Source organism: Actinomadura darangshiensis, from assembly GCF_004349235.1.
Classification (GTDB): Bacteria; Actinomycetota; Actinomycetes; order Streptosporangiales; family Streptosporangiaceae; genus Spirillospora; species Spirillospora darangshiensis.
This window is the reverse complement of record NZ_SMKY01000038.1, coordinates 1-45,864: the sequence shown is the minus strand read 5'-3', so window position 1 is coordinate 45,864 and position 45,864 is coordinate 1. Positions and strand designations below refer to the sequence as shown.

The following is a 45,864-nucleotide window of genomic DNA, read 5'->3' as shown; positions in this document are numbered from 1 at the left end:
GGCGGACACGACCAGCGATCCGCTCTTGTCGGCGTACACGGGAACGGCGAGGCGGAGCCATCTGTCGGCGGTGCGGGCGAGCAGCGTCACGGTCGCGTTGTTGGCGTCGCGGGCGTCGACTCCGGCGACCTGGATGGACTGCACCTGCATCTTGCCGACGCCGTTCCAGCCGAATTGGGGGTCGGCGCCGTCGGGCAGGAAGGTCCGCAATTGGGCCTCGCGCCCAGGGGCGGTCTTCTGGTCGAAGTTGAGATAGACGTTGGCGAACTGGAGCGCGAAGGCGCCCGCGGCGCTGCTGGGGAATCCGGCGCTCTTCGGGGGCTTGGCCGAGGCCGTCGTGCCGCCGGAGCCGTCGTCGGAGGTGAAGCGCTCGAACGGGGCGCGGACGCCGTTGACGAGGACGACCAGGATGACGGCCCAGAGCACGGCGCGTCCGGCCCAGACCCACCAGCGCCCGCCGGATCCGCCCCAGCGGCCGCCGCGGCGGCCGGACCGGCCGCGGTCCGGCTCGGGCAGGCCCCACGGGTCGGCGGGCGACGCGAGCGCCCGGCCGGGCGCCGCGGCCTCGTCGACTACGGCGGTGTCACGGCCGCGTCCCGCGGCCGACCTGCGAGCCATCCTGCCTCCGCTCGCGCCTCGCCCCCGGTCGGCGCGGTCCTGTGTCCCTGGTCGTGTTCGGTGGTCCTTTCTGAACCCACCTCGGGCCCAGGGTAACCACGGGCGTCAATTGTTCCAGCGCATCGGGGCGAAGCACAGCCCCGCCGCGCGGTTGTGGATAATGCAATCCACCTCAGCAGGAACGGGGAGGATTGCCAAACGGTGACGATCCCCTATCCAAGCCTCCGAACAGTGCGCAGGTCCACGTATCGGACAAGCGCGGCGACTCGGGAGTTGCTTGGTTACCGAGTGGCGACGGCGACCGCAATCTCTTCCCGAAATATCCGGCACAGTGTCCGATTCGCGACATATCGCCACAAAACACCCAGCTCATCGAGCACGCGCGCCACACCGGCCCCGGCTGTTGCCAAAATCACACCGGCCGCGGCGGCCGTCAGACGTTGAAGCGGAACTCCACGACGTCGCCGTCCTGCATGACGTAGTCCTTGCCCTCCATGCGCACCTTGCCGGCGGTGCGGGCGGCGGCCATCGAGCCGGCGCCGGTGAGGTCGCCGTAGGAGACGATCTCCGCCTTGATGAATCCGCGCTGGAAGTCGGTGTGGATGACCCCGGCCGCCTCCGGCGCGGTGGCGCCCTTGCGGATCGTCCAGGCCCGCGACTCCTTGGGCCCGGCGGTCAGGTAGGTCTGCAGGCCGAGGGTGTCGAACCCGATCCGGACGAGCTGCGACAGGCCGGACTCCTCCTGGCCCATGCCCTGCAGCAGTTCGAGCGCCTCGTCGTCGGGCAGCTCGATCAGCTCCGCCTCGATCTTGGCGTCCAGGAAGATCGCCTCGGCGGGGGCGACCAGGTCGCGCAGGCGGCCGCGCAGCGCCTCGTCGGTCAGCTCGTCCTCGTCCAGGTTGAAGACGTAGAGGAACGGCTTGGCGGTGAGCAGGTGCAGCTCGCGCAGGAGCGCCAGGTCGATGCCGGCCTTCTCGGCGCCCGCGAACAGCGTGACGCCGCCGTCCAGGAGCGCCGACGCGGCGGTGGCCGCCTCGACGACGGCGAGCTTCTCCTTGTCCTTCTTGGTGCGGGCCTCCTTGTCGAGGCGCGGCAGCGCCCTCTCGATCGTCTGGAGGTCGGCCAGGATCAGCTCGGTGTTGATCGTCTCGATGTCGCGGGCCGGGTCGGCGTCGCCGTCCACGTGCGTGACGTCCGGGTCCTCGAACGCCCGGATGACCTGGCAGATCGCGTTGGTGTTCCGGATGTTGTCGAGGAACTTGTTGCCGAGGCCCTGCCCCTCGGACGCGCCCTTGACGATCCCCGCGATGTCGACGAACTCCATCGTCGCCGGGATGATCTTCTGCGAGCCGAAGACCTCCGCCAGCACGGTGAGGCGCGGGTCGGGCACCCCGACCACGCCGACGTTGGGGTCGATGGTCGCGAACGGGTAGTTGGCGGCCAGCGCGTCGTTCTTGGTCAGCGCGTTGAACAGCGTGGACTTGCCGACGTTGGGCAGCCCGACGATTCCGATGGAGAGGCTCACGGCCGTCAAGTTTATGGGCGTCCGCGCACCCCTCGGGCTGCCCGGAAACTCCGCGAGGCCTCCGCTTGGTGAACACTGGGCCAAATGTCCTGGGACGGGGGACGTCACGGCGCGTCGCGGTCCCCGATCGCGGCGGCGCTGTCACGATGAGCGAATGGACCTCGCGCTGTTCGCCGGACTCCTCGTCGGCGCCGTGTTCGGCGTCGTCGCCGGGTACGCGCTCGCGACGAGCCGGCAGGGCGCGCTGATCGCGCGGGCGCGGGCGGCGGAGGAGAAGCTCGCCTACGCCGAGGAGCGGATGGCCGAGCACTTCGAGAACCTCTCCACGAAGGCGCTGGACGCCAGCAACCAGCGGTTCCTCGAACTGGCCGACACCCGGCTCAAGGCGGCGGGGGTCGAGGCGGCCGGCGAGCTGCAGCGGCGGCAGCAGGCCGTCGAGCACCTGGTCGCGCCGCTCAAGGAGACGCTCGCCAAGGTGGAGGAGCAGCTCCGCGAGGTGGAGACGGGCCGCCGGGAGTCGCACGCGATGCTGGCCAAGCAGGTCGACTTCGTCCGGCAGACCTCCGACCAGCTGCGCCGCGAGACGCAGTCGCTCGTCCGGGCTCTGCAGCGGCCCGAGGCCAGAGGGCGCTGGGGCGAGCTGCAACTCCGGCGCGTCGTGGAACTGGCCGGCATGGCGCACCACTGCGATTTCGACGAGCAGGCCAGTTCCGCCACGGTCGACGGCACGGTCCGTCCCGACATGGTGGTGCGGCTGGCCGGCGGCAAGAACATCGTGGTCGACTCCAAGGTCTCGCTCGCCGCATACCTCCAGGCCGCGGAGAGCGGCGACCCGGTACGGCTGGACGCGCACGCCCGCCATCTGCGCGACCACGTCGACCGCCTGGCGGCCAAGTCGTACTGGCAGGCGTTCAGCCCGGCGCCGGAGTTCGTCGTCCTGTTCATCCCCGGCGAGGCGTTCCTCGCCCCCGCGCTGGATCGCGACCCCGCTCTGCTGGAGTACGCGATAAGGCGGCGCGTGCACATCGCCACGCCGACGACGCTCATCACGATGCTGCGGACGGCGTCCTACGCGTGGCAGCAGGCCGCCCTCTCACGCAACGCCCGCGCGGTCTTCGAACTGGGCAAGGAGCTGTACGAGCGGCTGGGCACGATGGGGCAGCACGTCGACGAACTGGGCCGCGCGCTGACCGGCGCCATCAAGTCCTACAACCGGACGGTCGGCTCCCTCGAAACACGCGTGCTCGTGAGCGCGCGCAAGCTGAACGACCTGGGCGTGGTCGACGACTCCTTGGACGGCCCAAGCCCGGTCGAGGAGAGCCCGCGCGCGCTCTCCGCGGCGGAACTGACCACCAACGACGAACCCTTCGGCAACGAGGACCATCTCCCCATTGAGAAGCGGTCTCAGCATGACCCGGCCTCAAAGCCGGTAGGTTTCGGCGGGCGGGCCATCCCTGAGCAGAGTGACCGGCACGAGGGGTGGGGATGAGTTCATCGGTACGCGACGCGCCGGGCGGCGCCTCGCCGGCCCCAGGGGGTCCAGTGAGTCGGAGGCGCAGCGCTTCCTCCCGATCGGCGGCGAGCCCGATCACGCTCACCGGACGTGGCGGCATCGTGGTCATGTTCGCGACCGGGGTCGTCTGCGGGCTCCTGTCGCGCTGGTTCGGCGTGGGGCTGCTCGCCGGCGCCGGGTTCGCGATCGGCTGCGCGCTGGCCGCGTTCGCGACCCGTCCGGCCGACCTGCTCACGCTCGTCGTCAGCCCGCCGCTGACGTTCTTCGCCGCGACGTTCACGGTCGTGTTCGTGACGACGCTGGGCGACGGCTCGCTGCTGCGCGGCGTCACGGTCGGCGTCTTCACCGCGCTCGCGGCCACCGCGCCCTGGCTGTTCTTCGGGACGCTGCTGGTCGTGGTGATCTGCCTGGCCCGCGGCCTCATGACGAACGTCAGGGAGCTGCGGGAGAAGGTCGCCGGGATCCGCCTCTTCCAGAAGGAGGAGAACGAGAACCCCGTCCGCTGGGACGAGTCCCCCACCACGACGCAGGACCGCCGCCCCACACACCACGGCGATGTCGACTAACGGACGTCGGCTAGACGGGCGTGATGCGGAGGTCCTTGCGGAGCTCCTTCGGGAGGGAGAAGCGCATCCGCTCCTCCACGGACTCGATCTCCTCCGCCTCGCCGAAGCCGCGCTCCGCCAGCCAGACCAGGACCTCCTGGACCAGTTCGTCCGGGACGGACGCGCCGCTGGTGACGCCGACGGTGGCGACGCCGTCCAGCCAGGCGGGGTCGATGTGCTCGGCGTAGTCGACGAGGTAGGCGCTGTCGGCGCCGTGCTCCTTGGCGACCTCGACCAGCCGGACGGAGTTGGAGGAGTTCGTCGACCCGACCACGATGACGAGGTCGGACAGCGCCGCCATCTCCTTCACGGCGACCTGCCGGTTCTGCGTGGCGTAGCAGATGTCGTCGGACGGCGGGTCCATCAGCTTGGGGAACCGCTCGCGGAGCTTCTCGACGGTGGCGATGGTCTCGTCCACCGACAGCGTGGTCTGCGACAGCCACGCCACCCTCTCGGGGTCGCGGACGTGCACGTTGGCGACGTCGCCGGGCCCGTCCACGAGGTGGATGTGGTCGGGGGCCTCGCCGGTGGTGCCGATGACCTCCTCGTGCCCCTCGTGGCCGATCAGCAGGATGTCGTAGTCCTGGTCGGCGAACCGGACGGCCTCCTTGTGGACCTTGGTCACCAGCGGGCAGGTCGCGTCGATGGTGCGCAGGTCGAGGCCCTTGGCCTCGTCGTGCACCGCGGGTGCGACGCCGTGCGCGGAGAACACCACGATGGCGCCCTCGGGGACCTCCTCGGTCTCGTCGACGAAGACGGCGCCGCGCTCTTCGAGCGTCTTGACGACGTGCACGTTGTGGACGATCTGCTTGCGGACGTAGATGGGCGCGCCGTACTTCTCCAGGGCGATCTCGACCGTCTGCACGGCCCGGTCGACGCCCGCGCAGTAACCACGCGGCTTGGCGAGCAGGACACGGCGCTGGCTGTTGGCGGTCATGGCTCTATCGTACGAGTGGACGCGCTGTGACCGACTCCACCACGCTTTTGGACAGCAATCCACTAACCCGGGGTGACCGCCATCGCACCCATGGGGCAGAGTGAGTGACGACGAGCCGAAGGCAGGAAAGGGAAGTCCGATGACGAAATCGCCGCGCCGCCTCCGCGAGCAGGTACGCGACACGGTGGGCGAGCAGGTCCGGGACCTTCCGCTGCACGCCGTCCGGTTGGCCATGTTCGGCGTCGGCCGGGCGCTGCTGCTCGGGGACCGGGTGAACAGGGACTACAAGGAGATCACCGAGGGCGGCGGGATGAAGCCGGTGATCGGGCGGCTGCGCGACGACGTCCAGGGCACGGCCGAGAAGGTCGTCGGGCGGGTCGTGGAGCGCGTCCGCGGCGAGGAGGCCGCGCCGGAGCCGGAGCCCGCGCCCGAGCGCCGCACCAGGCCGGCGGGGGCGCGCACGGCCGCCTCGCGCACGGCCGCCTCGCGCACGGCCGCCTCGGGGACGGCGCTCTCGGGGACGCCCTCCGAGGAGATCTCCGTCGGCAAGCCCGGCGCGGGCACGCGGCACACGCCCAAGCACGCCCGTACCGGCACGCCGGCGAAGCCGCCCAAGCCCGCCAAGCCGGGCGCGCTGGGACGGCACCACGCCAAGTCGGCGGACGAGTCCGGGCCCGTCGCCCAGCCCGCGCCGAAGCCGGTGCCGTCCGAGCCGGTGCCGGAGCCGGAGCCGCAGGCCAAGCCCGCGCCGAGCCCGAAGGCCGCCGAACCGGCCAAGCCGGCCAAGCCCGCCAAGCCCGCCAAGCCGAAGAAGCCCGAGCCGAAGCAGCCTGAGGCCAAGAAGGCCGAGCCTAAAAAGGCCGAGCCTAAAACGGCCGAGCCCAAGAAGCCCGAGGCCGAGAAGTCGGCGAAGGCGGAGTTCGAGCCGAAGCCGGAGACCAAGCCCGCCGCGCAGGCCGAGGCCGAGCACCTCGCCGCGGACCTGCCCGTCCCCGACTACGACAGCGCCACTCTGCCGCAACTGCGGGCGCGCCTGCGCGGCCTGTCCGTCGACCAGGTGAAGCTTCTGCGCGAGTACGAGACCAAGCACGCAGGGCGTGAGGACGTCGTTCGCATGTACGAGCGCCGCATAGCCAAGCTCAACGGAACCAGCTGAGCGACCACGGACAAGCCCCCGACCGCACGTCGGCCGGGGGCTTTCCCATGCGAGGGTCACGCCGGCGCAGCGGCGTCCTGGAACGTGTGGTCGATGTCGACCCACATCCAGAGGCTCCAGATGCGTTTAGAACAGCGCGGTGAACGCGGTCGTGGACAGGCCGCCGTGCCCGAGGGCGCGGATCGGCGCGCTGAGGCGGGTCTTCTCGGCCGGCTTGGGCGGCGCCTTGAGCAGCGTGGTGATCAGCAGGAAGCCGACCGCCATCAGTGCGGCGGTGCCGAAGAACGGGAACCGCCAGTTCAGGTCGCCGAGCAGGGCGCCGGCGAGCGGCCCGAGCGAGATGCCGAGCCCGAGCGCCGCCTCGTAGAGGATGATCGCCGACTCGGCCCCGCCGGAGGCCGCGCCGACGACGGCGGCGAAGGCGGTGGTCCATACCGACATCGGCTGCCTGAATGGCGCCGCCCTTCGGGGTCGCCGAGGGCTTCGCGTGCATGGCTGCCTCCGTGTACGGATCAGGGAGCGCCGAGGAGCTTGTCGAGGGCGGGCAGCGCCGCGGCGACCGCCGCGCGCTCCTCGTCCGTCAGGTCCGCGAACCGCTCGGCGAGGAAGCCGATCCGGCGCTCGCGCCCGGCGGTGAGCCGGGCCAGCCCCGCCTCGGTGAGCCGGGCGGTGACGACGCGGGCGTCGGTGCCGTCCCGGCCGCGCGCGACGAGCGCGTCCCGTTCGAGCCGGTTGATCTGCGCCGTCATGGTCGGCAGCCGGACGCCGTGCTCGGCGGCCAGCTCGGTCATCCGGCGCGGCCCGTGCTCCAGGGAGCCGAGCACGGACAGCTGCTGGCTGGTGATCGGCTGGTCGGCGCTGACCTGGCGGAGCATCAGCACCACGTGGCGCAGGCGCCGGTTGAGCCGTTCGGCGAGCTCGCGTTCGGTTGCGGTCACGGTCTCTCCTCGAAATTACTTAGTCAGTCTAAGTTAGTTGAGCTAATGGTTTGAAGCCGGGCGACATGTCTCGTCGGTCACACAACGTGCGGACGGGCGGCATGGTGCGCACCGTAGGCTGCCTGCATGGCGATGGAGACCTCGGCCGAGTCCCCGGTTCCGGTACGGACCGTCCTGCAGGCGGTGAGCGGCTGGATCGGCCGGCTCGGCCGCATCTGGGTCGAGGGCCAGATCACCGACCTCAACGCCCGCGGCGGGACGGTCTACATGACGCTCCGCGACCCGGTGGCGAACATGTCCGTGCGGGTCGTCGGGCCGCGCGCGGTGTTCGAGGCGGCCGGCCCGGCGGTGACGGACGGGGCCCGCGTCGTCGTGCACGCCAAGCCCGACTTCTGGATCAACCGCGGGAGCTTCTCGCTGAGCGTCCTGGAGATCCGGCCGGTCGGCGTCGGCGAGCTGCTGGCCCGGCTGGAGCGGCTGCGGCAGGTGCTCGCGTCGGAGGGGCTGTTCCGGCCGGAGCGCAAGCGCGCCCTGCCGTTCCTGCCCGCCAAGATCGGGCTGATCTGCGGGCGCGACTCCGACGCCGAGCACGACGTCCTGCAGAACGCGCGGCGGCGGTGGCCGGCGGTGGCGTTCCGGGTGGAGAACACCGCGGTGCAGGGCTCGTACGCGGTCGGCGAGGTCATGGAGGCGCTGCGCACGCTGGACGCCGATCCCGAGATCGATGTGATCATCATCGCGCGGGGCGGCGGCGCGATGGAAGACCTGCTGGCGTTCTCGGACGAGGCGCTCGTCCGCGCGGTGTCGGCCGCCCGCACGCCGGTGGTCAGCGCGATCGGCCACGAGCAGGACAGCCCGATCCTTGACCTGGTCGCCGACGTCCGGGCGTCCACCCCGACGGACGCGGCGAAGAAGACCGTCCCGGACGTGCGGGAGCAGCTCCAGCTCGTCCGGCAGCTGCGCGACCGGGGCCGGCGCTGCCTCGGCGGCGCGGTGGAGCGGGAGCTGGCGTGGCTGCGGGGGGTGCGGTCGCGGCCCGCGCTGGCCGACCCGGTGCGGGAGATCGAGCGGCAGTCCGAGCAGGTCGCGGCGCTGCGCGACCGGGCGCGGCGGTGCCTGTCCGGGGCGCTGGACCGGGCCGGGGACGAGCTGTCGCACACCCGCGCCCGGCTGCTCGCCCTCTCCCCCGCCGCGACGCTGGAGCGCGGGTACGCGATCGTCCAGCGGGAGGACGAGTCGGTGGTGCGGGAGTCTTCGGCCGTCAAGGACGGCGACAAGCTGCACGTTCGGCTCTCGGACGGGCGTCTCGGTGTGACCGTGACCGAGCGGGAGTGAACCTGTATTTGCCGGGGGGCCTGGGGGGTCGGCCCCCCAGAAATGAGAGGGTAGGCCGGTGGCGGACGAGCAGGGGACGGCGGAGAAGCCGTCGTACGAGCAGGCACGGGACGAGCTGGCCGAGGTCGTCAAGCGGCTGGAGGCGGGCGGCCTGACGCTGGAGGAGTCGCTCGGCCTGTGGGAGCGGGGCGAGAAGCTCGCCGCGGTGTGCGAGGAGTGGCTGGAGGGTGCCCGCGCGCGGCTCGCGGCGGCCCTCGACCGGCCCGGGGACGGCGACGCCGCCGCGCCCTTCTAGGGGCTCAGGAGCGCGGCGTGGCCGTCGTGGAGGGCGTCAGCCTCTCGTCCTTCTTCTGCGGTTCGAGCGACGCGGCCAGGACCGCCAGCTCCTCGTAGGACGCGGTGCCGGTCACGACGAGGCTCACCCCGTCGGGGAGGGTGCGGGCGAGGGAGTTCGCCTTCTTGTCCTTGCGGTGGTACTTCGACCAGGTGGCGCCGCCGACCTGCTGCGTCCCGAGCGGCGTGCTGCTGTTGGTCATGCGCGGGACGTACTCGGACGCCTTCTCGTTGCTCTGCTCCAGCGCCGCGTACTCGTCGCTGGGCGTGACGAACCCGAGGTGCCACGCGACGGGCTCCTTACCGCCCGACTCAAGGCCGTGCAGCCGGGAACTGGTCGGACGCCAGCGGGGGCCGAGCCCTTCCGGGGAGTACACGCTGTAGGGCGCGTCGTTGCGCATCGCCCACAGCTGCGACCCGTAGTTGACGGTCGGCAGGACCTCCTTGTTGCTGCGCGGCGTGATGACGTAGATCGCCAGGACCAGCAGCATGCACGCGCCCAGCGCCATGGCGAAGCCGCCGAGGCCCGTGGTGAGCCGCTTGTGCACGCCGGGGCTGACCTCGATCACGGGCCGTCCCGCCGGAGCCGGAGCACCGTCCCCGGCGGGCGCCTCCTGCGGCGCGTCCTGCGGGGCCTCCCGCGCGGGCGGGGCGTCCTTGTTCTCGGTCACCCCTCCAGGATCCCGCACGCTCAGCGCTGCTCCGTACCGGGGTTCCTGATCGTCGCGACGATGACCATGACCTGGTCGGCGAGGCGGCGCGCGGCGTCCTCGTCGTCCAGCAGGGAGATCTCCGACACGGCGCCCGCCATCGCGCCGGTCAGCACCGTGACCAGCGCCTCGTCGACGCCGCCGTCGGCGGTGTGGAAGAGGGCGGCGTTGCGGCGCGCCCACTTGTTGAGCCGCTGCCGCATGACCCGGTCGAACCCGGGCGGGCCGTCGCCGGAGATGAACAGCCGGGCGGCGTCGCGCTCGTCGAGGCAGCCGCTGAGGTAGGCGCCGGCGCCGGCGATGAACTGCCGCATCGGGTCGGTCTCGCCCGCGTCGCGGACGGCGTTGATCGCCTCGCGGGTGCGCTCCTGCTGGCGGCCCTGGAAGTCCTCGAACAGCGTCAGGTAGAGGTCGGCCTTGCCGTTGAAGTGGTGGTACAGGCTGCCCACGCTGGCGCCGGCCTTGGCGACGATGTCGGTCACCGCGGCCTGGGCGAAGCCGGCGTCGCAGAAGACGTCCCTGGCCGCGGACAGCAGGGCGCCGCGCGTCGCCGCCCCGCGGTCGGAGGTCCGCGCGCCGCCGTTCTGTGTCACCCCGCCGGACGAGACGTCGATGTCGCTGCTCATGACGCCTGAGATTACGCCCTCTCCCATGGGGAAACGATCCCTTGCCCGTGCCACCGTCAACTCCCGGGCCCACGCCGCGCCCGTCCGGTCCGGTTTCCGGGGGCCGGAAGGGCCCGTGACCGAGCTGGTCTGGTCCAATTTGTGGCCCGGCGTCCGATCCGCAGAGAATCCGAGTCACAAGTCAACTGCTCGGCCCTAAAGGACCGAGCAAGTTGAGTCGGTCCAGAAGGGCTCTGCTTATGCTCCCGACTGCCCCCTACAGCAGGACGGTCACGGGTCACATCGCCGGTTCCCACTCAGGTGGGGGCCGGTGGGGGCATGTTGACGAATACCCAGGCCGAGCGTGCGCGGTCGCGCACGTTGACCCCGGCGACGACGTCGGCGGGCCCAGCGAGGCCGCACCGGCGACAGCAGAAGTGGTCCCGCGTAGGACGGTTGTTCCTGGCGGTGTGGCCGCAGCGCGGGCAGCGCTGCGAGGTGTAGGCCGGATCCACCTCGATGAACGGCACCCCGGCCCGGCGGGCCTTGTAGGCGACAGCAACGACGGTCTTGGAAATCTTGTGGTTAGTGTGGGTGGCGTGCCGGGACTCCCGGCGCGCGCGCCTTTTCAGCAGCTGCGCGGCCGAGCGTGTCCTCTTGGCCTGGATCTCGGCTCTCTTGCGGGCCTGCCGGCGCCGGTAGCGGTCCAGGCGCCGCCCGCAGTGGTTGTCGCCGTCGCTGGTGGTGGCGAGGTTGTTGATGCCCCGGTCCACCCCGATCCAGTCGTTCGGCTCGTATCGTTCGGCTTCGGGGACCTCGCAAGTGGCGATCAGGAACCACTTCCCGTTCCGCACCATCAGATCCGATTCGCCCCGACGGTACTGGGTGAGCCGCTTGAGCGCTGTGGCCGAGCAGGCGAAGCGGACATTCTTCAGGCGCCCGTCCATCGTCCAGATAGATACAGTCTGAGCGTCGTAGTTCCACGAGACGCACCGGTCGTCATAGGTGTGCGCGGCATCGGCGCGGAACACGATCTCCTTCGACTCAGCCTTGCGGCGGCGCTTGCAGCCTTCGGGGCCCAGGTTCCCGGCCCGGATGCTCGCCCGAAGCGTGGTGTAGGCGTCGGCCACGCGTTTGATGACGTGCTGCGCCGCCTGCGCGCCCAGACCACGGGCCTTGAGATCGCCATAGGCCATCGACCGCAGATCCTTGACCGATCCCTTGAGCCCGTACGCCTCGAACGAACCGGCAGACACCCGGTTCGCGCACTGGTTGACCGTGCGCAGTGTGCGCTCAAGGGCCCGCACCTGTACGGCATCCGGTACGAGCTTGACCTGCACCACAACCTTCACTCTCGTCACTTAACCATCACTCTATGTAATCGCAATGAGCGTCGGACTCCGCTGTGCGCAAGGGCCGTAGCATCGTCTACACCCTGCATGCGCACTTGGTCTTCGCACCGAAATACCGGCGGGGCCTTCACCGACGAGGTCCGGACTAGCGGCGCTAGCGCGCCACACAACGAAGCAATTCATCCCGGCCCTGATGGACCGGGGTTCTTCGCCAGAGACCGAGCTGAACACCTTTCACCGAACGAAGGGGCTGCCCCGCCATGACCGATGAGACCACCGTTTCCTCCCCGCTCGCGACCGACCCGTCGGCACCGGACCGCAACCTCGCGATGGAGCTGGTCCGGGTGACCGAGGCCGCCGCCATGGCCGCGGCCCGCTGGGTCGGCCGGGGGGACAAGAACGGCGCCGACGGGGCCGCGGTGAACGCCATGCGCCAGCTGATCAACACGGTGTCCATGCGGGGCGTCGTGGTGATCGGCGAGGGCGAGAAGGACCATGCGCCGATGCTGTTCAACGGCGAGGAGGTCGGGGACGGCTCCGGCGCCGAGTGCGACGTCGCGGTCGACCCGGTGGACGGGACGCGGCTGACCGCGCTCGGCATGAGCAACGCGGTGGCGGTGCTGTCGGTGGCGCCGCGCGGGTCGATGTTCGACCCGTCCGCGGTGTTCTACATGGAGAAGCTCGTGACCGGGCCGGAGGCGGCGGACGTCGTCGACATCGAGCGCCCGATCGCCGACAACATCCGCGCGATCGCCCGCGCGAAGGGCTCGTCCCCGCACGACGTGACGGTCTGCATCCTGGACCGCCCGCGGCACGAGGGCATCGTCAAGGAGGTCCGGGAGGCGGGCGCGCGGATCAAGTTCATCATGGACGGCGACGTGGCCGGCGCGATCATGGCGTCCCGGCCGGGCACCGGCGTCGACCTGCTGATCGGCATCGGCGGCACCCCGGAGGGCATCCTCGCGGCGTGCGCGATCAAGGCGCTGGGCGGGGTGATCCAGGGCCGCCTGTGGCCGCAGGACGACGCGGAGAAGCGCAAGGCGACCGAGGCCGGCCACGAGCTGGGCAGGGTGCTGACCACCGACGACCTGGTGACGTCCGACGACGTGTTCTTCGCCGCGACCGGCATCACCGACGGGGAACTGGTCGACGGCGTCCGCTACAGCAAGGGCACGGCGGTCACGCACTCGCTGGTCATGCGGTCCCGCAGCGGGACGATCCGGACGATCTCCAGCGAGCACCAGCTGAACAAGCTGCGCGCCTACAGCGCGATCAACTTCGACACGGCGGTCTGAACACGGCGGTCTAGCGGCCCCGGCCGAGCCGGTTGCGGACGCGGGTGCGCAGGGAGAGCTTCGGGGCGCGCACCCGCACCGAACCGAAGATCATGGTGCCGGCCACCTCGATGGTCGGCCCCTCGGAGGCGGGCCGGGCCCGCAGGTCGCGGGTGCTGAGGATGGTGCGGCCGGTGACGTCCACCCGGACGCCCTCGGGGACGAGCAGCCTGATCCGGCCGCCGAGCACCATCGCGACGACCACGATGTGGCGGCGCTGCAGAACGGCTTCGCGCAGATCCAGCTCGACCGTCCCGAACAGGGCGAGGAGCGGGAGCTTGACCGGGACGACCCAGCGCCCGTCGCGGCGGGTGCGGCCGAAGAACACCGAGACGGGCCGGTCGTCCACGAGGATCGGCTGCGCCTCCTCGGGGATGAGGTCGCCGGTGAGGCCGGTGAGCTCGCCCAGGGTGCGGGCGGCGTACGCGCGGGTGGTGCGCTCGGAGTGCTCCTCCATGGTGAGCCGCCCGTCCGCGACGGCCTCGCCCAGGACGGCGGCGACGCGTTCCCGGTCGGCGTCGGACGCGCGCAGGTCGCGCACGCGGGTGACCTTTTCGCCGGCCGGTCGTTGGGGGACGTCCACAGGTAGAGATTAGCCTCCGCCCCGGACAGGGCCGCGAGAAAACCGGTGGGGTTTTGTCGCCTGAATTTCCTAGTGTGAAGGTATGACCTTGCAACGTCCCCAGATCGCGGCTGCCCGGAAGGGCACCGGAGCGGCCGCGATCAGCCTGCGCGGCGTCGTGAAGCGCTTCGGCGACTTCACCGCCGTGGACGGGCTCGACCTCGAAGTCCCCTCCGGGGTCTGCCTGGGGCTGCTCGGCCCGAACGGGGCCGGGAAGTCGACCACGATGAAGATGCTGACCGCCCAGGCGATCGCCACCGAGGGCAGCATCCACGTGCTCGGCTTCGAGGTTCCACGCGACTCCAAGCGCGCGCGGGCCGCGATGGGGGTCGTCCCGCAGCAGGACAACCTCGACGAGGAGCTGACCGCCCGCGAGAACCTGGAGGTGTTCGCGCACCTGTACCGGGTGCCGCGCAAGGAGCGGCGCAAGGCGGTCGACGACGCGCTGGAGATCGCGCACCTGACCGGGCGGCAGCTGACCAAGGTCGACGACCTGTCCGGCGGCATGCGGCGGCGGCTGCTGATCGCGCGCGGGCTGGTGCACAGCCCCGCCCTCGTCCTGCTGGACGAGCCGACCGTCGGCCTCGACCCGCAGGTGCGGGCGGAGCTGTGGGGGCTGATCGACGGGCTGCGCGCCGGCGGCACGACCGTGCTGATGTCGACGCACTACATCGAGGAGGCGGAGCGCCTCGCCGACGAGTGCGCGCTGATGTCGCACGGCAAGGTGATCGCGCGGGGCTCGCCGCCGGAGCTGGTCGCCGAGTACGCGGGCGAGCGGGTCGTCGAGCACTACGGGCCGCCCGACCGGCTCAGCGAGGTCGAGCGGGTGGCCAGGGGCGCCGGGCTCCCGACGCGGCGCACGGGGCCGTCGGTGTCGGTGCTGAAGGCCGAGACGATCGCCCCCTCCCTGGAGGACGAGCTGGGCCCGGACGGCGTCCGCCGCGCCTCCAACCTTGAGGACGTGTTCGTGATTCTGACCGGGGAGCGTGTCGAATGACCGTCCAGGCGGAGCGGGCGCCTCGGCTGCGCCGGTTCGAGATGGCCCCGGTGCGGGGCATCTGGCGGCATGAGCTGGCCCTGTACAAGCGGTACTGGAAGTCGCAGTCGTTCGCCTCGATGGTGGAGCCGACGTTCTTCCTGCTGGCGTTCGGCTACGGGTTCGGCTCGATGGTCGCGGTCATCGGCGACTTCCGGTACCTGGACTTCGTCGCGACCGGCGTCGTCGGCACGGCCGCGCTGTTCACCTCGGTCTTCCCGGGGATGTTCAACGGCTACATCAGGCGCGTGTTCCAGCACACCTACGACGGGATGCTCGCCGCGCCCGTCGACGTCCACGAACTGGTGACGGCCGAGGCGCTGTGGATCGCGGCCAAGTCGGCGGTGTACTCGTGCACCCCGATCGTCGTCGGCATGTTCTTCGGCCTCGACCCGGCGTTCGGGATGCTGCTGGTGCCGTTCGTGACGTTCTTCACCGCGCTCGGCTTCGGCCTGTTCGGGATGTGGACGTCCTCGGTGGTGCCGTCGATCAACTCGTTCGACTACGTGATCACCGGCGTGGTGACGCCGCTGTTCCTGATCGCCGGGACGTTCTTCCCCATCGGGTCGCTGCCCGGCTGGGCGCAGGCGGTCTCCTACTTCAACCCGCTTTACCACTGCGTGCAGCTGGTCAGGGACTGCGTGTTCGGCCTGCAACCGCTGGCCGACCTCGGGCACCTGGCCGGGCTGGTGGTGTTCGCCGGGCTGATGTGGCTGATCGCCGTCCGCGGGATGCGGGGCCGCCTCATCGATTGACCGGCGGCGTACCCTGTCCCTACGCTGACGCGAACTTTCTTCACATTGCGCAGCTCAGAGAGGCCGGAGCCGCATGAGCCAGGGCACCACCGCGCGGGACCGCGAGGCCCGATTCGCCGTGTACACCGCGTTCGCCGTTCAGGGGCTGTGCTTCGCCTCGCTGGTGACGCAGGTGCCGCAGATGCAGGACGCGCACCACCTGAGCGACGCCACGCTCTCGCTGGTCCTGCTGATGGTGCCGCTGGTCGCCGGGGTGGGGAGCGTCACGTCCGGCGCCCTGTTCCGGCGGCTCGGCAGCGGCCCGGTGCTGCGCGTCTCCCAGCCCGCGCTGGCCGCCACGTTCGCGCTGATCGGCCTCACCGGCGACAACGACATCGCGCTCTACGCCGCGGTCGCGCTGTTCGGGCTGTTCGTCGGCGCCGTGGACGCGTCGATGAACGCGCAGGCGATCGCCGTCGAGCGCCGCTACGGCATCAGCCTGATCACCGGCTTCTACGCGGTGTGGAGCGTCGCCGGGATCCTCGGCGGGCTCTGGGCGTCCCTCACCAACAAGCTCGACCTGTCGCTGTTCACCGGCTTCGCCATCGCCGCGGCCGTCGGCATCGCCGCCTCGCTGGCCACCGGCCACCGCCTCTACCGCCGCGCCGAGGAGGGGGACGGGCCGACCGCCGAGGAGCTGAAGGCGGCCGGGCGCAGCGTGCCGTGGCGCCCGATCCTCATCGTGGGCGCCGCGATGGCGGTCGCCTACCTCGCCGACTCGGCGATCTCCAGCTACGGCGCCAAGTACCTGGACGACGAACTGTCCGCGAGCGACTGGGTCGCGCCGCTCGGCTACGTCGCCTACCAGGTCACGATGGTGGTCAGCCGGGCCGTGGCCGACCTCGCCGTCCGCCGCTCGGGCGCCGTCCAGGTCGTCCGGATCGGCGGGCTGGTCGGCATCGTCGGCATGTTCGGCGTGGTCGCCGCGCCCAACGCGGCCTTCGCCATCGCCGCGTTCGCGGTCGCCGGCCTCGGCCTCAGCGTGATCGCCCCGGTCTGCTTCTCCGCCGCCGGAAGCGTCGACCCGACCGGCCTGGGCGTCGCCGTCTCCCGCGTGAACATCTTCAACTACGTCGGCTTCGTCCTGGGCGCCGCCGTGGTGGGCGCCATAGCGCCGCTGAGCGCCGACCACGGCCTCCGCATAGCCTTCATCGTCCCGGCCGCCTTGATCGTGGTCGTCTTCATGACGGCCAAGGGCTTCCATCCCGCCCCAGTCAAAGGCGGACAACCGGACGCCCCTGCGATGGAACGCCCGGTGGCCTAGGTTCAGACGACGTCCTCCAGGGCCTTGACGGCTCGTTCTCCTTCGGCTTGGGCTTGGTCGGGGGTCATGTCCTGCAGGGCGCGGCTGAGGGCCACTTCGGCGGCGTCGGCCGCGGCTCGGAGGGTCAGTGCGTGCTCCTGTGCCCGTTCGAGGTCGCCCAAGCCCACGCAGTCGAAGGCCACCTGCGCGTCGTGGCCCGCCATCTTCAGCTGCCGCGCGGCCTCTTCCAGACTCATCCATACCTCCTACACCAGGGATGCTGGTCCTACCCTCCGGCACCGTGGGTAACCGCTTGACCCAGCAGTTGCGCCGCTTTGACCAGGTGGGGCTCGGGGAGCCTGGCGTAGCCGAGGACGAGTGCGGGCGGCGCCGTCGCGGCGCGCCCCGGCGACCACATGCCGCGGGCGCCCGCGACCGACACGCCGGCCTCGGCCGCGCGGGCCACCACGTCGTCCTCGTCGCATCCGGCGGGCAGTTCCACATAGAGGTGGATGCCCGCTGAGACGCCGCGAACCATCGCGCCGGGCATGTGGTCGGCGAGCGCTTCGGTGAGGGCGTCGCGGCGTGCCCGGTAGCGGCGCCGCATGGTGCGCAGATGCCGGTCGTAGCCGCCGCCGCGGAGGAACTCGGTGAGCGCGTACTGCTCCAGGACGGGTGCGCCCAGGTCGGTGTTGACGCGGTGCTCGCGCAGCCGCTCGGCGATGGACGGCGCCGCGACGGCCCAGCCGAGGCGGAGCGCGGGCGCGAGGGACTTGCTGACCGAGCCGAGGAGGACGACCCGGTCGGGGTCGACGCCCTGGAGGCAGCCGACCGGGTCGCGGTCGTAGCGGAACTCGGCGTCGTAGTCGTCCTCCAGGATCAGGCCGTCCACGCCGCGCGCCCAGGCGATCAGCTCGGCGCGGCGGGCCGCGGACAGCACGACGCCGGTCGGGTACTGGTGCGCGGGCGTGACGAGGACGGCCCGGGCCCCGGTGCGGGCGAGCGCCGCCACGTCCAGGCCCTCGCCGTCCACCGGGACGCGGGCGACCCGCAGCCCGGCGGCCGCCAGCATCGGCAGCTGCCGCTCGCTGGTGGGGTCCTCGACGGCGAGCACCGCGTCGCCGCGGTCGCGCACCAGCCGGAGCAGGGCCGACAGGCCGTGCGCCACCCCGTTCATGATCACGACGCGGCCGGGGTCGGCGTGCGCGGCGCGGACCCGGCCGAGGTAGGACGCCAGCTCGGCGCGCAGGTCCTGGACGCCGGCGGGGTCGGGGTAGGCGAGCGCGTCGTGCGGCAGGGCGCGCAGCGCGGCGCGGGCGGCGGAGATCCAGCGCTCCCGGGGGAACGCCGACAGGTCGGGCTTGCTCGGCCACAGGTCGTACCGGACCTCCGGTTCCCGCTCGGGCTCGGCCGGACCGGACGCGGCGGGCGCGCGGGGCACCGGCGCCGCCTCGTCGTCGGGGCGGGCCAGCGGCGCGATGCGGGTGCCGTCGCCGCGCCGGGCGATCAGGAAGCCCTCGGCGGTGAGCTGCTCGTAGGCGGTGACGACGACGCCGCGGGAGACGTCCAGGTCGCGCGCCAGGTCGCGGCTGGACGGCAGCCGGGTCCCGGCGGTCAGCCGGCCGGACCGCACGCCCGCGCGGAACCCGGCGGCGATCTGCGCCGCGAGCCGCCCGGCGGACCGGTCGAGGGAAAGATGAAGGTCGGTCACATGACACTCAGCGTCAATAGGGAGCACGGGCGTCACGGGTAGGTTAATGGTCCTAAATCTAGCGAAACCATTGGCTCTGTCTGGAGGACCAAGCGCGGCCTAGCGTTCCGTCCATGAACATGTCTCAGAAGCGCGGCACGGCCGGCGCGGGGTGCGCGATGTTCCTGGTCGGCACGCTGACCGCGGTCTCGGCGACCATCTCGGGCTATCCGGTGTTCGGCGGGCAGGCGGTCCGGTACGCCGCCGCCGCGGTGATCCTGCTCGCCGTGGCGCGCCTCGCCGGCGGCCCGGCGCGGCGGCCGTCCGCGCGGGACTGGGTGCTCCTGGCGGCGCTGGCGGCGACGGGGCTGGTCGCGTTCAACGTGTGCATCGTCGCGGCCACCAAGGACACGAGCCCGGCCACCATCGGCACGGTGATCGCGACGGTGCCGATCGTGCTGGCGCTCGTCGGGCCGCTGCTGGAGGGGCGCCGCCCGGCCCCGGGGATCATCGTGTCGGCGTGCGTGGTGGCGGCCGGGGCGGGCCTGGCGAACGGGCTCGGCGGCGGCAGCGCCCGCGGCCTGCTGCTGTCGCTCGGCGCGCTCGGCGGGGAGGTGTGCTTCTCGCTGCTGGCCGTCCCGCTGCTGCCGCGCCTCGGCCCGCTGCGGGTCTCCGCCTACTCGGCCGCGCTGGCCGCCCCGATGCTCCTGGCCGCCGGCCTGGTCACCGACGGGACCGCCGTGCTCCGCGTCCCGACCGGCGGCGAGCTGGCGGGCTTCGCCTACCTGTCGGTCGTCGTGACCACGATCGCGTTCCTGCTCTGGTACGACGCGATCGGGCGGCTCGGGGCCGACCGCGCCGGGCTGTTCGCGGGCCTGATCCCGATCAGCGCGGTGGCCACGACGGTCGCGCTCGGCATCGACCGGCCGGGCGCCGCCGATCTCGCCGGGGCCGCGCTGGTCGCGGCCGGGGTCGTGGTCGGCCTGCGCGCGCGGGTCGCCCCGCGTGAAGTCGCCCCACGTGAACCCGCGCTTTCCGAGCCCGTAACCTGTGAGGCGGCCCCCATCGGAATCGCGCGAGGATCTGCCTGAGATGCCTGAGTTCTCCTACACCGACCTGCTGCCCCTCGGCCCGGACGAGACCGACTACCGGCTCCTCACCTCCGACGGGGTCTCCACGTTCGAGGCCAACGGGCGGACGTTCCTTCAGGTCGAGCCGGAGGCCCTGCGGCTGCTCACCGAGACCGCGATGCGCGACATCGCGCACCTGCTGCGTCCCGCGCACCTGGCGCAGCTCCGCCGGATCCTGGACGACCCCGAGGCGTCCCCCAACGACCGGTTCGTCGCGCTGGACCTGCTGAAGAACGCGGGCATCGCGTCCGGCGGCGTCCTGCCGATGTGCCAGGACACCGGCACCGCGATCGTGATGGGCAAGCGCGGCCAGCACGTCCTCACGGACGGGAGCGACGAGGAGCACATCTCGCGGGGCGTGTACGACGCGTACACGAAGCTGAACCTGCGCTACTCGCAGATGGCCCCGGTGTCGATGTGGGACGAGAAGAACACCGGCTCCAACCTGCCCGCGCAGATCGAGCTGTACGCGACGCCGGGTGACGCCTACAAGTTCCTGTTCATGGCCAAGGGCGGCGGCAGCGCGAACAAGTCGTACCTGTACCAGGAGACCAAGGCCGTCCTGAACCCGAAGCGGATGATGTCCTTCCTGGAGGAAAAGATCCGCTCGCTGGGCACCGCCGCGTGCCCGCCCTACCACCTGGCGATCGTCGTGGGCGGGACGTCCGCCGAGTACGCGCTGAAGACCGCCAAGTACGCCTCGGCCCACTACCTCGACGCGTTGCCGTCCGAGGGGTCGCCGCTCGGGCACGGCTTCCGCGACCTGGAGCTGGAGCTCCAGGTGTTCGAGCTGACGCAGAAGCTCGGCATCGGCGCGCAGTTCGGCGGCAAGTACTTCTGCCACGACGTGCGGGTGATCCGGCTGCCGCGGCACGGCGCGTCCTGCCCGGTCGCGATCGCGGTGTCGTGCAGCGCCGACCGGCAGGCCCTCGCCAAGATCACGGCGGAGGGCGTGTTCCTGGAGCGGCTGGAGACCGACCCGGCGCAGTACCTACCCGAGACGACCGACGAGCACCTGGACGACGGGGTCGTCCAGGTCGGGGCGGGTGGGGGGAATGCGATCAGCATCGACCTGAACCGTCCGATGGCGGAGATCCGCGCCGAGCTGACCAAGTACCCCGTGAAGACGCGGCTGTCGCTGACCGGGCCGCTGGTCGTGGCCCGCGACATCGCGCACGCCAAGATCCAGGAGCGGCTGGACGCGGGCGAGCCGATGCCGCAGTACCTGCGCGACCACGCCGTCTACTACGCGGGCCCGGCCAAGACGCCGGAGGGCTACGCGTCCGGCTCGTTCGGCCCGACCACGGCCGGGCGGATGGACTCCTACGTCGAGCAGTTCCAGGCCGCCGGCGGCTCGCTGGTCATGCTGGCCAAGGGCAACCGGTCCAAGCAGGTCACCGACGCGTGCGCGGAGCACGGCGGGTTCTACCTCGGCTCCATCGGCGGCCCCGCCGCGCGCCTCGCGCAGGACTGCATCAAGAAGGTCGAGGTGCTGGAGTACCCGGAACTCGGCATGGAGGCCGTCTGGAAGATCGAGGTCGAGGACTTCCCGGCGTTCATCGTCGTGGACGACAAGGGCGAGGACTTCTTCGCCGACACCACCGGACCCGTCCTCAGCATCGGCAGGCGCTGACTTTCGGCAGCTTCTGACGGCGCGAACGGGGCGCCCGGCCCCCGGTCACGCAAGGTTTCTTGTCGGTAGGTCACAGTATTGGCCCGAAATTCGCGTTGGTGCTGAGGTCTCCCGGATGACCGGCTGGCCACTCCGGTATCTTTTCCGCCATGTCTCAGTCAGAGCGCCTCGTTCTAGCGACGCGCTACCGGCTGGTCTCGGAGATCGGCCAGGGTGCCAACGGCACCGTGTGGCGAGGGCATGACGAGCTCCTCGATCGCGCCGTCGCGATCAAGGAGCTGCGGCTTCCCGAGGAACTCTCCGAGGACGACCGGGTGGTCTTCTACCGCCGTACCCTGCGGGAGGCGCGCGCGCCCGCTCAGCTGCGCACGCACTCCATCGTCGAGGTGTACGACGTGGTCATCGAGCAGGGCCGGCCCTGGATCGTGATGGAGATGATCGAGGCGCCCAGCCTCGAGCAGCTCATCGAGCGGTCCGGACCGCTGCCCGCCGACCGCGTCGCCCACATCGGCCGTGCCCTGCTGGAGGCGCTCAGCACCGCGCACAAGGCCGGGATCGTGCACCGCGACCTCAAACCGAGCAACGTGCTGCTGGACGGCGAGCGCGTCGTCCTCACCGACTTCGGGCTCGCGTTCTCCTCCGGTTCGGCGAGCCTCACCAAGACGGGCCACTTCATGGGCTCGCCCGCCTACGTCGCCCCCGAGGTCGCCGCCGGGGAGAAGGCCACCCCCCGGTCCGACCTGTGGTCGCTCGGCGCGACGCTGTACGCCGCGCTGGAGGGCCGCCCGCCGTTCGAGCGCGAGAACGTGATGGCGACGCTGTCCGCACTGGCGAACGAGTCGACCCCTGCTCCGCAGAACGCGGGCGCGCTGGCGCCCGTGATCACCGGGCTGCTGGAGAAGAACCCGACCCGGCGGCTCAGCCACGCCCGCGCCGTCGACCGGCTGGAGCGGGCCATGGCGGGCCCGCGCTCGGGCCGCCGCGCGCCGACGCCCCGCTACCGGCTGATGGTCGTGATCGGGCTCATCGGCGCGACCGTCGCCTCGTGCGGGATCGGCGCCACCGCCCTGATCGTCGGGATGATGCGGGAGAGCCCGGGCCCGTCCCCCACGGCGACGTCGTCCAGCCCGACGGGCAGCACCACCCAGGCCGCCGCACCGCCCGGGGTCGCGACGAGCACGCTGGTCGTGCGGGCCCGCACCGACGCCTGCAAGATCTTCGTGTCGGTGCCGGGTGACGCGATCACCGTGCTGAGCGACGAGACGCTGCACCACGGCGACGCGCGGCAGTACGAGCAGCCCCGCCTGAACGCCGTGATCTACGACGCGTCCGCCTGCGACGTCTGGGTGAACGGCCAGGAGAAACCGGCCGGCAAGCCCGGCGAGCGCAAGAACTACACCCTGAACAAGGATTGACATCCTCCCCCTCAGTGGGACTGAGGGGGATTCCAATAGCGACCGCTATCCCCTGAGGGGGAGGTCGTGTTGAGGTTCACGGTTCGCGGGCCTGCTCAACAGCAGGCCTCCCCGTGCAGCGACCGCATGCCCTGCGGCCGTATCGCGGATGTTGCGGGCCGCGTTGACATCGGCGTTGGCTCGATACCCGCAGGCCACGCACGAGAAGACCGCTTGGCTCTTGCGGCTGCTCCCCGCGACGTGCTTGCAAGCGTTGCAAGTCTGCGATGTACAACGCGGATTGATCTTGACGACGCGTCCGGCCGCCTTGTGCTCCAACCGGGTCACCAGCGCACCCCAGCCGGCAGCCAGGATGCCCCGGTTCAGCCCGGCCTTCTGCCCCACGCCGCGGCCCGGGGCCTCCACCGTCCCCCTGGCCGACCGGGTCATGTCCTTGATCTTGAGGTCCTCGACGCCGATCACATCGAACCGACGGGCCAGGCAGGTGGAGGTCTTCTCGATCCAGTCCGCGCGCCGGTCGGTCTCGCGGGCGTTCAGCCGAGCGATCGCGGCCTTGGTCCTTGCTCGCCGCTTGGAACCCGGCTGGGCGCGGGCGAGTCTGCGCTGCAGCCGCGCCAACCGGGCCCGCTCTCCCTCCCGCAGACCGGGAGCGTGCAGCAGGTCGCCGGTCGACAACGCAGCGCTGACGACCACACCACGGTCCAACCCCACCACCTCGCCCGTGCGGGGCGCGGGAATCGAGTCGGGTATCGCTGCGAACCCGATATGCCAGCGGCCCGCCCGGTCACGGGTGACACGGAACGACTTGACGCCACCTGGGACGGGCCTGGACCAGCGGAACCGCACCCATCCCACCTTGGGTACCTTCACCTGACCCACCCGCCGGGAGACGCGCCGCACGTCACCGGGCTTGACCGCCACGATACGGAACCCTTCGTGCCGTCCAGCCTTCCGCCAAGTCGGACGGCGGTGAATGCGGGCGAAGAAGTGAGCCATGGCCTGGCCGAAGTCCTTCAGCGCCTGCTGCTGCACTGTCACCGAACCGGCGCGCAGCCAAGCGAACTCTGCCCGCGCCTCAGTGAGCTGGCGGCACTGCTCGGCAAACCCCGGTGCCGCCCCGCGGCCCGGCCGCCAGTAAGCGTGCTGCTCAACGGCAAGATTCCAGACGAACCGGGCATGCCCGCAGTGTTCCAGCAACATCTGCTCCTGAGAGGACGTCGGCTGCAGTCGGTAGCGGGACATGACCAGTAAGCTACCGGCACCCACCGACAGATCCGGGAAGCACTGTGGGCACTATGCCACCCGGCTTCACCACGCCCTCGAATGACCGGACTCGGGTGTAGGCGACGACTACGGCCCCCCATCGGGGAATGCGGGAACCACCGGATGGGCTACCACAAAGGGGCGGCCGTCGATCGAGTGGGAGGCGTTTCCATGGGCGAGCAGGGGTTCCGGGTCGAGCACGACTCGATGGGCGAGGTCCGGGTGCCGGCGGCGGCCAAGTGGCGGGCGCAGACGCAGCGCGCGGTGGAGAACTTCCCCATCTCCGGGCGGGGCCTGGAGGCCGCGCACATCGCGGCGCTCGGCCAGATCAAGGCCGCGGCGGCGGCCGTCAACGCCGAGCTCGGGGTCCTCGACAGGGACCTCGCCGGCGCGATCACCGAGGCCGCCCGCGAGGTCGCCGGCGGACGCTGGAACGACCAGTTCCCCATCGACGTGTTCCAGACCGGGTCCGGGACGTCGTCCAACATGAACGCCAACGAGGTCGTGGCGACGCTGGCGCAGGAGCGGCTCGGGCGGCCCGTCCACCCGAACGACCACGTGAACGCCTCTCAGTCGTCCAATGACGTGTTCCCGTCCTCGATCCACATCGCGGCGACCGGGGCCGTCCTGAACGATCTGGTGCCCGCGCTGAGGCATCTGGAGGCCGCGCTGGCGCGCAAGGCCGGCGAGTTCCGGACCGTGGTGAAGTCGGGCCGGACCCATCTGATGGACGCGACGCCGGTGACGCTCGGCCAAGAGTTCGGCGGGTACGCGGCGCAGGTGCGGCACGGCGTGGAGCGGGTCGAGGCCGTCCTGCCGCGGCTCGCCGAGCTGCCCCTCGGCGGGACGGCGGTCGGCACCGGCATCAACACCCCCGAGGGCTTCGCCGCCCGCGTCATCGCGGAGATCGCGCGGACCACCGGCCTGCCGCTCACCGAGGCCCGCGACCACTTCGAGGCGCAGGGCGCGCGGGACGGCCTGGTCGAGGCCAGCGGCGCGCTCCGCACCGTCGCGGTGAGCCTCAACAAGATCGCCAACGATCTGCGCTGGATGGGGTCGGGGCCGCGCGCCGGGCTCGCCGAGATCCGGCTGCCCGACCTGCAGCCCGGCTCGTCGATCATGCCGGGCAAGGTGAACCCGGTGATCCCCGAGGCGGTCACGCAGGTCGCGGCGCAGGTCATCGGGAACGACGCGGCGGTCGCGTTCGGCGGCGCGTCCGGCAGCTTCGAGCTGAACGTGATGCTGCCGATGCTGGCCCGCAACGTGCTGGAGTCGGTCACCCTGCTGGCGAACGTGTCGCGGCTGCTCGCGGACCGCTGCGTGGACGGCATCGAGGCCGACGAGGACCGGTTGCGCGAGTACGCCGAGTCGTCACCGTCGATCGTGACGCCGCTGAACCGCTACCTCGGATACGAGGAGGCGGCGAAGGTCGCCAAGCAGGCGCTCAAGGAGCGCAGGACGATCCGCGACGTCGTGCTGGAGCGCGGCTACGTCGACGGCGGGAAGCTGACCGTCGAGCAGCTCGACGCGGCCCTCGACGTGCTCGGGATGACCGGCACGTCCCAGGAGCTCCACTGAGCGCCTGGGACGGCCGGGGCGGGATCAGTACCAGCCCGCCGACTGGAAGTGCGACCATCCGCCGCACGGCGTCTTGTAGCGGTCCTTGATGTAGCCGAGCCCCCACTTGATCTGCGTGTTGGCGCTGTTGCGCCAGTCGGGGCCGGCGCTCGCCATCTTGGAGCCGGGCTTGGCCTGCGGGATCCCGTAGGCGCCCGAGGGGTTGGCCGCGTGGGTGTTCCAGCTGCTCTCCCGGTCCCACAGCTTCACCAGGCAGCCGAACTGGCCGTCGCCGCCGAACCCGAAGCTCGGCAGCATCTTCTTGGCGATCTCCTGCGCCTCGCCCTTCGGCGTCGGGTCGCCCATCGGGGCGCCGCCGCCGTCGCCGCCCTTGTTCTCCGGCTTCTTGGTCGGGATCGGCTTGCCCTTGGGGCGCAGGGACGGGGCCTCGCCCTCGTCCGAGCGGGTCGCGCGGGAGGCGCGGTCGAGCGCCAGCTGCTTGCGCTGCTGCTCCAGGAGCTTGGGGTCGGTCTTCGGCGCGGCGGCGTCCGCCAGCGGCTTGGCCGGCTTGACGGTCTGCGTGCCGCCGTCGCCGGACCCGCCGGTGAACGCGAACGCGGCGACCGCGCCGCCGCCGAGCACCACGGCGGCGCCGGCGGCGATCGCCGCGATCCGCATGCCGTTGCGCTTGCCGGAACCGCCGCTCCCGCCGGAGCCGGCGCGCCGGGAGGCCGCCGGGCGCGGCGCGTGCGAGCCGATCTCGTCGCGGCCCTCGCCGGTGGAGACGCCCGTGCGGAGCGGCTCCGGGACGGGCTGGAGCCCGAGCGTGTCACCGGCCGGCGCGCCCGCCTGGGTGCGGTCGGTGCCGGCGACGCGGACATCGTCCTCGTGCGGCGCGGGTCCGGACGCCTGGGCCACGACCGGCTGCGGTGCCGTCTCGCGCGGCGCCGGAGCGGGCGGCTCGAAGGCGGCCATCGCGTCGGAGACGGGGGCCGGGAGGTCAAAGCTCTGTCGATCGTCTCGCCTAGGGGACCCGGGACGGTCTCCGTACAAGGCGGTCCTTCCGACGGTCGCACGCGCATGGGCACGCGCACGAGCTGCTGTCACCCCCGGCCCGGCGGGCCGCCAGGAGGTCTCGGCGGCTCCGGACCCGGACCGGGGCCGTGTCCGTCGCGCGCGTACTGAGGGGGACGCGCTCCGGGCCGGCACCGCTCTGGGGGTGCTTACGGGGAGACACAATGCCGGAGCCGGAGGGCGGTTTCGCAACCGAAACGAGACGAATGCGGCTCGTGGGGCTGTTGTCAAGCCGCCCGCCGAGGGCCCGAAACCGCCTACGGACCTGCGGATCCCCCGCATTGGGCGACGAACTGTGACCTTCATCACAACCCAACGGTACGGGGTTTAACGATCACGCTCCGTGGAACATCACGGGCGTTCTGAGACGCGAAACCCCGGCGGCCTCCGAGGGCCCGCCGGGGTTCTCGCTTTACCCGGTCAGCCGACGTCGCCGAGCATGTCCGTGACCAGGGCGGCGATCGGCGACCGCTCCGACCTGGTCAGCGTCACGTGCGCGAACAGCGGGTGGCCCTTCAAACGTTCCACCACCGCCGCGACCCCGTCGTGCCGCCCGACCCGCAGGTTGTCGCGCTGCGCCACGTCGTGGGTCAGCACGACCCGCGACCCGGCTCCGATCCGCGACAGCACCGTCAGCAGGACGCCGCGCTCCAGCGACTGCGCCTCGTCCACGATCACGAACGCGTCGTGCAGCGACCGCCCCCGGATGTGCGTGAGCGGCAGGACCTCCAGCATGTCGCGGTCGACGACCTCGTCGATGACCTCCGGCGTCGTCACCGCCGACAGCGTGTCGTAGACCGCCTGAGCCCACGGCGACATCTTCTCGTTCTCCGACCCGGGCAGGTAGCCGAGCTCCTGGCCGCCGACCGCGTACAGGGGGCGGAACACCACGACCTTGCGGTGCCGCCGCCGCTCCAGCACGGCCTCCAGGCCCGCGCAGAGCGCGAGCGCCGACTTGCCCGTCCCGGCCCGCCCGCCGAGCGAGACGATGCCGACCTCGTCGTCCATCAGCAGGTCCAGCGCGATCCGCTGCTCCGCGGACCGGCCGCGCAGCCCGAACACCTCGCGGTCGCCCTTGACGAGCTTCACCGACTTGTCGGGCTGGACGCGGCCGAGCGCCGAGCCGCGCTCCGACAGCAGCCGCAGCCCGGTGTGGCACGGCAGGTCCCGCGCCTCCTCCAGGTCGGCGCTGCCCCCGTCGTACAGCTCCCCGAGCGCCCCGGCCGGCACCTCCAGCTCGCGCATCCCGGTCCAGCCGGACTCCACGACGGCCAGCTCCGCGCGGTACTCCTCCGCGGCGAGCCCCACCGCGGACGCCTTCACCCGCATCGGCAGGTCCTTGGAGACCAGGACCACGTCGCGGCCCTCGCGGGCCAGCCACGCCGCCACCGACAGGATCCGGGTGTCGTTGTCGCCGAGCCGGAACCCGTCCGGCAGGACGCTCGGGTCGGAGTGGTTCAGCTCGACGCGGAGCGTGCCGCCCTGGTCGCCGAGAGGCCCCTCCACCGAGACGGGCTCGTCCAGCCGCCCGTTCCGCACGCGCAGGTCGTCCAGCGTGCGGAGGGCCTGCCTGGCGAAGTACCCGAGTTCCGGGTGGTGCCGCTTGGCCTCCAGCTCGGAGATGACGACGATGGGGAGTACGACCTCGTGCTCGGCGAACCGGGTCATCGCCCCTGGGTCGGCGAGCAGGACGCTGGTGTCGAGGACGTACGTGCGCCGATCCGAGTCCTGGTGGGGGGACGACCCCCCACACCCCCCGGAACTACCCGGAAGAGACGTCCCCGAAGGGATCCCGGTGATGCAGGGACGGCGCGCGGAGGTTGTGGCCACTCGATCTCCCTGAGAATGGGGAAACTGCCGGTGGCGCGCAGGTCCGCCCGTGCAGGGGCGGTGGTCCGCAGGGGACGGTCAGGTACCGTAGCGCCGGTGCCGCGCGGCGTAGGAGCGCATCGCCCGGAGGAAGTCGACCTTGCGGAAGTCCGGCCAATGGACCTCGCAGAAGTGGAACTCCGAGTGAGCGCTCTGCCAGAGCATGAAGCCGGAGAGACGCTGCTCCCCCGAGGTGCGGATGACCAGGTCCGGATCCGGCTGGCCGCGCGTGTAGAGATGCTCCGCGATGTGCTCCACGTCGAGGATCTCGGCGAGTTCCTCGATGCTGGTGCCCCGGCTCGCCTGCTCGATGAGCAGTGAGCGCACCGCATCAGCGATCTCACGCCTACCTCCATACCCAACCGCGACGTTCACAATCAGGCCGGGTGCGTCGGATGTGGCCTCACCCGCATCTTTAAGGACGCGAGCGGTCTTATCGGGCAGCAGGTCGAGGGCGCCGACGGGCTTCACGTGCCAGCCGTCGGCGGCGAGCTTGCGGACGGTGTTCTCGATGATCTCCAGCAGCGGGGCCAGCTCGCCCTCGGGGCGGTTCAGGTTGTCGGTGGACAGCAGCCACAGCGTGACGTGCTCGACGCCGGCCTCCGCGCTCCACTGCAGCAGCTCGGAGATCTTCTGGGCGCCGCGCTGGTGCCCGGTGTTGACGTCGGCCAGGCCCATCGACCTGGCCCAGCGGCGGTTCCCGTCCAGGATCACGCCGACGTGCCGGGGGGTGACCTCGGCGGGCAGCTCGGCCTCGACGCGGCGCTCGTACATGCGGTAGACGACGTCCCGGACGGCCGCGTACGGGCCGCTGCGGCGGATGGCGGAGAACACCCGCCCGCTCTCGGAGGGGCGGCGGCGCACACCGTCCCTCCGCGCGCCGCGCGACCGCCTGCGCGGCTCTCCCGTACGCCGAACCCCCATGTGGGCTTCCCTTCGAGCGACCGTCCGCGGGCGAGGCCCGATGCGGAGAAGGACGCTCAATTATGGCCCGACGGCGACACTTCTCCCGCCGTTTCCATATTTCAGGCTAACCCGGACAAGGGGGACGGCCTGGGCACCTGGCCTGCACCGGCCGGGGACCGGGAGGTCAGGGGCGCGGACCGGCGGCGCGGGCGCGTTCGACGTGCTGGAGGGCGCTGCGCAGTTCCCCCAGCCACTCGTCGGTGTTCTTGCCGACGAGCCGGACGCACCAGGCGAGCGCGTCGCTGCGGCTGCGGGCGACGCCGGCGTCCACGAGCGTGTCCAGGACGCGGCGCTCCGGCTGCCGGAGCCGCGTCATCACGGGCACCGACAGGGTGGTGAACATCTCCCGCTCGCCGCCGCATTCGACGCCCCAGGAGACCTTGTGGCCGAAGCGGCGCTCGGCCTCGCGGGCGATGCCGATGCGCCGGTCGCGGGTCTCGTCGCGGAAGCGCTGGACGTGCCCGGCGATCACGCCGGCGCGCTCGGCGTCCGACACCTGCTCGGCGGCCGCCGGGACGGGCAGCCGGCCGACGACGCTGACCTCCTCGCGGTCGAGGACGACCTCGGGCGCGTCCTCGAACCAGTCCCCGGGGAGCCGCCCGGAGAACCAGCCGCGCAGCTCCTCCGCCGCTTCACTCGTATTCATGTAATCAAAATTACAACGCCACCCAGCGGTATGCCAGCCTCTACCTCGATTGACAATCACCATCTTTTGAGAGCTACTCTCATTTCATAGACACCGCTATTTGGGGGCTGATGCCATGACTGTGGGATACCGGCGGCGCTGGTTCGGGCTGGGCGCGCTGGCGCTCAGCATGCTGGCGCTCGGGTTCGACATGACGATCCTCAACGTGGCGCTGACCACGCTGTCGGGGGAGCTGCACGCGGGCACCAGCGCGCTGCAGTGGATCGTGGACTCCTACCTGCTGGTCTTCGGCGCGCTGCTGCTCCCCGCCGGGCTGCTCGGCGACCGCTTCGGCCGCAAGTGGCTGCTGCTGACCGGCCTCGGGATCTTCGGGCTCGCCTCGCTCGCCGGCGCGTTCGCCGGCGGCACCGGCGGCGTCATCGCGGCCCGGCTGTTCATGGGCCTCGGCGCGGCGATCGTCATGCCGCTGTCCATGTCCATGCTCCCGGCGATCTTCCCGCCGCACGAGCGGACCCGGGCGGTCGCCGTCTGGTCGGCGTCCACCGCGCTCGGGCTGCCGCTCGGCCCGCTGCTCGGCGGCTGGCTGCTGCAGAACTTCTGGTGGGGCTCGATCTTCCTGATCAACGTCCCGGTGGTCGTGATCGGCGGCATCGCGGTGGCGTTCCTGCTGCCCGAGACCCGCGACCCGGCCGCGCCGCGGGTCGACCTCAGCGGCTCGCTGCTGTCCATGGCCGGTCTCGTCGCGCTCGTCTACGGGGTGATCGAGGCGCCGGCCCGCGGCTGGACGGACCCGGTCGTCCTCGGCTGCTTCGTCCTCGCGGTGGCGCTGCTCGCCGCGTTCGTCCGCTGGGAGCGGCGCGCGGCGGACCCGATGCTGCCCATGGCGCTGTTCCGCGACAGGGCGTTCGTGTGGGCGATGGTGGCGGCCGTCACCGCGAACCTGATGATGGGCGGGATCCTGTTCGTCCTCCCGCAGTACCTGGAGGCCGTCCAGGGCAGCGACGTCTTCGACACCGGGCTGAAGCTGATCCCGATGCTGCTCGGGCTCCTGGCGGGCGGCGTCGCCACCGACCGGGCGGCGCCCCGCACCGGGCACAAGCCGATCATGGTGCTGGGCCTGCTGGTGCTCGCGGCCGGCCTCGGCTGGGGCGCGCTCACCGGCGCCGGGGACGGCTACGCCGCCACCGTCCCGTGGCTGGTCGTGGTCGGCGTCGGCTCCGGCCTCACGCTCATCCCCGCGATGGACGCGGTGCTCGCCGCCCTCCCCGCCGACCAGGCCGGGCGCGGCTCCGGGCTCGTCCAGACGCTGCGCCAGACCGGCGGCACCCTCGGCGTCGCCGGGCTCGGCAGCCTGCTGGCCGGGATCTACCGCGACCGCGTCGACACCGGCGGCCTGCCCGCCGGCGCGGCCGGCGCGGCGCGCGACTCGATCGGCGGCGCGGTCGCCGCCGCGGGCCGGCTGGAGGACGGCGGGCTGCTCGCCTCCGCCCGCGACGCCTACGTCCACGGCATGGACGCGGTGCTCGGCGCGTGCGCGGCCGCCGCGCTCGCCGTGGCCGTCCTGCTGTGGCTTTTCCAGCCGGGTCGCGAACCCGAGGGTGCGGCGCCCGCGGTCGATGAACCAGAATCGGACCATGAGCACGTCGTCCCCTGAGCATGCGATCGACCGGCTGCAGGACCGGCTCTCCCGCCTACCGCTGCGGGAGCGCAAGAAGCTGAAGACCCGGAGGGCGATCCAGGACCACGCCCTCCGGCTCTTCACCGGGCAGGGGTACGACGAGACGACGGTGGAGCAGATCGCGGCGGCGGCGGAGATCTCGCCGAGCACGTTCTTCCGCTACTTCCCCACCAAGGAGGACGTCGTCATCACCGACGAGTTCGACCCGATCATGGCGGAGGTGTTCCGGTCGCAACCGCCCGGCCGGTCACCGATCGAGGCGCTGCGCGAGACGCTCCGCGAGATCCTGCCGCTGATGCCCGAGGACGACTTCGACGTCATCCGGACGCGGATGCGGCTCATGGCCGAGGTCCCCGCACTGCGCGCGCGCATGTTCGAGGTGATGAGGCAGGGCACGCACGCCGTCCTGTCGGACCTCCTCGCCGAACGGACCGGCCGCGACCGCGGCGACCCGGAGATCGAGGCGTTCAACTGGGCCGTCCTCGGGGTTCTCCAGGCGGCGATGTACCAGTGGCTGGAGAGCGCCTCCAGCGCCGCGGAACTGGCGGACCTGATCGACCGCAACCTGGAGTTCCTCAGCCGCGGCTGCCCGCTGTGACTCAGCCGGAGATCGCGCCGGCGACCTTGGCGGCCATCTTCGGGCTGACCCGGACGGCGCCGCGCATGTTGCGGGTGTAGACGTTCTGGACCTGCACGACGGTGCCCGTCCGCGGCGCCGCGAGCATCTTGCCCTTGCCCAGGTAGAGGGCGATGTGCGAGATGTAGCCGGGCGCGGTCGGGTCGTTGGCCCAGATGAGCATGTCGCCCGGCTCGGCCTTGCCGTAAGGGATGACCCAGCCGGCGCGGGCCTGGTCGGCCGCGACGCGCGGGAGCCGGATGCCCGCCTTGGCGAACGCGTACTGCATCAGGCCGGAGCAGTCGTAGCCGCCCTCCGCCTCGGACTCGCCGCCCCACACGTACGGCCAGCCGAGCCGCGTGTAGGCGGCCTTGATCACCGTCTGCACCTGCCCGGCCGTCATGACCTGGCCGTTGGAGGCGGGCACGTTCCCGGCCTTCGGGAAGTCGATCTCCGGGTTGACCGCCACCGCCTTGGCCTGCTTCGGCAGCACCTTGCGGAGCTTCTTGATGAACGCCTTCGGCTCGCTCTTCGGGACGCTGATCAGCATCGCATTCCCGGTCGGCATCCCGAGCGCCTGCGCGGTGGTGTGCGAGATGACCGCGTCGACGTCGCTGACGCCCATCGTCGCGTACGCGCCCACGCGCAGCTGCGACTGGTGCTGCTTGCCGCCGACGGGCACCTGGCTGCCGAGCTTGACGCCGCCGTCGCTGCCCATCGTGAAGGAGATCGCGACGTCGCCGGACGCCACGTTGCGCCAGAGCGCGTCCGACTTCGCGGTCGGCTTCGGCGTGTAGTTGCGGAACGTCGACGGGTTCACACCCATCAGCCCGACCCGCTTGCCCGCGACCATGCCCTGCACGGCGTCCACGACCTCAACGCCCTGCACGCCCTTGGCGCCGCGGACCTTCCGCACGAAGTCGGCCGGAAGCGCGGACGGCGCCGCCACGAGGACGTGCGGGCTGAGCCGCTTGCCCTGGGGCGCGACCGCCGTGGGCGACAGGTCGGTGCTGCCGGACGCGGCCACGTACCGGGCGCGCTTCTCACCGGCCTGGGCGCTCTTCGGGCCGTCGTCGTGCGCCACGAGGACGGCGACGTTCGCGGCGAGGGTCGTCAGAACGGAAACGCCGATGATCGTCGGTAGCACCCGCCGGTTCGGCTTTCCCACTGCCACACTCCCTCGACGGTCGCCCTGCGCCGGTGCCCGGCCGTGCCCGGGACTCGACTATGACGCAGATGTCCGGCCACCGTCCAGATACCCGGCGCGTCACCCGGCACCCTCGCCCGCCGAGCCCCAATGGGTCAGGTTCGTCCCAGCTACTCAGTAGTAACAGCAAGCATGCGTGTAATCAAGGTCACGCTGCCACAAAGTGGACCTTCAGTCCAATTGCCCACGTAGTTCGCGCGCCAGGTCGGCCTGCGTGGTCACGGGCAGCCGGCAGACGAACCCGCGGCACACGTACGCCGCCGGCGCCCCGTCCACCAGGCCGCGGCCCTCCAGCAGCGGGACGCCCGCCGCGTCCGGCGGCCCGGCGCTCACCACCGCGCCCGGCGCCACCGCGAGGAGGGCCGTCCGGTGCAGCGCCCGAGTGCGCTCGTCGGCCGGGTCGCCGATCACCGCGACCTCCACCGGCCCGGTCGCGTGCGCCTCCGCCACCGCCAGGCCCCAGCCCGCGAACCGCGCGTGCTTGTCGGCGAGCGTCCCGGCCGGCGCCAGCGCCGCCTCGGCGGCCTGCCGGTGCCGGTCCGACCCGGTGAGCGCGGCGAACGACAGCAGCGCGCCCGCCGCCGCGAACTGCCCCGACGGCGTCGCGTTGTCGGTCGGGTCCTGCGGCCGCCGGAACAGCCGCTCCGCGTCGTCGGCCGTGTCGTAGAACCCGCCGTCACCGTCGCCGAACCGCTCCAGGACGGTCTCCAGCAGCTCACCTGCCAGCCGGACATGACGCGGGTCGCCGGTGACCGCGTGCAGAGCCAGCAGCCCTTCAGCGACATCGGCGTAATCCTCCAGGACACCGGCGTTCGCACCCGCCGTCCCGTCCTTGGACGTCCGCGCCAGCCGCCCGTCGCGCACATGGACGTCCACCAGCAACTGCGCGACCTCCTCGGCGGCTCGCACGAGATCCGGCCGATCGAACAGCGCACCGCACTCGGCCAGCGCCGCGACGGCGAGCCCGTTCCACGCGGCCACGACCTTGTCGTCCCGTGCCGGAGGGATCCTCTGCGCGCGCGCCGCGAGCAGGACCGTCCGCACACGCTCGTACCGCTCGACGTCCTCCGGGTCCTTCAGAAGCTGCAGAACCGACGCCCCGCGCTCGAACGTCCCGGTCACCTTGAACAGGCTCTCCGCGAACTCGGCGTCGTCCCCGAGCACCTCGCGCAACTGCGCGGGCGTCCACACGTAGTACTTGCCCTCGACGCCCTCGCTGTCGGCGTCCAGCGCGGACGCGAGCCCGCCCTGATCGGTCCGCAGGTCGCGCAACATCCAGTCGCACGTCTCCAGCGCCACCCGCCGCGCGATCGGCGTCCCCGTGAGCCGCCACCAATGCGCATACACCCGCGCCAGCAGCGCGTTGTCGTACAGCATCTTCTCGAAGTGCGGGACGACCCACTGCGCGTCCACCGAGTACCGTGCGAACCCGCCGCCGAGCTGGTCGTACATCCCGCCCCGCGCCATGGCGTCCAGCGTGTGCGCCGCCATCGCGGCCGACTCCTCGTCGCCCGTCCGCGCGTTGTGCCGCAGCAGGAACTCCAGCGCCATCGACGGCGGGAACTTGGGCGCACCCCCGAACCCGCCGCGCACCGCGTCGTACGAGGCAGCCAGCACCTTCACCGCACGCGCGAGGGCACCTTCACCGGGCACTTCAGTCCCGGCCAGCCCCGGCCCACGCGCGCTCAGCGCGGTGACGACCTGCTGCCCCTGCCCGACGACGTCGTCGCGCTGCTCCGTCCACGCCTTGTGGACGGCCTGCAGCAGCGCCCCGAACTGCACCCGCGGAAAGTACGTCCCGCAGTAGAACGGATGCCCCTCCGGAGTCATGAACACCGTCATCGGCCACCCGCCCTGCCCCGTCATGGCCTGGGTGGCCTCCATGTAGACGGCGTCGATGTCCGGCCGCTCCTCCCGATCCACCTTGATGTTCACGAACAACTCGTTCATGACCCGCGCCGTCTCGCCGTCCTCGAACGACTCATGCGCCATCACATGACACCAGTGGGATCAGCGGAGCTACCAGTGGCAGGATGCGTACCCTACTGAGAGCAGTATGGGCACGTCCCGCCGCTGAGCCTCCGCGATCGCCTCCTCTCCCCACTCCCGCCAATCGACCGGATTGGCGGCATGCTGAAGGAGATAAGGCGACCTAGCCTGCGCTAGTCGGTTCACTCCCCCAGCCTCTCACACGCCCCAGCACCACCGACCTCGTCACCCACCGCAGAGTGTCGGTCCCGCACTGTAACTTCCGGGTCACGTCCGGCCAGGCAGACCTCGGGAGGCGAGATGAGTTCCATCCAGCCGCGCCTGATCGCCTACGCGCGTATCAGCGATCTTTCAGGGAAGCGGCGAACCCTCGCTGGCGTCCTGGGCGTCCACGCCCAGCACTCCGCCTGCGAAGCGATGGCACACGACGCGGACGCCATCGTCGTCAAGCGGTACACCGACAACGACAGATCGGCGAGCCGCGGCGAACACCGCTCCGGTTTCGAGGCTCTTCTGTTGGATTTACACCGTGGCCACACCGCCGAGGGCGAGCCAGTGCAGGGCGTCGTGGCAGTGGACGTCGACCGCATCTATAAGACACCGGCGCAGTGGGAGCGCTTCATAACCGCTTTCTGCACAGTCCCAGGTCGTGTCTTCTTGGACTGGCAAGGACACCACGACCTATACGCACCGGATGCCGATGAGACGGGTTTGCAGGACGTCTCGGTCGTGATGGGCGAGAACTCCAGGCGAAGTGACCGGACGAGGCGGTGGTACGCCGCCCAGGCGCAGCGGGGAGTAGCCCACACGGGCGGACGGGTCTTCGGCTACCGTCCCGCCGCGGGCGTAGCAGGAGCCATCGAGGTCGTCCCGGAAGAAGCCGCAGTCATCCGTGAAGCCGTGGCCGCCTGTGCCGAGGGACGGTCATGGGGCGCGGTTACAGAGATCTTCGCACGCTCCGGGATTCCGACCGAGAACGGCGGCCCCTGGCGAACTCAGACCGTCAAGCAGATCATCTCCAGCCCTCGCCTCGCAGGTCTGCGCATGATCGACGGTGAGATCGTCACCGACCGGCTCGGGGAGCCGGAGAGGCCGTGTTCCGGCAGCGGTCGGCTGTCCTTGAAGAGATCCTCCGGGATCTGACCGCGGAGAAGCTCGCATGGGAAGCGGTCGACGCCTGTTTCAAGGACCGAGCGGCAGAGCGGCTCCGGCGATGGCAGATCCTTCCAGAGGAAGGGGGTTATGACCTTCACCAGAGACGGGCGCTCATCACCGAGGTCATTTCAGCGGTCCTGGTCTTCCCCGCAGGCCGCGGGAGAAGACGCCGGCGTAAGGAGGGGTACCTCCCGATCGTCAACCAAAGGCTCGTGGTTCCTGGCGGGGCCTGAGTCGCTCAGTGGGTGAGGTTGGTCAAGGCGGTTTCTATGGTGCGGTGGAAGGTGGGGTAGGCGTAGATCATGTCGCGGAGGGCGGCGGTGGGGGTTTCGGTGTGGACGGCCACGGCCAGGAAGCCGAGGATCTCGCCGCCGGAGGGGCCGGCGGCGGTGGCGCCGACCAGGGTGCCCCATTCGGTGCTCTCGACGAGCTTGATGAAGCCGTCGTTGCCCGTCTTGTGGATCCAGCCGCGGGCCGACTCGGGGATCTGCGCGATGGCGGTGCGGACGGGCAGGTTCTGGTCGCGGGCCTGCGCCTCGGTGAGGCCGACGGAGGCGATCTCGGGGTCGGTGAAGGTGACGCGGGGGACGGCGCGGTAGGCGGCGGGTGAGCCCTCCTGGCCGAGGATGTCGCGGACGGCGATGGCCGCCTGGTACATGGAGACGTGCGTGAAGGCGCCCATGCCCGTGATGTCGCCGATGGCCCAGACGTGGTCGGCGGCGCGCATGCGGCCGTCCACCGGGAGCCGGCGGGCCGTCTCGTCGAGGCCGACGCTGCCGAGGCCGAGGCCCTTCAGATTGGGGCGGCGGCCGGTCGCGACGAGGAGCCGGCCGGCGGCGAGGGTCTCGTCGCCGAGGCGCATCGTGAACTCGCCGTCGTGGGTGACGCGGCTGACGTCCACACCGGTGCGGACGCCGATCCCCTCGCGTTCGAAGACCTCGCGTATGAGGGCGCTGGACTCGGGTTCCTCGTTGAGGAGGAGGCGGTCGGCGGCCTCCACGACGGTGACGCGGGTGCCGAAGCGGGAGAAGACCTGCGCCATCTCGGCGCCGACCACTCCGCCGCCGAGCACGATGAGGGATTCGGGCGCCTCCGTGGTCTGGACGGCCTCCCGGTTCGTCCAGAACGGGGTATCGGCCAGGCCGTCGATGGGCGGGGCGGTGGGAGACGTGCCAGTGTTGAGGACGATGCCGCGGCTCGTGTGGAAGACCCGGTCGTCGACCGTCACCTCGTTCGGGGCGGTGATGCGGCCCTCGCCGCGGACGAACGTCACGCCCTTGCCGGTGAGGCGGTCGACGGCGACCTTGTCGTCCCACGAGTCGGTCGCCTCGTCGCGGATCCGGGCGGCGACCGGCGCCCAGTCGGGGCGGACGGACGCCTCGCCCGCCATCCCGGGGACGCGGTCCGCCTCGGCGAGCAGGCCGGCGGCGCGCACCATCATCTTGGTGGGGACGCAGGCGTAGTACGGGCATTCGCCGCCGACCAGCCGGGACTCCACGCCGACGACCGAAAGGCCCGCTTCGGCGAGCCTCCCCGCGGCGTCCTCTCCCCCGGGTCCCAGACCGATCACCACGACATCGACTTCGTCAGCCATGGACGGAGTCCTGCCCAGGTTCGGGTCAGGTCAGACGGCGCTGCGGCATCGGGATCCGGTCGAGATCGTGGACCAGGGTGATGTCGCCGGCGAAGGCGGCGGACGCCTCCGCCACGAAGCGCTTCTCGTCGTCGGCGGGGTACCGCTCGGAGAAGTGGGTCAGGACGAGGTGCCGGACGCCCGAGAGGGCGGCCACTTCGCCCGCCTGGGCGGCGGTGAGGTGGCCGTACTCGGTGGCCAGGGCGGCGTCCTGGTTCAGGAACGTCGACTCGATGACGAGCATGTCGACGCCGTCGGCCAGTTCGCGGACGCCGTCGCAGAGCCGGGTGTCCATGACGAACGCGACCTTCTGCCCCGGACGGGTCACGCTGCACTCGTCCAGCGTGACCGTGCGGCCTTCGGGGGTGGTGACCCGCCCCTCCTCCTGGAGGCGCCGGATCAGCGGGCCGCCGACGCCCCTGGCGCCGAGTTCGGCGGGCAGCATCGTGACGCCGTCCGGCTCCTCCAGCCGGTACCCGTACGCCTCGACCGGGTGGGAGAGGCGGCGCGCCGCCAGGGTGAACGGGGCGTCGCCGGTGTCGAGCGCCATCCGCTCGCCGGACACCGGACGTTCCCGGATCACGTCGGTGTCGCGGAAGGCGGTCGCGTGCCGCAGCCGCTCCCAGTACTGGCGGCCGCTCGCGGGGAACGCCGCGTCCACCGGGTGCTCGACGCCGTCGCGGGCGATGCGCTGGACGATCCCGGGCACGCCGAGGCAGTGGTCGCCGTGGAAGTGCGTCACGCAGATCCAGGTCACGTCGTTCGCCGAGACGCCCGCGTGCGCCATCTGCCGCTGCGTCCCCTCGCCCGGGTCGAACAGGACGCCGTGGCCGTCCCAGCGCAGCAGGTAGCCGTTGTGGTTGCGGGACTTGGTGGGCACCGCGCTGGCGGAGCCGAGGACGGTCAGATCGCGGACGGACATCCGTCCATGGTGCCGGGTGCGGAGGCGGGCAAGCGCTTGGTTATCGTGTGCATCCTGCAGGCGACCCTGGGAGGCTCCGTTGGCCGGGAACAAGCGCGAGAAGATCAAGATGACGCCGGAGGAGGTCGGCGCCTACCTCGCCGGCAACTTCAAGGTGCAGGTCGCGACGATCGGCAAGGACGGCGAGCCGCACCTGGTCACGATGTTCTACGCGCTCTACAAGGGCAAGATCGCCTTCACCACGTACAAGGCGTCGCAAAAGGTGCTGAACCTGCGCCGGAACCCGACGATGACGTGCCTGGTCGAGGACGGCGTCGAGTACAACGAGCTGCGCGGCGTCGCCCTCTACGGCCGCGGCATCGTCGTCGAGGAGCCGGGGCCGCGCAGCCTGGTCGGCATGGTCGTCGGCTCCCGCATGGCGGGGCTGCCCGTCCCGGAGATGGGCGAGCCGGTCGACCCGGTCATCGCCGAGGGCATCGAGCAGGCGCTCGCCAAGCGCGTCCTCATCGTCATGGAACCGGAGCGGATCACCAGCTGGGACCACGGCAAGGCGTGACGGTCACGCGCCCGGGCTCAGCTCGGCGGCGCGTGCGCGGGCGGCGCGTTCGGCGGGCCCGTCGCCGCGGAGGCGGGCGGCCTCGGCGATGCAGGTGAACATGGCGGCCTGCCCGTCCACGGCGTCCAGCCTGCGGAGGATCTCCAGGGCCTGGCCGAAGAAGTTGATGGCGGCGACCGGGCGGTCCGCGCGCAGGTAGGCCTCGCCGAGGCTCGCCAGCGCGCGGGCGCGGGCGCCGTCGTCGGGCTCGGGCAGGGCGGCGAACCCGTCCGGCAGCGGGCCGAGCAGCTCGATCGCGCGGTCGAGGTCGCCGGTCCTGGTCAGCGCGCGGGCGAGGTTGAGGCGGGCGGCCAGGACGGCCGGCGGGGCGCCGTCGCGCTCGGCCTGCCGCAGGGCGTCCGCCAGCACCTCGGCCGCCTCCGCCCAGCGCTCCCGGTCCAGCAGCGCGAGCCCCGCGGACTCCGGTTCGCCCCCGCCCCCGGCCGCGGCGGCGAGGTGGTCGTCGAGGACGCGGCGGAGCGCGGCCTCCCGGCCCGTCCCGGCGTCCTCAGGTTCCACGTTCGCGCGCACGTCGAGGGTCCTCCCCGGAGGCGGCAGGGTCCAACCGGACGGGCCCGTCACCGGCCTTCGGCGGTCTGGAGCGGCCCCGGAAGCGCGGCGGCCTCCCGGCGGTGCAGCCGGTGGGCGCGGACGTCCCACAGCGCCAGCGCCACCACCACGGCGGCCGCGCAGGCGTGCACCGCGAGGGGCGTGAGCCCGTGGGCGGAGGTCGCCGCCGCCGCGAGCACCGCCAGGCCGAGGAGCGCGACCATCCGCGCCCGGGTGAAGCCGCCGAAGACGGCCCGCTTGAACAGCGCGTGCCCGGCGATGAACAGCGCCGGGCCGCCCACCGCGACCGCGATGAACCCGTCGGCCAGGTGGCCGCCCGGGTGGACCATCACCATCTCGTCCGCGACCGCCCCGACGACGATGCCCGCGACCATGACGATGTGGATGAAGGTGTAGGCCGAGCGGCCGAGGCGTCCGGGGTCGGCGGACGCGGCGATGCGCTCGGCGGCGGCCTCCGCGGTGTGGTCGAAGTAGATCCACCACAGCGCGACGGTGCCGACGAACGCCGAGACGAAGCCGGCGGCGACCGCGGCCGACGGGGTGTGCCCGCCGAGCGCGGCACCGGTGACCAGGACCGTCTCGCCCAGCGCGATGATGAGGAACAACTGGCAGCGCTCGGCCATGTGACCGCCGTCGATCGTCCACTCGGCGGTGCTGGACCGGCCGAGCAGCGGGGTCCTGTAGCCGTGCCAGGGCGCGAGGTACTCCAGGGCGATCGCCAGCAGCCAAAGCCCGGCGCGGGCGTCGTGGTCGTGGACGAGGGCGCCGCCGATCCACAGGACGGCGGAGACCACCTGCCAGAACAGGACCCGCTGGAAGGTCCGCCCGAGTTCGTGCCCCCAGGTGCAGGCCACGACGAACGTGGTGCGGCCGACCTGGACGGCGACGTAGGCGACGGCGAACCACATCCCTTTGTCGCCGAACGCGCCCGGCACCATCGCCGCCATGAACAGCCCGGCCACCATCACCCCGACGAGCATCAGCCGGATCGCGGGATGGTCGGGGTCGAACCAGTTCGTCGTCCAGCACGTGTACATCCACGCCCACCACACCGCCAGCAGGAGCAGCAGCGTCTCGCCGGCGCCGCGCGGGGTGAGGTGGTGGAGCAGCAGGTGGGACAGCTGGGTGATCGCGAAGACGAAGACCAGGTCGAAGAAGAGCTCGAAGAAGGTGACCCGCGCGCCCGCGCCGCCGCGCTCGCGCAGCAGCGCGGTGACCCTGTGCGGACGCGCCGGACCGGACGGCGGGAACATCTCCGCACCGTGCGTTCGTGTCATGGGGGTGGGCCCGTCCGGGTTCAGGCGTCGTCGGCCGGGGCCTTGGCCGCCTTCTCGGCCTCTGCGCGCTCCCACTCCTGCTGCTTCAGGTCGTCCTCGCGGGGCGCCTGGATCTTCTTCATCTGCTTGGTCATCGAGCGGACCAGGAAGACCGTCGCGACCAGCAGCGCGATGAAGACCGCGAAGCCGAGGACGCCCGGGCTGACCGTGTCGTCGTTCAGCGGCAGGGCGAGGACGGGAGGCATCACAGACACACCTTCTCCCGGATGCCGGCGAACAGGTCGTCCTCCGGCAGCTCCGTGTCGACCAGGGACCTGGCCAAATGGTAGTCCTCGGTGGGCCATGCCTCGCGCTGGACGTCCAGCGGGACGACGAACCAGAACCCGTTGGGGTCGATCTGGGTGGCGTGGGCGAGGAGGGCGCGGTCCCGGGTCTCGAAGTGGTCGCCGCAGGGGACGCGGGTGGTCACGTCCCACTTCGCGGCCTTGTCGGTCTCGTCCTCGAAGCGCTTCATCCAGTCGCCGTACGGCGACTCCAGGCCCGCCTTCTCCATGGCGTTGTGCAACGCGAGAATGCGGTCCTTGCTGAACGTCATGTGGTAGTAGAGCTTGAGCGGCTGCCAGGGCTCGCCCGCCTCCGGGTAGCGGTCCGGGTCGCCCGCGGCCTCGAACGCCGCCACCGACACCTCGTGGCACTTCACGTGGTCGGGGTGGGGGTAGCCGCCCTTCTCGTCGTAGGTGAGCATCACGTGGGGCCGGAACTCGCGGACGGCGCGCACCAGCGGCTCGGTGGCCGTCTCCAGCGGCTCCAGCGCGAAGCAGCCTTCGGGCAGCGGCGGCAGCGGGTCGCCCTCGGGGAAGCCGGAGTCGACGAAGCCGAGCCAGTGCTGCCGGACGCCGAGGATCTCGCGGGCCCGCGCCATCTCCGCCTCGCGGACCTTGCCGATGTCGGCCTTGACCTCGGGACGGTCCATGGCCGGGTTCAGGATGTCGCCGCGCTCGCCGCCCGTGCAGGTGACGACGAGGACCTCGACGCCGTCGGCGACGTACCGCGCCATCGTGGCCGCGCCCTTGCTGGACTCGTCGTCGGGGTGGGCGTGCACGGCCATCAGCCGCAGCGGCTCGTCACCGCCCCCGCCGCAAGGGCGTTCGAGCGTCGTACCGTCGTCGATGACCTCGGACACTGGGGGATCTCCCTCTCGGAACTCTTGAGCGGCCCCCGGTTCGAGGCACGCGCCATGACAGACGAGAATGAATTGTCCCTGACAACGTCCCCACCCCGCACGGAGATTCCCCGCCATGACGACGAGCGTGTCGAAGGAAGCGCCGCCCGCCGAGCCCCGGCGGGGCTCCCGGCTGGGGCTGGTGGTCATCGGCGTCGTCACCGCGGTGATGGCGTCCGGGTTCGGGATCCTGGCCGCGCACACGGGGCAGACGCCCGGGATCGTCCCGCAGACGGTGGCCTACGACATCACCGGCACGTCGGTCGACATCACCTACACGGTGGCCAAGGGGAAGGGCGACGAGGTGCGCTGCACGGTCGACGCCTACGACGCCGACCTCGTCGTCCTCGCCAAGAAGGAGGTCACCGTGCCGGTCGGGAAGTCCAGCGTGAAGGGCGCGGAGACGCTGCAGACCGCGAGGCGGGCCACCGGCGCGAGGATCCGCGACTGCCGCAAGGTCTGACCGCCTCGCCGGGCCTCCTACGCTCGGTAAGGGATAAGACACGATTGGCGGATTGCGGACGCCTGGTTCAGGGAACCTTTACCCGCAACCACCGGATAGGCTAGAGGTTTCACCCGGCCGCACTTCATGTCGATGTGACACCCGCCCGCGGGGGCGGGTCGGATCGCACCATGTGGATGAGGAGTACCCGTGACCGAGACCCGCGCTGACAACGTCACCTGGCTGACCCAGGAGGCGTACGACCGGCTCAAGTCTGAGCTGGACCACCTGTCGGGCCCGGGCCGCATCGAGATCGCTCAGAAGATCGAGGCGGCGCGGGAGGAGGGCGACCTGCGCGAGAACGGCGGCTACCACGCGGCCAAGGAGGAGCAGGGCAAGATCGAGGGCCGGATCCTCCAGCTCCAGGCCATCCTGGAGAACGCCCGCGTGGGCGAGGCGCCGCGCACCGAGGGCGTCGTCGGCCCCGGCATGACCGTCACGGTCTCGTTCGAGGGAGACGACGAGGAGGTCACCTTCCTGCTCGCCTCCCGCGAGGAGGTCGGCGCCCCCATCGACGTCTACTCGCCGAAGTCGCCGCTCGGCGCCGCGATCGACGGCAAGAAGGTGGGCGACAAGGCCACCTACTCGCTGCCCAACGGGCGCTCGATGACCGTGGAGATCATCGACGCGACCCCCTACGGCGCGGCATAGCACCACCGCCACGACCGCCCGCCCTCCCCAGGGGCGGGCGATCACCCGGCCGGGAGGACGTCCGGCCCGCCGCTCCTCACCGGGCCGGCGGGCCGCTCGCTTTCCCGGCCGTCCGCGTTTGCGCCGCCTCTCTCCCGGCCGTCCGCGCGTCCGTGCGGGACGCCGCCCTGACCAGCGGGAGGGTGCGGTAGGGGATCTGGGTGGCGAGGGAGATCACCGAAGAGGCGCGCTCCACGCCGCCGACGTCCACGATCTCGTCGATGACGCGCTGCAGGTCGGTGTTGCTGCGGGCGACGATGCGGCACAGCATGTCACCCGGGCCGGTGATCGTGTGCGCCTCGATCACCTCGGGCACCTGCGCGAGCCGGGCCGCGACGGGATCGTGCCCGCCCGCCTGGCGCAGCTGGAGGGTGACGAACGCCGTCACCCCGTAGCCGAGCGCCGCCGCGTCGATCTCCGGGCCGTGGCCCGCGATGACGCCGTCGCGCGTCATCCGGTCGAGCCGCGCCTGGACGGTGCCGCGGGCGACACCGAGCCGCCGGGACGCCTCCAGGACGCCGACGCGGGGCTCGGTGGTGAACAACTCGATCAGCCGGCCGTCCAGTTCGTCGATCGGCACGACACCCTCCCGTGGTCGTGGTCACAATGTACAGAGCGACCGGTCGGACCCGCTTTCCACTGCACACCTTGTCCAGTGTTTCGATCCACTCTTGCGCACCTTGTAGGCGGATGCCGAGATTGGGTGGCATGGATGAGTTTCCGGTCAAGGGTATGGACGCCGTCGTCTTCGCCGTCGGCAACGCAAAGCAGGCCGCCCACTACTACTCGACCGCGTTCGGGATGCGCAGGGTCGCCTACCGGGGCCCGGAGAACGGCAGCCCGGACGAGGCGGTGCACGTGCTGGAGTCGGGCGGCGCCCGGTTCGTGTTCCGCGGCCCGGTGAAGGCCGGCACCGAGATCGGCCGGCACATCGCCGAGCACGGCGACGGGGTCGTCGACCTGGCGATCGAGGTCCCGGACGTGGAGCACGCCTACCGGCACGCGGTCGCGAACGGCGCGACGGGCCTGCGGGAGCCGCACGTCCTGGAGGACGAGCACGGCAAGGTGACCGTCGCGGCGATCGCCACCTACGGCCAGACGCGGCACTCGCTGGTCGACCGCTCCAACTACACGGGCCCGTACCTGCCGGGGTTCGCGCCCGCCGACCCGATCGTGGAGCCGCAGGAGAGAAGGTCCTTCCAGGCGATCGACCACTGCGTCGGCAACGTCGAGCGCATGGACGAGTGGGCCGACTTCTACCACCGGGTCATGGGCTTCACCGACATGGCGGAGTTCATCGGCGACGACATCGCCACCGAGTACTCGGCGCTGATGTCCAAGGTCGTCGCGGACGGCACGCGCAAGGTGAAGTTCCCGTTGAACGAGCCGGCGGAGAGCGCCCGCAAGTCGCAGATCGACGAGTACCTGGAGTTCTACGGAGGGCCGGGCGTGCAGCACATCGCGCTCGCCACGAACGACATCCTGGCGTCGGTCGACCGGATGCGCGCCGCGGGCGTGGAGTTCCTGGAGAGCCCCGACTCCTACTACGAGGACGCGGAGCTGCGTGAGCGCATCGGCAAGGTGCGGGTCCCGATCGAGGAGCTGCGCAGGCGCCGGATCCTGGTCGACCGGGACGAGGACGGCTACCTGCTGCAGATCTTCACCAAGCCCGTCCAGGACCGTCCGACGGTGTTCTTCGAGCTGATCGAGCGGCACGGCTCGCTCGGCTTCGGCAAGGGCAACTTCAAGGCGCTGTTCGAGGCGATCGAGCGGGAGCAGGAGCGCCGCGGCAACCTCTGACATCCGCCTTCGCGGACTCGGGGATGTCCGGCCCTGGACGCGGCGCGTCCAGGGCCGGACTTCTCCGGGGGGACCGCCCGCGTCCCGCAGCGGGCACACTGTGTGGGCA

The 45,864-nt window shown here is 71.5% G+C and carries 44 protein-coding genes and 1 pseudogene; 20 read left to right on the top strand and 25 right to left on the bottom strand.

Features of this window, described 5'->3' with window-relative positions; genetic code table 11:
• The coding region (locus tag E1293_RS11650) for a conjugal transfer protein (RefSeq protein WP_132196833.1) at positions 1-618 on the bottom strand (618 nt) is incomplete at its 3' end.
• 433 nt (positions 619-1,051) lie between these two features.
• Positions 1,052-2,143 (bottom strand): redox-regulated ATPase YchF, encoded by a 1,092-nt coding sequence (ychF, locus tag E1293_RS11645; RefSeq protein ID WP_132196831.1) that lies wholly within the window; start codon positions 2,141-2,143, stop codon positions 1,052-1,054.
• Between the two features lie 154 nt (positions 2,144-2,297).
• Between ychF and E1293_RS11640 the strand changes: the two genes are divergently transcribed.
• Together E1293_RS11640 and E1293_RS11635 are read left to right on the top strand one after the other, a co-directional pair.
• A complete protein-coding gene (locus E1293_RS11640) occupies positions 2,298-3,632 on the top strand; it encodes a DNA recombination protein RmuC (protein WP_132196829.1) in 1,335 nt (444 codons plus the stop codon).
• A 53-nt stretch (positions 3,633-3,685) separates the two neighbouring features.
• Positions 3,686-4,222: a DUF6542 domain-containing protein gene (locus E1293_RS11635; protein ID WP_132196827.1), complete on the top strand. Its 537-nt coding sequence runs from the start codon at positions 3,686-3,688 to the stop codon at positions 4,220-4,222.
• A gap of 10 nt (positions 4,223-4,232) precedes the next feature.
• Here the strand turns inward: E1293_RS11635 and E1293_RS11630 are convergent, their stop codons facing one another.
• A complete protein-coding gene (locus E1293_RS11630; RefSeq protein WP_132196825.1) occupies positions 4,233-5,198 on the bottom strand; it encodes a 4-hydroxy-3-methylbut-2-enyl diphosphate reductase in 966 nt (321 codons plus the stop codon).
• 139 nt (positions 5,199-5,337) lie between these two features.
• Between E1293_RS11630 and E1293_RS50165 the strand changes: the two genes are divergently transcribed.
• Complete coding sequence (locus tag E1293_RS50165; protein ID WP_132196823.1) at positions 5,338-6,354, top strand: DUF8129 domain-containing protein; 1,017 nt, start codon at positions 5,338-5,340, stop codon at positions 6,352-6,354.
• A 126-nt stretch (positions 6,355-6,480) separates the two neighbouring features.
• Here E1293_RS50165 and E1293_RS11620 read toward each other — a convergent pair whose 3' ends face one another.
• Positions 6,481-6,795 (bottom strand): MFS transporter, encoded by a 315-nt coding sequence (locus E1293_RS11620; RefSeq protein ID WP_243716170.1) that lies wholly within the window; start codon positions 6,793-6,795, stop codon positions 6,481-6,483.
• Positions 6,796-6,866: 71 nt separating this feature from the next.
• Positions 6,867-7,292, bottom strand: a complete 426-nt coding sequence (locus E1293_RS11615) for a MarR family winged helix-turn-helix transcriptional regulator (protein WP_341770183.1) — start codon at positions 7,290-7,292, stop codon at positions 6,867-6,869.
• Between the two features lie 126 nt (positions 7,293-7,418).
• Here E1293_RS11615 and xseA point away from each other — a divergent pair, with 126 nt between their 5' ends.
• Positions 7,419-8,627 (top strand): exodeoxyribonuclease VII large subunit, encoded by a 1,209-nt coding sequence (xseA, locus tag E1293_RS11610; RefSeq protein ID WP_132196821.1) that lies wholly within the window; start codon positions 7,419-7,421, stop codon positions 8,625-8,627.
• A 58-nt stretch (positions 8,628-8,685) separates the two neighbouring features.
• On the top strand, positions 8,686-8,922 hold the full coding sequence (locus tag E1293_RS11605; RefSeq protein WP_132196819.1) for an exodeoxyribonuclease VII small subunit: 237 nt from the start codon (positions 8,686-8,688) through the stop codon (positions 8,920-8,922).
• Positions 8,923-8,926: 4 nt separating this feature from the next.
• On the opposite strand, the gene E1293_RS11600 is transcribed toward E1293_RS11605, so the two are convergent.
• The 3 genes from E1293_RS11600 to E1293_RS11590 form a co-directional block, all read right to left on the bottom strand.
• On the bottom strand, positions 8,927-9,631 hold the full coding sequence (locus tag E1293_RS11600) for a DUF4245 domain-containing protein (protein ID WP_243716169.1): 705 nt from the start codon (positions 9,629-9,631) through the stop codon (positions 8,927-8,929).
• Positions 9,632-9,651: 20 nt separating this feature from the next.
• Positions 9,652-10,296, bottom strand: coding sequence for a TetR/AcrR family transcriptional regulator (locus tag E1293_RS11595; protein ID WP_132196817.1), 645 nt, complete (start codon positions 10,294-10,296; stop codon positions 9,652-9,654).
• A gap of 296 nt (positions 10,297-10,592) precedes the next feature.
• The gene (locus tag E1293_RS11590) at positions 10,593-11,627 is read right to left on the bottom strand and encodes an RNA-guided endonuclease InsQ/TnpB family protein (RefSeq protein WP_243716168.1); all 1,035 of its coding nucleotides are present in this window, start codon (positions 11,625-11,627) and stop codon (positions 10,593-10,595) included.
• 260 nt (positions 11,628-11,887) lie between these two features.
• Between E1293_RS11590 and glpX the strand changes: the two genes are divergently transcribed.
• Positions 11,888-12,922 (top strand): class II fructose-bisphosphatase, encoded by a 1,035-nt coding sequence (glpX, locus tag E1293_RS11580; protein ID WP_132196815.1) that lies wholly within the window; start codon positions 11,888-11,890, stop codon positions 12,920-12,922.
• A 10-nt stretch (positions 12,923-12,932) separates the two neighbouring features.
• Here glpX and E1293_RS11575 read toward each other — a convergent pair whose 3' ends face one another.
• Complete coding sequence (locus E1293_RS11575; protein WP_243716167.1) at positions 12,933-13,502, bottom strand: DUF1707 SHOCT-like domain-containing protein; 570 nt, start codon at positions 13,500-13,502, stop codon at positions 12,933-12,935.
• A gap of 124 nt (positions 13,503-13,626) precedes the next feature.
• Here E1293_RS11575 and E1293_RS11570 point away from each other — a divergent pair, with 124 nt between their 5' ends.
• The 3 genes from E1293_RS11570 (at position 13,627) to E1293_RS11560 (ending at position 16,677) form a co-directional block, all read left to right on the top strand.
• Entirely contained in the window at positions 13,627-14,580 is a 954-nt protein-coding gene (locus tag E1293_RS11570; protein ID WP_132196811.1) for an ABC transporter ATP-binding protein, read from the top strand.
• On the top strand, positions 14,577-15,374 hold the full coding sequence (locus E1293_RS11565) for an ABC transporter permease (RefSeq protein WP_132196809.1): 798 nt from the start codon (positions 14,577-14,579) through the stop codon (positions 15,372-15,374). Before E1293_RS11570 ends, E1293_RS11565 begins: the two co-directional genes overlap by 4 nt.
• 73 nt (positions 15,375-15,447) lie before the next feature.
• Positions 15,448-16,677 carry an MFS transporter gene (locus E1293_RS11560; protein WP_132196807.1) on the top strand — a complete coding sequence of 410 codons (1,230 nt, stop codon included), beginning with the start codon at positions 15,448-15,450 and terminating at the stop codon, positions 16,675-16,677.
• A 2-nt stretch (positions 16,678-16,679) separates the two neighbouring features.
• On the opposite strand, the gene E1293_RS11555 is transcribed toward E1293_RS11560, so the two are convergent.
• Positions 16,680-16,913, bottom strand: coding sequence for a hypothetical protein (locus E1293_RS11555; protein WP_132196805.1), 234 nt, complete (start codon positions 16,911-16,913; stop codon positions 16,680-16,682).
• Positions 16,914-16,942: 29 nt separating this feature from the next.
• Positions 16,943-18,367: a MocR-like pyridoxine biosynthesis transcription factor PdxR gene (pdxR, locus tag E1293_RS11550; protein WP_132196803.1), complete on the bottom strand. Its 1,425-nt coding sequence runs from the start codon at positions 18,365-18,367 to the stop codon at positions 16,943-16,945.
• 113 nt (positions 18,368-18,480) lie between these two features.
• On the opposite strand from pdxR, the gene E1293_RS11545 reads away from it, so the two are divergent.
• The 3 genes from E1293_RS11545 to E1293_RS11535 all read left to right on the top strand — a co-directional run bounded on the left by E1293_RS11545 (position 18,481) and on the right by E1293_RS11535 (position 22,524).
• Positions 18,481-19,437: a DMT family transporter gene (locus E1293_RS11545; RefSeq protein WP_132196801.1), complete on the top strand. Its 957-nt coding sequence runs from the start codon at positions 18,481-18,483 to the stop codon at positions 19,435-19,437.
• Between the two features lies 1 nt (position 19,438).
• Complete coding sequence (locus E1293_RS11540) at positions 19,439-21,109, top strand: fumarate hydratase (protein ID WP_132196799.1); 1,671 nt, start codon at positions 19,439-19,441, stop codon at positions 21,107-21,109.
• 149 nt (positions 21,110-21,258) lie between these two features.
• Positions 21,259-22,524, top strand: a complete 1,266-nt coding sequence (locus E1293_RS11535; protein WP_132196797.1) for a serine/threonine-protein kinase — start codon at positions 21,259-21,261, stop codon at positions 22,522-22,524.
• 45 nt (positions 22,525-22,569) lie between these two features.
• Here the strand turns inward: E1293_RS11535 and E1293_RS11530 are convergent, their stop codons facing one another.
• Positions 22,570-23,766 carry an RNA-guided endonuclease InsQ/TnpB family protein gene (locus tag E1293_RS11530; RefSeq protein WP_132196795.1) on the bottom strand — a complete coding sequence of 399 codons (1,197 nt, stop codon included), beginning with the start codon at positions 23,764-23,766 and terminating at the stop codon, positions 22,570-22,572.
• A gap of 192 nt (positions 23,767-23,958) precedes the next feature.
• Between E1293_RS11530 and E1293_RS11525 the strand changes: the two genes are divergently transcribed.
• The gene (locus tag E1293_RS11525) at positions 23,959-25,365 is read left to right on the top strand and encodes a class II fumarate hydratase (protein ID WP_132196793.1); all 1,407 of its coding nucleotides are present in this window, start codon (positions 23,959-23,961) and stop codon (positions 25,363-25,365) included.
• A 24-nt stretch (positions 25,366-25,389) separates the two neighbouring features.
• On the opposite strand, the gene E1293_RS11520 is transcribed toward E1293_RS11525, so the two are convergent.
• The 4 genes from E1293_RS11520 to E1293_RS11505 all read right to left on the bottom strand — a co-directional run bounded on the left by E1293_RS11520 (position 25,390) and on the right by E1293_RS11505 (position 29,899).
• Entirely contained in the window at positions 25,390-26,319 is a 930-nt protein-coding gene (locus E1293_RS11520) for a lytic transglycosylase domain-containing protein (protein ID WP_243716166.1), read from the bottom strand.
• A 519-nt stretch (positions 26,320-26,838) separates the two neighbouring features.
• Positions 26,839-28,209 (bottom strand): RNA 5'-3' helicase PhoH2, encoded by a 1,371-nt coding sequence (locus E1293_RS11515; protein ID WP_132196841.1) that lies wholly within the window; start codon positions 28,207-28,209, stop codon positions 26,839-26,841.
• Positions 28,210-28,326: 117 nt separating this feature from the next.
• Entirely contained in the window at positions 28,327-29,211 is an 885-nt protein-coding gene (locus E1293_RS11510) for an isoprenyl transferase (protein WP_132196791.1), read from the bottom strand.
• Between the two features lie 166 nt (positions 29,212-29,377).
• Positions 29,378-29,899 (bottom strand): hypothetical protein, encoded by a 522-nt coding sequence (locus E1293_RS11505; RefSeq protein ID WP_132196789.1) that lies wholly within the window; start codon positions 29,897-29,899, stop codon positions 29,378-29,380.
• Between the two features lie 115 nt (positions 29,900-30,014).
• Here E1293_RS11505 and E1293_RS11500 point away from each other — a divergent pair, with 115 nt between their 5' ends.
• Together E1293_RS11500 and E1293_RS11495 are read left to right on the top strand one after the other, a co-directional pair.
• Complete coding sequence (locus E1293_RS11500) at positions 30,015-31,553, top strand: DHA2 family efflux MFS transporter permease subunit (RefSeq protein ID WP_132196787.1); 1,539 nt, start codon at positions 30,015-30,017, stop codon at positions 31,551-31,553.
• Positions 31,534-32,175 (top strand): acyl-CoA-like ligand-binding transcription factor, encoded by a 642-nt coding sequence (locus E1293_RS11495; RefSeq protein ID WP_132196785.1) that lies wholly within the window; start codon positions 31,534-31,536, stop codon positions 32,173-32,175. Before E1293_RS11500 ends, E1293_RS11495 begins: the two co-directional genes overlap by 20 nt.
• Position 32,176: 1 nt before the next feature.
• Here E1293_RS11495 and E1293_RS11490 read toward each other — a convergent pair whose 3' ends face one another.
• Both E1293_RS11490 and E1293_RS11485 read right to left on the bottom strand, forming a co-directional pair.
• On the bottom strand, positions 32,177-33,361 hold the full coding sequence (locus E1293_RS11490; RefSeq protein ID WP_132196783.1) for a C40 family peptidase: 1,185 nt from the start codon (positions 33,359-33,361) through the stop codon (positions 32,177-32,179).
• A 210-nt stretch (positions 33,362-33,571) separates the two neighbouring features.
• Positions 33,572-35,575 (bottom strand): annotated as a pseudogene (locus tag E1293_RS11485) (thioredoxin domain-containing protein).
• A 114-nt stretch (positions 35,576-35,689) separates the two neighbouring features.
• Between E1293_RS11485 and E1293_RS11480 the strand changes: the two are divergent.
• The gene (locus E1293_RS11480) at positions 35,690-36,532 is read left to right on the top strand and encodes a recombinase family protein (RefSeq protein ID WP_132196781.1); all 843 of its coding nucleotides are present in this window, start codon (positions 35,690-35,692) and stop codon (positions 36,530-36,532) included.
• A 250-nt stretch (positions 36,533-36,782) separates the two neighbouring features.
• On the opposite strand, the gene E1293_RS11470 is transcribed toward E1293_RS11480, so the two are convergent.
• Positions 36,783-38,138 (bottom strand): dihydrolipoyl dehydrogenase family protein, encoded by a 1,356-nt coding sequence (locus E1293_RS11470; RefSeq protein ID WP_132196777.1) that lies wholly within the window; start codon positions 38,136-38,138, stop codon positions 36,783-36,785.
• Between the two features lie 25 nt (positions 38,139-38,163).
• Complete coding sequence (locus E1293_RS11465; protein WP_132196775.1) at positions 38,164-39,099, bottom strand: ribonuclease Z; 936 nt, start codon at positions 39,097-39,099, stop codon at positions 38,164-38,166.
• Between the two features lie 79 nt (positions 39,100-39,178).
• Between E1293_RS11465 and E1293_RS11460 the strand changes: the two genes are divergently transcribed.
• A complete protein-coding gene (locus tag E1293_RS11460) occupies positions 39,179-39,655 on the top strand; it encodes a pyridoxamine 5'-phosphate oxidase family protein (protein WP_132196773.1) in 477 nt (158 codons plus the stop codon).
• A 3-nt stretch (positions 39,656-39,658) separates the two neighbouring features.
• On the opposite strand, the gene E1293_RS11455 is transcribed toward E1293_RS11460, so the two are convergent.
• Genes E1293_RS11455 through mca form a run of 4 tightly spaced genes read right to left on the bottom strand, consistent with a single transcriptional unit; the run spans position 39,659 to position 42,649 of the window.
• On the bottom strand, positions 39,659-40,225 hold the full coding sequence (locus tag E1293_RS11455; RefSeq protein ID WP_132196771.1) for a tetratricopeptide repeat protein: 567 nt from the start codon (positions 40,223-40,225) through the stop codon (positions 39,659-39,661).
• A 47-nt stretch (positions 40,226-40,272) separates the two neighbouring features.
• The gene (locus E1293_RS11450) at positions 40,273-41,541 is read right to left on the bottom strand and encodes a low temperature requirement protein A (RefSeq protein WP_243716164.1); all 1,269 of its coding nucleotides are present in this window, start codon (positions 41,539-41,541) and stop codon (positions 40,273-40,275) included.
• 20 nt (positions 41,542-41,561) lie between these two features.
• On the bottom strand, positions 41,562-41,786 hold the full coding sequence (locus tag E1293_RS11445) for a hypothetical protein (RefSeq protein WP_132196837.1): 225 nt from the start codon (positions 41,784-41,786) through the stop codon (positions 41,562-41,564).
• A complete protein-coding gene (gene mca / locus E1293_RS11440) occupies positions 41,786-42,649 on the bottom strand; it encodes a mycothiol conjugate amidase Mca (RefSeq protein WP_132196835.1) in 864 nt (287 codons plus the stop codon). The genes E1293_RS11445 and mca overlap by 1 nt, the downstream gene beginning before the upstream one ends.
• A 190-nt stretch (positions 42,650-42,839) precedes the next feature.
• Here mca and E1293_RS11435 point away from each other — a divergent pair, with 190 nt between their 5' ends.
• Together E1293_RS11435 and greA are read left to right on the top strand one after the other, a co-directional pair.
• A complete protein-coding gene (locus E1293_RS11435; RefSeq protein WP_132196769.1) occupies positions 42,840-43,226 on the top strand; it encodes a DUF4307 domain-containing protein in 387 nt (128 codons plus the stop codon).
• Positions 43,227-43,415: 189 nt separating this feature from the next.
• Positions 43,416-43,916, top strand: a complete 501-nt coding sequence (greA, locus tag E1293_RS11430) for a transcription elongation factor GreA (protein WP_132196767.1) — start codon at positions 43,416-43,418, stop codon at positions 43,914-43,916.
• Between the two features lie 76 nt (positions 43,917-43,992).
• On the opposite strand, the gene E1293_RS11425 is transcribed toward greA, so the two are convergent.
• On the bottom strand, positions 43,993-44,535 hold the full coding sequence (locus E1293_RS11425; protein WP_132196765.1) for an Lrp/AsnC family transcriptional regulator: 543 nt from the start codon (positions 44,533-44,535) through the stop codon (positions 43,993-43,995).
• A 128-nt stretch (positions 44,536-44,663) separates the two neighbouring features.
• On the opposite strand from E1293_RS11425, the gene hppD reads away from it, so the two are divergent.
• Positions 44,664-45,755, top strand: coding sequence for a 4-hydroxyphenylpyruvate dioxygenase (gene hppD / locus E1293_RS11420; protein WP_207938789.1), 1,092 nt, complete (start codon positions 44,664-44,666; stop codon positions 45,753-45,755).
• The last annotated feature ends 109 nt before the right edge of the window (positions 45,756-45,864 follow it).

Bases quoted from the DNA above. Each gene is read 5' to 3' on its own strand.
- E1293_RS11640 (WP_132196829.1), top strand. From the start codon at position 2,298: ATGGACCTCGCGCTGTTCGCCGGACTCCTCGTCGGCGCCGTGTTCGGC.
- E1293_RS11630 (WP_132196825.1), bottom strand. From the start codon at position 5,198: ATGACCGCCAACAGCCAGCGCCGTGTCCTGCTCGCCAAGCCGCGTGGT.
- E1293_RS50165 (WP_132196823.1), top strand. From the start codon at position 5,338: ATGACGAAATCGCCGCGCCGCCTCCGCGAGCAGGTACGCGACACGGTG.
- E1293_RS11620 (WP_243716170.1), bottom strand. From the start codon at position 6,795: ATGTCGGTATGGACCACCGCCTTCGCCGCCGTCGTCGGCGCGGCCTCC.
- xseA (WP_132196821.1), top strand. From the start codon at position 7,419: ATGGCGATGGAGACCTCGGCCGAGTCCCCGGTTCCGGTACGGACCGTC.
- E1293_RS11595 (WP_132196817.1), bottom strand. From the start codon at position 10,296: ATGAGCAGCGACATCGACGTCTCGTCCGGCGGGGTGACACAGAACGGC.
- glpX (WP_132196815.1), top strand. From the start codon at position 11,888: ATGACCGATGAGACCACCGTTTCCTCCCCGCTCGCGACCGACCCGTCG.
- E1293_RS11570 (WP_132196811.1), top strand. From the start codon at position 13,627: ATGACCTTGCAACGTCCCCAGATCGCGGCTGCCCGGAAGGGCACCGGA.
- E1293_RS11565 (WP_132196809.1), top strand. From the start codon at position 14,577: ATGACCGTCCAGGCGGAGCGGGCGCCTCGGCTGCGCCGGTTCGAGATG.
- E1293_RS11560 (WP_132196807.1), top strand. From the start codon at position 15,448: ATGAGCCAGGGCACCACCGCGCGGGACCGCGAGGCCCGATTCGCCGTG.
- E1293_RS11555 (WP_132196805.1), bottom strand. From the start codon at position 16,913: ATGAGTCTGGAAGAGGCCGCGCGGCAGCTGAAGATGGCGGGCCACGAC.
- E1293_RS11545 (WP_132196801.1), top strand. From the start codon at position 18,481: ATGAACATGTCTCAGAAGCGCGGCACGGCCGGCGCGGGGTGCGCGATG.
- E1293_RS11540 (WP_132196799.1), top strand. From the start codon at position 19,439: ATGCCTGAGTTCTCCTACACCGACCTGCTGCCCCTCGGCCCGGACGAG.
- E1293_RS11535 (WP_132196797.1), top strand. From the start codon at position 21,259: ATGTCTCAGTCAGAGCGCCTCGTTCTAGCGACGCGCTACCGGCTGGTC.
- E1293_RS11530 (WP_132196795.1), bottom strand. From the start codon at position 23,766: ATGTCCCGCTACCGACTGCAGCCGACGTCCTCTCAGGAGCAGATGTTG.
- E1293_RS11525 (WP_132196793.1), top strand. From the start codon at position 23,959: ATGGGCGAGCAGGGGTTCCGGGTCGAGCACGACTCGATGGGCGAGGTC.
- E1293_RS11520 (WP_243716166.1), bottom strand. From the start codon at position 26,319: ATGGCCGCCTTCGAGCCGCCCGCTCCGGCGCCGCGCGAGACGGCACCG.
- E1293_RS11510 (WP_132196791.1), bottom strand. From the start codon at position 29,211: ATGGGGGTTCGGCGTACGGGAGAGCCGCGCAGGCGGTCGCGCGGCGCG.
- E1293_RS11505 (WP_132196789.1), bottom strand. From the start codon at position 29,899: ATGAATACGAGTGAAGCGGCGGAGGAGCTGCGCGGCTGGTTCTCCGGG.
- E1293_RS11500 (WP_132196787.1), top strand. From the start codon at position 30,015: ATGACTGTGGGATACCGGCGGCGCTGGTTCGGGCTGGGCGCGCTGGCG.
- E1293_RS11495 (WP_132196785.1), top strand. From the start codon at position 31,534: ATGAGCACGTCGTCCCCTGAGCATGCGATCGACCGGCTGCAGGACCGG.
- E1293_RS11480 (WP_132196781.1), top strand. From the start codon at position 35,690: ATGAGTTCCATCCAGCCGCGCCTGATCGCCTACGCGCGTATCAGCGAT.
- E1293_RS11470 (WP_132196777.1), bottom strand. From the start codon at position 38,138: ATGGCTGACGAAGTCGATGTCGTGGTGATCGGTCTGGGACCCGGGGGA.
- E1293_RS11465 (WP_132196775.1), bottom strand. From the start codon at position 39,099: ATGTCCGTCCGCGATCTGACCGTCCTCGGCTCCGCCAGCGCGGTGCCC.
- E1293_RS11450 (WP_243716164.1), bottom strand. From the start codon at position 41,541: ATGACACGAACGCACGGTGCGGAGATGTTCCCGCCGTCCGGTCCGGCG.
- E1293_RS11445 (WP_132196837.1), bottom strand. From the start codon at position 41,786: ATGCCTCCCGTCCTCGCCCTGCCGCTGAACGACGACACGGTCAGCCCG.
- mca (WP_132196835.1), bottom strand. From the start codon at position 42,649: ATGGCCGTGCACGCCCACCCCGACGACGAGTCCAGCAAGGGCGCGGCC.
- E1293_RS11435 (WP_132196769.1), top strand. From the start codon at position 42,840: ATGACGACGAGCGTGTCGAAGGAAGCGCCGCCCGCCGAGCCCCGGCGG.
- hppD (WP_207938789.1), top strand. From the start codon at position 44,664: ATGGATGAGTTTCCGGTCAAGGGTATGGACGCCGTCGTCTTCGCCGTC.